We start from the raw sequence: 56712 nt of genomic DNA on the forward strand, positions 1-56712 counted from the left end.
GAATCCTGTCTGGCGCACACCTCTTGCCACAAGAGGTTAAAGAGTGGTGTTGCGCCAGTAGCCCAGCGGATTAGAGCAGCTGACTACGGATCAGCAGGTCGCAGGTTCGAATCCTGTCTGGCGCACGAGTCGCGAAGTGATTTGCGGCATCATCAAAACCGAATAACGGTATGCGCCAGTAGCCCAGCGGATTAGAGCAGCTGACTACGGATCAGCAGGTCGCAGGTTCGAATCCTGTCTGGCGCACACCTCTTGCCACAAGAGGTTAAAGAGTGGTGTTGCGCCAGTAGCCCAGCGGATTAGAGCAGCTGACTACGGATCAGCAGGTCGCAGGTTCGAATCCTGTCTGGCGCACGCTGAAACCCCTTGCTTCCGAATGGAGGCAAGGGGTTTTTCAATGCCATGTCAGTGGGCCGCGATGACGTTGCGGCGATGACACGCTCTCAGCAGAATAGAACATATGTTCGTCTATAATCGGAGCAATTGATACGGAGCATGCCGAACGGAACCCGTAATGCGAATCCGTTCGGCACGAGGACGGGATGGCGCATGAAGGACGATACGACCGTGAGACAGGGACTATGGGGCACGATTCGGCATATCGCCGCATCTGACCGGCTGTCGGGTCTCATCATGCTTGGATTCGCACTGGCCGGCCTGATTCTTGCGAATCTGCCGGCGACGGCCCATGCGTTCGAAGCGGTGGCGGAAACGCATATCGCCGTGCCACACACCAATCTCGATCTGCCGATCGGGCATTGGGCGCAGGACGGATTGCTGACCATATTCTTCCTGACGGTCGGCCTGGATCTCAAACAGGAACTCACCACCGGTTCGCTTGCCAATCCCAAGGCGGCGGCGGTGCCGATGCTGTGCGCGGTAGGCGGCATGATCGTTCCTCCCATCCTGTTCGTTTCGGTCACCTTCCTGTTCGCCACGTTCGGCCCGGGGGATGCCGGCAGCGTGATCCTGCCGACCACGGGCAGCGTGATCCCGTTTTCCGAGGCGGCACACGGCTGGGCGGTGCCCACAGCCACGGATATCGCCTTCTCGCTGGCAGTCCTTGCTCTGTTCGCCAAGGGGCTGCCCGGTTCGATCCGTGCTTTTCTGATGACGCTGGCCACCGTCGACGATCTGCTGGCGATCATCCTGATCGCCGTATTCTTCTCGTCTGTCAACGAATGGTACTGGTTCATCGGCATCGCCGTGTGCGCGGCCGTCTGGGCCCTGCTGGTACGCATGAGACACGTGCCGTGGATCGCCGTCGCCGTAGTCGGCGTGCTCGCATGGGCGATGATGTTCGAGGCGGGCATCCATCCCACGTTGGCTGGCGTGTTGGTCGGCCTGCTGACTCCCGCTCGCGAACGGTTCGGCGAGACGAGCCCTCGTGCCGAACGATACGCCGGCAAGCTTCAGCCGTTTTCCGCGTTGCTGGCGCTGCCGGTCTTCGCGCTGTTTGCCACCGGCGTGCATTTCGAGGCCTTGACGCCCGGACTGTTGTTGTCCCCCGTGGTCATCGGCATCATCGTGGCGCTTGTCGTGGGCAAGCCGCTGGGCATCATGGCTACGGCGTGGCTGTCCACGCATCTCGGCGGATTGAAAATGGCCGAGGGGCTTCACGTGCGCGACATGTTCCCGGCTGCCTGCGCCTGCGGCATTGGTTTCACGGTGTCGTTCCTCATTGCCTCGCTGGCCTATGAGAACCTCGAGCTGTCCGCAGAAGCGCGTTTCGGCGTGTTGGTGGCCTCGCTGATCGCCGCTGCGATTTCCGGTGTTCTGCTCAGTCGGCAATCGAAACGATACGCGGACGCATGCTCTAACTGATGACCTTGACTGACGGTCGTCTTACATACACGGAAGGAATGGAATCACATGGATATCACAGGCAACGGCGGCAAGGAGCCTCTGGGCATGACCTATCAACGTGGGCCGGCCATCATGCGAGGTGCGATGATTCCCTTGGACAGCAGTACGGCGACGCTGCTGGGCAACGAGGAAAGCGCCGACTGGCGTGACATGGACCCCTGGCGCGTGATGCGTATCCAGTCCGAATTCGTGGAGGGATTCGACGAGCTTGCCGGCATCGGTCCGGCCGTCAGCGTATTCGGTTCCGCCCGGGTATCGCAGGACAGCGACGACTACCGTGCCGCCGAACGTATGGGACGCATGATCGCCGAACGTGGTATGGCGGTCATCACCGGGGGAGGCCCCGGCATCATGGAAGCCGCCAACAAAGGGGCCGCACTTGCCGGAGGCACGTCGGTCGGACTGGGCATCGAGCTGCCCCACGAGCAGGGGCTGAACGAATACGTGAATCTCGGTCTGAGCTTCAGGTACTTCTTCGTGCGCAAGACCATGTTTACCAAATACGCGTCCGGTGTGATCATCTGCCCGGGCGGCTTTGGCACCTTCGATGAGATGTTCGAGGTGCTTACGCTCATACAGACGCACAAAATGACGTCCCTGCCAGTAGCCCTGTACGGAACGGACTACTGGCAGGGACTATTCGACTGGCTGAACGACATCGTAAGGCAACAAGGCATGATATCGGACATCGATCCGAATCTCGTCGTATTGACCGATGACGTCGACGAAGCGGTGGCCGTCGCCACCGGCATCATCAGCGCTTGACCGCGAGCAGCAGGCCGGTACCGGTGGGAGTGAGGGTGGATACGAACCGCTCATCCGCTTCCACGGTCTCAATGAACTCACGCATGGCCACGGCCTTATCGCTGCGATCGGCGGGGTTCAGCACGCCTCCGTTGGATTCGGGCGACTGCATGGCGAGCACGTCGGTGAATACCACCGTGCCATGAGGACGCAGCAGACGCGGAGCCTGTTCGAACGCGGCCGCATAGTTCGCGGGGTCGCCGGCAACGACGATCAGATCGTAATCGTCGCCGTTCAGACGCGGCAGGAACACGCCGGCCGGCGCATTCACCGCGCGCAGTTTGGTCGTCACGTCATCGGCCAGATCGGAGAACAGCGAACGGATCATGACGATGCCCTGCGCGGACGAGTCGACGGCTGTCAACTGGCCGGTACCATCGAGACCGTTGATCACCTGCAGCGTCTCCACGATCGAACCGGTTCCAATCACGATCGCCGAAGACGCGTCGACCAGATGCACCAGCGTGGCCAGCAGTTCGGCCTGCGCGGCGGAACCCTGCGGGAAACCGGCCTCCTGTGCACGCAGCCGGGCCTCGTTCAGCGCAGCCGATTGGCGTGCGAAAGCATGATCCTCGGCGAACTCCCAGGTCTTCGCAAGATTCGTGTACGACGTTCTATCCATAACCACCTACTGTAATCAGAGCATACGCTCGGCAATACTGGTCAGCGTTCCTTGACCTTGGCGACGATCTGCCACATCTCTTCGCCGACGTCGATACCGCGCGGACATTGGCGCGAGCAGGCGCGCACCGACTGGCAGGCCGCCACGCCGTCCGCCGTGTCGATCGCATCGAGACGGGCGGCGGTCGCCGTATCGCGGGAATCGTTGACGAATCTGGACGCCGCGATCAGCGCGGCCGGTCCGATGAACGCGTCGCCGCCGGCGAACACCGGGCAGCTGCCCTCGCACACGCCGCAGGCGATGCAGTTCGTCAGCATCTCGTATTTGGCGAGTTGCTGCGGGTTCTGCAGGTATTCGAACACGTCCACCTTGCCGTCGTGCGTGGTGGCGAGCACGCCGTCGGCCTGCAGATACGGCTTGAGTTTGCGAATCTGATCGAGCATCGGGTCGATGTCCGCGATGAGGTCGCGCTGCACGGGGAAGCCCGGAAGAGGGGAGAGCTCGATGACGCCCAGACCATCCTCGTCGCCGGTCACGTCCGTGACGACATCCGTGGCGGGCTCGTCCGCGTCTCCGGTGCGGCGGAACCCCTCGTCGTCGGCCTGCGAGAGCCGATTCGGCCGTTTCGCCCAATCGCCGACGCTGGCCGTGCACAGTAAGGTCGGTGTGCCGTTGATCGCGACCGCATCCGAACCGCACATGCCATGCCCGCACGAATACCGGAAAGCGAGCGTCGGGTCGATGGTGCGCTTGACGGTCAGCAGGCAATCCAGCACCGTATCCTCGGGGCGGACACGCAACGTGTAGTCCTGCGTCCATTGCTTGCCTCGTGGCCGCCGGTTGCGCGAGGATCCCCCTGCGAACGGTGAACCGCCCTTCTTTGCGAACGGACTGCCGCCACGGGAGCCTCGGTCCCGCTCGGGACGCGGAGCAAACCGGTTGACCCTCAGCGTCACCGTGGTCAGCGCATCGTCGATGCCGCTCATACTTCCAGCCTCCTCAACACACAAGAAACGACATTACATTGTGCCATAAGCCGTGGCCGTCAGTATTCACGTGCCTTGGGCGGATAATCGACGATATGCGCCGGCTGCCACAGGATCCCGCCGTCGCAGGAGGTCATCGAATGGGCGAGGAACCGTTCGTCGTCTCGGCTGGGGAAGTCAAGCCGCTGCAGCGAGCCGCGAGACTCGTGCCGGGCACCGGACGCCGCGAGCATCACCTCGGCCAGAGCAAGAAGGTGGCGGGACTCCCAGATCGCGGTGATCTCCTGATTGAACGCAGCGGTGTCGCTGTGGGCGTGCAGTTCCTGTGAACGTGGCATAAGTTCGTCCCGCAGGCGCTTGAGCGCCGATTCGATCGTGTCGGCGTTGCATCGGACGGCCACGGCCTGTTCCATGACGCGACCGAGATCGGCGAGCAGCCGGTACGGGTTGTCGTCCGCGGCGTCCTCGTTCTTCTCATCCGCTCCGCCGTGTTCGGCGGGGGAAAGCAACGCCGCAAGCTCGGCTGTTCGAACCGTAGATGCGGCGTCGACGCTTGCTGTTCCCTCCTCGTCATTCATGCCGTCACTCATCGGGTCGTCCACGGGATGCTCGGCGATGCGCGCGGCCATCGTCCGGCCCGCGCGGGTACCAAACAGGCATGCATCGAGCAGCGAATTGCCGCCGAGACGGTTCGCGCCATGCACGGAGACGCACGAGCATTCGCCGGCGGCGAACAGTCCGTCGACGATTTCACGGCGTGCGGACTCGCCGTCGCCCGACCAGCGGTAAACTTCGCCGTCCGTGGTGATAGGAATGCCTCCCATCGTGTAGTGCGCGGTCGGTTTGACCGGCACCCAATCATGCACCGGGTCGATGTTCGCGTACTTGCGCACCGTTTCGACGACCTGCGGCAGCACCGCCTCCATATGATCCTTGTCGATGCCGGTCATATCCAGCCACACGCAGTCCTTCGGGCCGTCCGGATCCTTCGGATCGGCCACGCCGCGGCCTGCGTCGATCTCCGCCATGATCGAGCGGCTCACCACATCGCGCGCCGCCAGGTCACGGTGGTCGGGCGCATAACGGGCCATGAACGCCTCGCCATCGGCGTTGCGCAGCACACCGCCTTCGGCTCGCGCCGCCTCGGACAGCAGAATGCCAGTATGTGCGAGCCCGGTCGGATGGAACTGCACGAATTCGCTGTCCTCCAATTGCAGACCAGCAGCCAGGGCAAGCGCCATGCCGTCTCCGGTCAGATCCCACGAGTTCGAAGTCGTGTGGAACAATCGACCCGCGCCTCCTGTAGCCAGCAGCACATTGCGCGCATGCACCGCGTGGATCTTGCCCTCATGGGTGTCGTAGGCGACCACGCCCGCGGCCGAACGGCCGTCCTCGTCCAGCACCAGATCGGTCACATACCATTCCTCGGCGAATTCGACGCCGGCTCCCACGCACTGCTGCCACAGCGAATGCAGGATCTGATGACCCACGCGATCCGCCGCATACGCCGCACGACGCACCGGCTCCTTGCCGAAGTCGCGCGTGTGACCGCCGAAGCGACGCTGCGCTATATGCCCGTCGTCGGTACGAGAGAACGCCACGCCGTCACGTTCCAGGTTGATCACCGTCTGCGGCGCGTATTCGGCGAGCAGCTTTGCCGCATCCTGATCGACCAGCCAGTCGCCGCCCTTGACGGTGTCGTAGTAATGCCAATGCCAGTCGTCGGATTCCGCATTGCCCAGGCTCGCGGCGATGCCGCCTTCGGCCGAACCGGTGTGCGAGCGCAGCGGCTGCAACTTCGAGATCACCAGGATCTTCGGCTCGATGCCGGCCTCGCGCAGGCTGCGGATATGGTCGGAACGCAACGCTCCCAGCGCCGCGGACAGTCCGGCTGCGCCGGCGCCGACGATCACCGCATCATACATGTCTTCGATATGCTTCGGACTCATACCCTTGATTGTCGGGAGACGTCGGGACGAACGCGCGATAATGGGCGTATGACAGGAGCATTCAATCAGCGGGTGTACGACGTGGTGCGGCGCATACCGCGCGGCAAGGTCGCGACATACGGGCAGGTCGCGGCCTTGGCCGGTAACTCGCGCAACGCGAGGTTCGTCGGATTCGCGCTGCATACCAATCCCGAACCGGGAGTGATCCCATGCCATCGGGTGGTGTTCCGCGACGGATCGCTTGCTCCCGGGTTCGCGTTCGGCGGGCCGGGCCGGCAGCGCATGTTGCTTGAATCGGAGGGCGTGCCGCTCATCGCGCCGCAACCCGGTCACGGCAATGCCGGCGATGACGGCTGGCGGGTCGACCTGTCACGGTGCCAATGGCAGGCATGATCCCGCCTCCCGTCGCGTATCGTCCGCATCGTCGCGCCGCGCGTTGACGATGACGACCCCGTGACTGATTGCGATCAGTCCGTCGAGCTCCATCCATCCGAGAGACGTCAGTGTTTCGGGTAAGGACATGCCGTCGGCGCAGGATGCGATGTTCTCGGCGGTGGCGGGCAAACGCCGTTGCCGGCAGCGACGGATGGCGTCGAGAACCGGTCTCCACCGCGTGTCGCCGGAGCTTCCCGGCTGTGTCTCGTACGAATCGGCTTCCTGCCGTTCGGACGGTTCGGACCGTTTGACCTTGTTCGTTCGCGGATCGGATGTCTCAGCCAGTGTCGGTCTATGCGCCGCGTGGCAGATGTCGTCGATCTCGTCGGCGGACATGAGCAACATCGCCTCGTTATCGCGGATAAGGCGATTGCATCCGGCATTATAGGGCATGCCCGCATTGCCGGGGGCCGCATAGACCTCACGACTGAGTTCCGCGGCCCAATGAGCGGTGTTGAGCGCGCCGGACCGCAGTCTGGCCTGCGTCACCACCACCGTCGAGGCCAACGAGGCAATGAGCCTGTTGCGCAGCAGGAAGCGCCTTCCTTCGGGAATCGTGTCCGGGCACAATTCGCTGACCAGCGCACCCGAACCGCCTACGATACGTTTGAACAGTCGGTGGTTGCATTGCGGGCCGACGTGGTTCAGACCTCCGGCGAACACGGCTACGGTACGGCCGATCTCCTGCGCCGACAGACCATAGGATGCGGCGGAATCCACGGTGGACAGCGTCCCCCAGTGCGCCGCGGCATCGGCTCCCATGGCTCCGCCGGACACTACCAGATGCCCTCGTGCGGCCGCTCGCTCGCCGATCGCGCGGGCCAGCATGAGACCATACTCGTCGGCCCCGCGTGATCCGACCACGGCCAATGGCTTCGGGCAACTTGTCAATGCCGCCGGATCGCCGATTCCCCACAGGCACAGCGGGGGAGCCCAGTCCCTGCGAATGGACAGGTCGTCAAGTTGATGAGGCCATAACGGGCTGTCCGGCCCGATGATCCACTGCGTACCGTCAGCGGTGAACCATGCACGAAGGCTGTCGGCGTCCAAGGATGGCAGAAGGTCGAGCCGGGCATGCCAGCGGGCCAACGCGAGACGGAATGCTTCCGACGACCGAGCGTTCGCCTGTCGGCCCCATCGGATCAGGCCTTTGGCGAACGATTCGTCCAATGCCCGGCGTGCGGCGCGGCTGTCCGGGCCCGAACGCCGCGGGCTGCACCGTTCGATCAGCCGCAGGGCCTCGCGGGCGCAGCCCGTTCCCTTGATCGTGGCGAACATGATCGCATCGGCATCGTTGAGGCAGAAGGTGAGCATCGCCCGGGCCAGTGTTTCGTCGTCGAGAGGCATGGCACCGCTTCCGTCCGTATTCGTGACGTTTCCATGTGTGCCGGCGTTCATGTGACCCTCGCGCGCAGCATGATGCCCTGGTTCACCTCTTCGTAGCCCGGGGATATCCGTCCTGACAGATCGGACAGTGTCCAGGCCAGCCGCAGTGCGCGGTCTGCCCCGCGTAGGCTCAGCCGTTTGGATTCGAGCGCACGGTTCACCAGCGCGATCGCCTTTTCGGAAGTGTGGCGGTGCAGCCATTCCCCCGAGGCCTGCGCGTTGCATGACCATCCCAGTTTCGAAAACCGTTCACGGGCAGCGGATCGCGCCTGGATCACCGTACGACGCATGTCGCGGCTCGACTCCTCGCATCGGTCGGAACGTATCTCGATGCGGTCGACCGGCGGCACCTCCACCTGGATGTCGATCCGGTCGAGGATGGGCCCAGACAGGTGCGAGAAGTATTTGATGCGGTCCTTCTCCTTGCAGGTGCAGCGTTCCCCGTTGCCGTAGGCGAATCCGCACGGGCAGGGGTTGGCCGCCATGATCAGCTGAAAGCGCGCCGGATAGTAGGTTGAGCCCTTGGCCCGTGACAGCGACACGTATCCCGATTCGAGCGGCTCGCGCAGCGTCTGCAGCGTGCGGGTCGAGAATTCGGGAGCCTCATCCATGAATAGCACTCCGTGGTGCGACCTGGTGATGGCTCCCGGTCGTGCGAGGCCGCTGCCCCCGCCCACCAGCGATGCCGTTGACGCCGTGTGATGAGGCGCTTCGAACGGCGGCACGTCAGTGATGCCGTAATTCGGCAATGTGCCGCACAGCGAACGTATCGATGCGACCTCCAGCTGTTCGTCCGGGGTCAGCGGGCACATGATGCCCGGCATGCGTGAGGCGAGCATCGTCTTGCCTGAGCCGGGAGGGCCGGTCATCAGCATATGGTGTCCGCCCGCCGCCGCCACCTGCAACGCCCATTTCGTCATTTTCTGTCCGACGACCTCTCCCATATCGCCCAGCGGAGGCTGCGCGAACGTTTCCATATCGCCAGGCTGGGCTGCGGGTGCATCGTCCGGCAGCGTGTAGCGTGCATCACCTCCCATCATCGAAATCAGCTCCCCGACATGACGCACGGGGCGAACATCCAGGCCGTCGATCAGAGCGGCCTCATCCGCATTGGCCTGCGGTATGATCAGTCGGCGGACGCCGCGTTCCCGCGCATGCAGCATGATCGGCAACAGCCCGTGGACCGGCAGCACGGTGCCATCGAGATTCACCTCTCCGAGCACAATGGTGTCGGCTAGGCAGTCATGCGGAATCGCCCCCGATGCGCTCAGCACGCTCGCCGCGATGGCTAAATCATGCGACGACCCACGCTTGGGCATCGACGCGGGGGACATGTTCACCGTCACGCGGGTTTCCGGCCAGCGGAATCCGCTTGCCTGACAGGCCGACCTGACGCGTTCGCGAGCCTCGCTCAGCGACGCGTCAGGGAGCCCGATGATGGAGAAGTAGGGTAGTCCGGGGGAGATGAACGCCTGCGTCTGGATGATGAATGCCTTCAATCCGAACAGGCCGACCGACAATGCGCTTCCTATGGCCATCAGAACGCCTCCCTGATGTGGGTGACGCGCACCGCCTGGCCGATCGGGGCAAGAACCGCGATCACGTCGAACCTTACCGACCTATGCGCCACACGATGCTCGGGTTCCATAAGCCATTGCACGCCGGCGCGGCGCAGGTTTACCTGCTTGCGCCCGGTTACCGCCTCCTGCGGGGAACCGAACCGGACGCCGCGCCGCGTCTTGACTTCGACGAACACGATCGCGCCGTCCGGATCCAAGACGATCAGGTCAAGTTCTCCGTACCGGCAACGCCAGTTACGATCGAGCATGATGCAGTCGTGGGCTTGCAGCCACAAGGCCGCGACCTGTTCTCCCAATGCTCCGAGCTGTTTCGGACCGACCTGCGCGCGTGCCATGCGTTCGGACAGATCGTCCAGCGATGGCCGAACGCATGGCACGCGCAGGCGCGGCATGGAGTCGGCCATCGCCGTCGTTGTTGCTGTTGTTGCGATATCCATGACACCAGTGCAACAGACACGCCGCGTCGCGCACAAGGGGAACGGGGCTATGTGGACGCAACCTCGAGTCTTCGGCGTGTTGTGGATAACTGGCTGTGGATAATTTCGCTGAATATTTCCTGAATGTGGATAACTTGTCCAGACGCGTCACAGGCCCGCGTCGGCCAGAGTGATGTACCCCGGCTCAATCAACGTGGCCTTGAGATTGTAGGCACTCACCGCGAGCAGATCCTCCTCGATCGTGGCGGTGGTCTTGCCATTGACCTTGGAGGACGCCAGTGACGGCAGCGTGCCGGCGTTCGGCGTGGTGCCGTCCGCGAACAGCAGGCACGCCTTCGCGACGCTCCGAGCGAGTGCGTCCCTGTCCTCGAGCGCGGTCATCCACTGCTGTCCGGAGACGATCTGCGGCATGACGTCCACATATGCTCCGTATCCGGTGACGATCGGCCAGCGCGAATTCGTCTCCTCCGCTGACTTGTCCTTGTCCGTATCGCCTTCCGTCGCGCCTGCGTCGCTTTCGGGCGCCTTGATCGGATCCGGCACTTTCTGCCGCTGTAGGTCCTTCTTGCCGGTGATGTTCTCGACGATACCGGAGATCGTGATCGACGGGTTGATGTCAGCCGCCGAACCCGTATAGCCGAGTTCGGACAGCTCCTTGGCGACCCCGGACGCCACGTAGTCGTTCATCGCGATGACGCCGTCGATGCGCGTGTGAGCGTCGCCCGCCGAGTCCATCGTCAGCCGTTCACGCAACACGGCACGGGCATCGTCGTCCTTGACGCAGGCGAACGAGACGTCACGCCAATCGTCGACGGTGGTATCAGCGGTCAGCAACCCGGATGCGCTGATTGCCCGTCCCTGTTTGAAATACGGCCGCAACACCGACCACAGTCCCTTGAATGCCGCCTTCGCGAATACGGCGCTGTCGTCGGTCGGCTCCTGGGTATCGTCTTCGTCCTGGGAAGACGATGGGATCTTCAGCACGCCTCCCACCGTCTTGGAGGATTGCGCGGAACGCGTGGTGTACGGCAGCAGGACCTCGATGGTCTTCGGATTGTCCTTGCTGACCTTGTCCAGGTCAAGTTTGCTGACCAGCTTGAGCGCCTGTATCCGGCCGATCTGTTCCGCGGTGGACATGCGGACGTATATGTCGGGCTGGAATCCCTCGATCGTGGAGGCGAGCATGATCACGTGCATGCCGTTCTCCTGCGCGAGCTTGAGCGCCGAGACGAGACGGGACACCGCTTCGTCATTCGCAGACGTGTCGTCGCCATCGGTCGTATCAGAAGCGGACGATGATGCGACCGACTGGCTGACGTAGTCGCCATACTGCCGCACCGTGTCGTCGGCCCCCGTCACCGGGGCGACGACCAGAGTGGTGTGCGCGGCATCGTCCGACGAATCATCGCCGGAGGCCGAGACCCGGTCGACCACGTAATCTTGGATGTCGCGGCTCTGCCGGTCAAGGCTGTCGGCGGTGGACGTGGAGATGTGCTTCTTCGTCACCCCTCCGGAGATGAGCGCGTCGGTCAACGCGGGGACGAACGCCGTCCATTTGTTCAGCGGTGTGTTCCCGGAGATGGTCACGCCATCCGCCGGAGTGAACACTGCGACTTGGCCCGAGACGGCCGTCATGCCATCGTCCTGCCCGTCTTGATCGTTGCGGTCGTCGGGCGACGAGCAGGACGACACGCCCAGTATCAGGGCGGCGCATGCCGTCAGCGCGATCAGCCGTGATGCCGCCGCGGCGAGCGTGGTGATGCGTGATAAGGCCATGGTGCCTCGCAGGGTCATGATCCGTCCTTTGCCAGTCGCGTTCGGTTCGTGTCTGCGCCAATTCTAGTCGCACGACCATGAAAAAGGCTCTCGGCCGCACGGATGATGCGGCCGGGAGCCTTGAACCCGTAAGCGGAAATAAGTGGAATCAGTCGTGCAGCGCCTTGGCGAGATTCTCGTCAAGCGCGTTCATGAAGCCCTCCGTGTCGAGCCACGGCTGGTCGGGGCCGATGAGCATCGCGAGATCCTTGGTCATCTGTCCGCCTTCCACGGTGCCCACGATCACCTTCTCCAGCGTTTCGGCGAAGTGGCGGACCTCGGGCGTGCCGTCAAGGTCGGCGCGGTGCTTGAGACCGCCGGTCCATGCGAAGATCGAGGCGATCGGGTTCGTCGAGGTCTTCTCGCCCTTGAGCCAGCGACGGTAGTGGCGCGTCACCGTGCCATGCGCGGCCTCAGCCTCCACGGTCTGGCCGTCCGGCGTCATGAGCACCGACGTCATCAGGCCCAGCGAGCCGAAGCCCTGCGCCACGGAGTCGGACTGCACGTCGCCATCGTAGTTCTTGCACGCCCAGATGTATCCGCCATGCCACTTGAGCGAGCTGGCCACCATGTCGTCGATCAGGCGGTGCTCGTAGGTAAGGCCCTCGGCCTCGAACCGGTCCTTGTACTCCGTCTCGTACACCTCGGCGAAGATGTCCTTGAACTGGCCGTCGTACGCCTTGAGGATCGTGTTCTTGGTGGACAGGTACACGGGGTAGTGGCGCATCAGGCCGTAGTTGAAGCAGGCGCGGGCGAAGCCTCGGATCGAATCGTTCACGTTGTACTGCACCTGCGCCACGCCGCCGTCCGGACCATAGTCGTAGACGACGTGCTGGATCGGCTCGGAGCCGTCCTCCGGGGTGAACGTGACAGTCAGCCGGCCCGCGCCCGGCACCTTGAAGTCAGTGGCCTTGTACTGGTCGCCGAACGCATGGCGGGCCACGACGATCGGCTTGGTCCAGCCGGGCACCAGACGCGGCACGTTGCTCATGACGATCGGCTCGCGGAAGATCGTGCCGCCCAGGATGTTGCGGATCGTGCCATTGGGGGACTTCCACATCTTCTTGAGGCCGAATTCCTTGACGCGTGCCTCGTCGGGCGTGATCGTGGCGCACTTAACGCCGACGTGCTCGCGCTGGATCGCATGCGCCGCATCGATGGTGACCTGGTCGTCGGTGGCGTCGCGGTTCTCGATGCCCAGATCGTAGTAGTCGAGGTTCACGTCCAGATAGGGCAGGATCAGGCGGTCCTTGATGTCCTTCCAGATGACGCGCGTCATTTCGTCGCCGTCGAGTTCGACGACGGTGCCTTCGACCTTGATTTTGGCCATGTTCCCTCCTTGGCGGGGATATCGTGCAGATGCGGATACGCTTCCAAGTCATAACGCATGTTTGTAACGGCGCGACGGGGCCTTCCGAAACGTGGGACTGCCCAGCCCGCACCGGCACGCACTGTCACGTGCCGGCATTAGCCTTGAAGCCATGTCTCAGGAAATTGAAATCGGATTGGGCAAGAAGGGCCGTCTGGCCTATTCGCTCGACGACGTCGCCATTGTTCCCTCCCGCCGCACCCGCGATCCCGAGGACGTGTCCACCGGCTGGCAGGTGGACGCCTACGAGTTCGACGTGCCGGTCATCGGTGCCCCGATGGACTCCGTGACCAGCCCGGCCACGGCCATTGCAATGGGCAAGCTCGGCGCGCTCGGCGTGCTCGACCTCGAGGGCCTGTGGACCCGCTACGAGGACCCCGAGCCGCTGCTGGCCGAGATCGCCGATCTGCCGGCAGACAAGGCGACCGCCCGCATCCAGGAGATCTACGCGGAGCCGGTCAAGCCGGAGCTGATCACCGAGCGCCTGCACGAGATCCGCGACGCCGGCGTGACCGTGGCCGGCGCGCTCTCGCCGCAGCGCACCCAGCAGTTCTACTCGACCGTGGTCGATGCGGGTGTCGACCTGTTCGTGATCCGCGGCACCGTCGTGTCCGCCGAACACGTCAGCCGGGACCATGAGCCGCTGAACCTCAAGAAGTTCATCTACGACCTCGACGTTCCGGTCATCGTCGGCGGCGCGGCCAATTACACCGCCGCCCTGCATCTGATGCGCACCGGTGCGGCCGGCGTGCTGGTCGGCTTCGGCGGCGGCGCCGTGGCGGCCACGCGCAAGACCATCGGCGTGCACGCCCCGATGGCGACCGCCATCGCCGACGTGGCCGAGGCCCGCCGCGACTACATGGACGAGTCGGGCGGCCGTTACGTGCAGGTCATCGCCGACGGCGGTATGGGCGACTCCGGCAGCTTCGTCAAGGCCCTCGCGATGGGCGCGGACGCGGTGATGCTCGGCGCTCCTCTGGCCCGTGCGGTCGAGGCCCCGGGCCACGGCAAGCACTGGGGTTCCGAGGCCCGTCACCAGACGTTGCCGCGCGGTTTCCGTACGGACGTCGGCACGGTGGGCACGCTCGAGCAGATCCTGTTCGGGCCGAGCCATCAGGCTGACGGCCAGGTGAACTACATCGGTGCGCTGCGTCGCGCGATGGCCTCCACCGGCTACGTGGATGTCAAGAACTTCCAGCGTTGCAACGTGGTGGTCACGCCGTACGGTCGCTGACGGTGCAAGCCCTCTCCGTCGGATAACCGCGGGGCGACCACCCGCGGTTATCCACATTTGTCCACATGGCGGTGCTCCCGACACTTGACGGGAGCACCGCCATGTGTTGTTCTTGACAGGTGTCTCCAATGAGGCAGGCTCGCCTGCAACGGTTGCGGGTCGGGCAACGACCACGAAAGAACGAGAGGAAGCCCATGCACTACTACCATTCCTGGCAGGGAGACCCGATCCCTCCCGAAGACGGATTCCTGCACATCGAGCTGTCACGCAAACCGGTGCCGTACCATTTCGCCCGCTGTTTCGAAGGCGAAATCGACTCGCGCACCTGCCAGGCACTGGCACTGTCGTCGTGCCGCATCTCATGCATGGTGACCGATGTGGTGCGAGGCCGCATAGCATCGCACAAGCTGCAGCGCACGGTCGCCGGCCCCTGCCTGAGGAAACTGGACACGATGTCGGCCATCCTGACCCGTGAAAGCCGCGAACGCGCTTTTCTTGGTCACCCCATGGGCATTCTTCCGGTCATTCCTCAATCGATCAGGGGAATGCTCATCAGTCCCTCGCGTGTCGAGACGATGGCGCATCTGACGATAGGCCGCACGCATCACTGGGTGAATCTCGTGCTCCAGCAGAACGGATCACGCTGGATGTGCGTGCTTGCCGACGTCGGATAGGCCGGCAGCCGCGGCGGGCCGGTGTGCCACGCACGGGGCGCGAGGCGCTATTATGTTCCGTATGTTGCGTGAATATTCAGTGGATACGATTCGGCCCACGACCGAGAAGGACACCATCTACTCGCTGCTCGCCAACCGCGTCGAGCACGATCCCGATGATCTGATCGCCCAATGGCAGGACGATGAGACCCGTCAATGGCATGACGTGACCGCCGGCGAGATGGGCGCACGCGTACGTCAGATCGCCAAGGGACTCATGGGGCTGGGTGTCAAGCCCGGCAGTATGGTGCTCATCTATTCTGCCACCTGCTATGAATGGGGCGTCGTCGATTTCGCGTGCGCCGCCATCGGCGCGGTCAGCGTGCCGGTCTACGAGACGGACTCAGCCAAGCAGGCGGCGAACATCGTCGAAGACGTGAACCCGGTGATCGCCTTCGCCGGCGACTACGCGCATGCGCAGGTGCTGGATCAGATCCGCGTCGGCCGAGACGGACTCAAATACGTGTTCAACTTCAAGGCCGCCGGCCTCGATGCGGTGGCCGACTTCGGCGAGTCGGTCTCCGACGAGGATCTGGACCGTGCCATCGAACGCGTCAAGGCCGATGACATGGCCACGATCGTGTATACGTCCGGCTCCACCGGCAAGCCGAAGGGCGCGATGCTCTCGCACCGCAACTTCACCCACACCGTGCTCAACGGCTACGAGGTGCTCAACGACATGCTCTACCAGCCGAGCCGTCTGCTGCTGTTCCTGCCGCTGGCGCACTGCTTCGCCCGGTACATTCAGTATGTGGCGATCGGGTCGCATGGCGTGGTCGGATACATTCCGGGGGCCAAGCATCTGCTGTCCGACCTGCGCAGCTTCAAGCCGACCTATCTGCTCGGCGTGCCGCGCGTGTTCGAGAAGGTCTACAACGCCGCCTCGCAGAAGGCCGGCAACGGCATTCAGGGACGCGTATTCGCCAAGGCGGTCTCCCATTTCGTGCAGTGGTCGAAGGACGAGCAGGACACCGGCCGGCATTCGGTCAGGTCCCGGCTCGAGCATGCCTTCTTCATGAAGACCGTGGGCGCATCGATCCGCTCCGCCCTCGGACCGAATCTCAAGTACCTTGCCTGCGGCGGAGCGCCGCTCAACGTCGACCTCGCCCATTTCTTCAACGGCCTCGACGGCATCACGTTCATCCAGGGCTACGGCATGACCGAGACGGCCGCGCCGTGCATGGTCAACTTCCAGGACTCCAACCGCGTCGGGTCGGTCGGACATCCGGGCTGCGCCGAGGTGAAGCTGGCCGACGACGACGAACTGCTCATCCGCGGCGAAAGCGTCTTCCTCGGCTACTACAAGCAGCCGGAGCTCACCAAGGAAGTGCTCGAGCCGGATGGATGGCTGCATACCGGAGACCTCGCGACAATCGACGACGACGGGTTCATCTACATCACCGGCCGCAAGAAGGACATCATCATCACCGCAGGCGGCAAGAACATCAGTCCGGCCCCGATGGAGGACACGATCGGCACCTGTCCGATCGTCTCACACGCCGTCGTGGTCGGCGACGGCAAGCCGTTCGTCTCCGCGCTCATCGAACTCGATCCGGAGATGACCCGGTCCTGGCTCGAATCCCAAGGTCTCGACCCCGACATGCCGCTGGGGGAGGTCGCGCAGTCGGACGCCGTCCGCGCGTTCGTCCAGCAGTACATCGACCAGGCGAACAGCAATGTGTCCCGCGCCGAGTCGGTACGCAAGTTCGTCATTCTCGACGACACCTTCAGCCAGGACAAGGGCACACTGACCGCCAGTATGAAGGTCGTGCGCCCGAAGGTATTGCAGCGTTACGCCGACGTGATCGAAAACGAGATCTACACGTCCAAGTCGCCGGCTCGCCCGCTGCCGAAGACCGTGCAGATCCTCGACCGGACCACCGAGACGGTCAAGCAGGCGTCCGAAAGCGTCAAGCAGGCGTCCGAGAACGTGACGCCGATGGTTCGCCAGGCGTTTGATACCATGCAGGACAGGATCAAGCGTCAGCAGGCCGATCCCGAGACCGAGTCGGACAGCGGCGAGACGAACGAGGCAGACGGCAAGACCGCCGGTACAGACAACGAGGAGTGACAATTGGCCATCCGAGAAATCCGAGTAGTACCCGATCCCGTGCTGCGCACCCCGTGCGACGAGATCACGTCCATCACGCCGGCCGTGCGCCGGCTGGTCGCCGACCTGCTGGAAACCGTCGACGACCCGGGCAGGGCCGGCCTGTCCGCCAACCAGATCGGCGTGAGCCTACGCGCGTTCTCGTACAACATCGAAGGCAAGATCGGCTACATCCTCAACCCGGTGATGGAGGAGAAGCGCGGCGAACAGTACGGGGACGAAGGCTGCCTGTCGGTGCCCGGCCTGTGGTACAAGACGCGGCGCGCCGACTACGCCCGCGTACGCGGCATCGATCTGGACGGCAACGAAGTGGTGCTCGAAGGTAGCGGCCTGATGGGCCGCATGCTTCAGCACGAATGCGACCACCTCGACGGGCACGTCTATCTTGACCGGCTCGAGAAGGAGGAGCGCCGCGAGGCCATGCGCTACATGCGCAGTCACGCGAAGTGAGCGTCCGCATCCTTCCATACCGCATGCAAATGTGCCGCGCCCGTCGCCGACCGATGGGCGCGGCACATTTGTATGCGGCACATAGTATTCTGAAACTTCGTGTGCCATCCGGCAACGGCCGCAGTCGCAGGCGGCCCGAGCCAACCAACTGTTGTCAACCGGCACACGACATATCGCGCCATGTCCGCGACGGCCTGTGTCGGTCGGCTGAGCCCCGCAAGGGCGTATGCTGCACGCAGGCGCGCATGGCCAGGCAATAACCGACAAGAAAGGTAGTGCACTATGGCACAGATCACGATGAGCGAAATGCTCAAGGCCGGCCTCCACTTCGGTCACCAGACCCGTCGTTGGAACCCGAAGATGAAGCAGTTCATCCTCACCCAGCGCAACGGCATCCACATCATCAACCTGTTCAAGTCGCTCGAAATGATCGACAAGGCGTACGACTTCATCAAGACCACGGTCGCCCACAACGGCACCGTGCTGTTCGTCGGCACCAAGAAGCAGGCTCAGGAAGCCGTTTCGGCCCAGGCCACCCGCGTGAACATGCCGTATGTCTCCGAGCGTTGGCTCGGCGGCATGCTGACCAACTTCCAGACCGTGTCCAAGCGCGTGAACCGTCTTAAGGAGCTCGAGGAGATGGACTTCTCCGACGTGCACGGCTCCGGTCTGACCAAGAAGGAACTGCTGCTGCTCGAGCGCGAAAAGGACAAGCTGTCCAAGCAGCTGGGCGGTATCCGCAACATGACCCGCACCCCTTCCGCGATGTTCGTCGTTGACATCAACAAGGAAGCCCTGGCCGTCGAGGAAGCCCACAAGCTGGGCATCCCGGTCGTGGCCCTTGTCGACACCAACGCCGATCCGGAAGCCGTCGAGTACCCGATCCCGGCCAACGATGACGCCATCCGCGGCATCGAGCTGCTGACCAGCCTCATGGCCGACGCCGTGGCCGAGGGTCTGCTGGAGCGTTCCGGCAAGGCCGCCAAGGCCGAGGGCGAGACCGAGCAGCCGATGGCCGCTTGGGAGAAGGAGCTGCTGACCGAGGGCAACGCCCCGCAGGCCGCTCCCGCCGCCGCTGAAGCCGAGGGCGAAGCCCAGGCCTGAGCATCCGTTATGATGGGAGGCGGCAACGTCTCCCATTCATATATGGGAACACATCGAGTCTAGAGGAGACAAACATGGCAGCAATCACTGCAGCTCTGATCAAGCAGGTGCGCGAGGACACCGGCGCCGGCATGATGGACGTCAAGAAGGCCCTGACCGAGGCCGAAGGCGACGTGGCACGCGCCAAGGAGATCATCCGCGCCAAGGGCATCCAGGCCGCCGGCAAGCGTGAAGGCCGCAAGGCCCAGGAAGGCACCATCGCCTCCAAAGTCGTCGAGACCGCGAACGGTGAGACCGGCTACGCCGTCGAGCTGAACTCCGAGACCGACTTCGTGGCCAAGACCCCGAAGTTCGTCGAGTTCGCCGACACCGTGCTCGGCTACGCCGTGGCCGCCGACGCCAACTCCGCCGACGAACTGCTCGAGGCCAAGGCCGAGGACGGCACCGTCAAGGTCGCCATCGAAGAGGCCGCCGCCCTGTTCGGCGAGCATGTCAAGGTCGGCCAGTTCGCCAAGATCTCCGGCGAGCACGTCGAGATCTACGCGCACAAGAAGTCCGTCGAGATGCCGCCGAGCATCGTCGCCATGATCGCCACCGACAAGGCCGGTGCCGCCGTGGCCCACGAGGCCGCTCTGCAGATCTCCGCGATGGGCGCCAAGTGGCTGACCCGTGAGGACGTCCCGGCCGATGTGGTCGAGTCCGAGCGTCGTGTGGCCACCGAGAAGTCCCTGGCCGAAGGCAAGCCGGAGAAGATCGTCCCGAAGATCGTCGAGGGTCGTCTCAACGCCTTCTACAAGGAAGTCGTGCTGCTCGAGCAGCCGTTCGTCAAGGATCCGTCCAAGACCGTCGGCAAGCTGTTCGAGGAAGTCGGCGGCAAGGCCACCGCTTTCGCGCGCATCGAGGTCGGCAAGGGCGAAGAGGACGCCGAGTGATCTAGGCTTCATGCCTCATCACACGGCGGCTCACGCTGAACCGCACTGACAAAGACGGATCATGCCAAGGCGCATGGTCCGTCTTTTTGCATCTTCATCGGTCTATAGTGGTACCCGGAAATCACCATCCGACCTGTGAAACGACATGAGGGAGCCACATGATAGAGACAACGATGGGGAAGGGCGGCATCAAGCCCACCTGCGCACGACGGGGCTGGTGCAAGAACAGGATCGCCGCGCAGGACGCGGCCAAACGCGTGTTGCTGATGCCGGGCACCGGCTACAACTGCGATCGTCCGCTGCTGTACTACGCGGCGACGGCGTTGGTCGAGGACGGTTGGCACGCCGACCGGCTGGACGTGAACGCCGACCTGTCGAAGACTCCTGCGCCCCGTATTTTCGCCATGCTGTCCGCGGCGGTGGACCAGTGGCTGGACGACGTGCGTGCCGACGCCGGCGACGGATCCATGCCGGATGTGTTGGTCGTAGGCAAATCGCTGTCCACCTTCATCTATCCGCACGTTGCGCAACTCGGCGTGCCGATGGCATTGCTGACGCCGGTGTTCTCCCCGGCCGATTTCGATCCCGCCCGTTCCGTGATCCCCGTGCCGGGCGACACGGATTACCACGCCGGGCACGCTCCCGACCCGCTGATCTGCGCAGGCACCGCCGATCCTCTGTACGACAGCGAACGCGCGCATCGTCTGAGCGCGAAGGTCCACGAATACGCCGATGCAAACCATTCGATCGAGATTCCGGGGGACTGGCGCACCTCGATGCGCTATCTTGGCGAGGTGACCGAGAACGTCGTGCGATATGCGCGTTCCGCGACCCTGCGGTGACGACGAAGGACGATCTGCAGACGGGCGCACAAGCCATGAACCGGCGCTGTCGTAGTTTACGGATAGTCTGATAGACGGTAAATTTACGGTCCGTCGGACCATATCGGTTCACGGGCCGGTTGAAGAAAGGCTGTGTATGACTGGAGAAAACAAGCCTCGCAGAGTGCTGCTCAAGCTGTCCGGCGAAGCGTTCGGCGGCGGCAAGGTCGGCATCGACACGCATGTGGTGCGTCGCATCGCCGAGGAGATCGTGCCCGCCGTCCAGCAGGGCGTGCAGGTCGCGATCGTGACGGGCGGCGGCAACTTCTTCCGCGGCGCCGAACTGCAGCAGGCCGGCATCGACCGTTCCCGCGGCGATTACATGGGCATGCTCGGCACCGTGATGAACTGCCTCGCGCTGCAGGACTTCCTCGAGCAGGAAGGCCAGGCCACCCGCGTGCAGACCGCCATCACCATGGGCCAGGTCGCCGAGCCGTACATCCCGCTCAAGGCCATCCGCCATCTTGAAAAGGGCCGCGTCGTCATCTTCGGCGCCGGTGCCGGCATGCCGTACTTCTCCACCGACACCGTCTCCATCCAGCGTTCGCTGGAAATCCACTGCGATGAGGTCCTCATGGGCAAGAACGGCGTCGACGGCGTGTACACCGCCGATCCGCGCAAGCACCCGGATGCGCAGCGGTTCGCCACGCTCGACTACAATCGCGCGCTCGTCGACAACCTCGCCGTCATGGACGCGTCCGCGCTGTCGATGGCCCGCGACAACAAGCAGTGCATCCGCGTGTTCGGGCTCGAGGGCGCCGGCAACGTGACCAAGGCGCTGCTCGGCGACGGTATCGGCACGCTTGTCTCCGATGCCGAATCCACACTCGCCGACTGACGGCACCGGACGCGCCCAGGCGCATTCAACGACGAATACAGCAACCATCAACCAATCCAAAGGAGCAACACATCATGGCTAATCTTGTCGAACAGGCCAAGGACCAGATGAAGAAGACCGTCGAGAACACCAAGGAGAACTTCTCCGGCATCCGCACCGGCCGCGCCAACCCGGCGCTGCTCAACGGCATCACCGTGGAGTCCTACGGCATGACCATGCCGCTCAAGTCCGTCGCCACCATCGGTGTTCCGGAACCGCGCACCCTGTCGGTCTCCCCGTTCGATCCGTCGCAGGCCAACGCCGTCGAGAAGGCGCTGCGCGATTCCGATCTCGGCGCCTCCCCGCGCCGCGACGGCAACGTGATCCGACTGACCATGCCGGAGCTCACCGAGGAACGTCGCAAGGAATACGTCAAGCTCGCCAAGACCAAGTCCGAGGAGGGCAAGGTCGCCGTGCGCAACATCCGCCGCAAGACCAAGGAGTCCATCGACAAGTCCGTCAAGGACGGCGACATGGGCGAGGACGAGGGCGATCGTCTGCTCAAGGAGCTCGACAAGGTCACCAAGCAGGTCACCGATGAGCTCGACGCGCTGCTCGAGACCAAGCAGAAGGAGATCATGGAGGTCTGAACAGGCCCCTGTGCACCGGCTTCCCCATATAGGGGAGCCTTCATGATGTCGGACGACAAACGGGAGATACGTGATGGAGACGCGCGCGCAGCGTGAGCAGGAGGCCGAGGAGGCCATCGACGCGATCAATAAAAAGACCGGCCGTAACATGCCGCAGGCAATTGCGACGGCAGTGATCCTGATCGCCATCATCCTCGCATGCCTGCTGATCAGCATCGATCTGTTCGTGGCCCTGCTGGTCGTGTTCATGATGCTCGCGCTGTGGGAGCTGCGCGTCGATTTCGCGACGGCCGGACTGCACATTCCGGTGATCATGCTGTGGATCTGCTCGACCGTCACGCTGGTGGCGGCATACTACAGCCCGTACCACATCGTCGCCATGGCGATGTGCATCATGGTCTCGGCGGTGCTGGTGGCGTTGTCCGCCAGCGCCAAGGTGAGCATCGGCACCAGGCTGTCCACCGCCGTCGCCAGCAAGCTCGCCAACACCGACGCCGCGGCGCGCCTGGAATCCTCCTTCAACCACGAAGGCGGCGAACAGCATCACAGCCGGCTTAGCCACGTGGCCGTCTCGCTGTTCACGCTGCTGTACATCCCGTTGCTCGGCTCGTGCATCGTGATCCCGCTGACGTTCAACGGGCATCCGGTGGCCCACGCGATCATGCTCGTGTTCCTGCCGGCCCTGAGCGACACCGGCGGCCTGTTCGCCGGCGCATGGTTCGGTAAGCACAAGCTCAGCCCGCGCATCTCGCCGAAGAAGTCCGTGGAGGGACTGATCGGCTCCATGCTGTTCGCCATGGCCGGCGCGTTCGCGATCTTCGCCTGCACGTATGAACCGTCCCGCTGGGCCGACCGCTGGTGGGTGCCGGTCGTCGCCGGTATCATGATCGGCGTCGTCGGCACGTTCGGTGATCTGTGCGCGTCCATGCTCAAACGCGACATCGGCATCAAGGACATGGGCCATCTGCTCAAGGGCCACGGCGGCGTGATGGATCGCATCGACTCCATCGTGCTGTCGGCGCCGTTCACCTGCCTGTTGCTATGGGCCACCGGGCTGTGATTCGTCCCGGAGAGACTGACGAACAACGATGACAATCGAAATGCCATTCCGTGCCACGGGCCGGGATGGCATTCTTCATGATCGGAGCATGACATGAGCGAACACCACGATATGCCGGAGACCGGCATCACGCCCGGCGGCACCAGCGGCGCGTTCCGCGACGTGCTGTCCAAGGATCACGCACGACGGGGCAAGCCGCCGCTGCATTTCGCCGACATGACCGCCGAACAGCGCATCGACAAGGCGAAGGAGCTGGGCCTGCCGAAGTTCCGCGTCAAGCAGCTTGCCAACCACTACTATGGCCATTTCGACGTGAACGCCGAGGAATTCAGCGATTTCCCCGCCGCCAAGCGAACCGAAGCGGCCGAGGCGTTCTTCCCCGAGCTGATCCACGAAGTCACCAGGCAGGTCGCCGACAACGGCATGACCATCAAGACCCTGTGGCGCCTGTTCGACGGATCGCACATCGAATCGGTGCTCATGCGTTATCCGACGCGCACCACGCTGTGCATCTCCTCGCAGGTCGGCTGCGGCATGGGCTGCCCGTTCTGCGCCACCGGCAAACTGGGACTTACCAGGAACATGTCCGCAGGGGAGATCCTCGAACAGGTGCGTGTCGCCGCGCGCATGATGCGCGACGGCGAAGTCGCCGGCGGCCCGGGCCGACTGAGCAACATCGTGTTCATGGGCATGGGCGAGCCGATGGGCAACTACAATTCCGTGCTGTCCGCGGTGCGTCAGATCAGCGCCATGCCGCCCGAGGGATTCGGCATCTCGGCCCGCAACATCACCGTTTCCACCGTCGGCGTCGTCCCCGGCATCAAGAAACTCACCGCCGAGGGCATTCCGGTGCGTCTTGCTGTGTCATTGCACGCGCCAAGTGACGAATTGCGTGACGAGCTCGTGCCGATGAACCGCCGGTTCAACACCACGCAGGTGCTGGATGCCGCGCATGACTATTTCCTTGCCTCCAAACGCCGCGTCAGCATCGAATACGCGCTCATGCGCGGCATCAACGACCAGGCCGAGCATGCCCGTCTGCTGGCGAAGCGGCTCAACCATTACGGCGACGACTGGGCGCACGTCAACCCGATCCCGCTCAACCCGATCGAGGGATCGCGCTGGACGGCGTCGAAGCCCGAGGACGAACAGCGGTTCCTCGACATCCTCCACGCCGCCGGCATCACTGCGACGCTGCGTGACACGCGCGGTCAGGATATCGACGGCGCGTGCGGCCAGCTTGCTGCCAAGACCAAGGCGGCGTTCGAGCGTCGGTCATGAACCGGCAGCTCCGGACGTCGTTCGGTTAATCGTCCAAGGTGATCTTCGGTGCGACGGCGACGCCGTGCCGGCGAAAAACGTCGACGGCGGCCATGTAGCCTGTCGACGGCGTCTGCGGGGCGGCAAGCACCGTGCGCTCGTCCCCACCTGAAGCCTGTGACGAGTGGGTCTGGTCGTCGAACAGCAGTGCGACGACCAAACCGGCCACCGTTTCCTTCGTCGCATCATGCACGGCACCGTTCGATGTCGAGACATGGCCGTTGGCCGAGGACAGTGCCGCCGCCAACGGCGCAAGATCATGTTTGGTCGCCTCGTCGATGTCATCCAGCTGATCGTACAGGGCGAACAGCCATGCGCGGCGACCGGCGATAGGCCCGTCGAGCCGTTCGCGGGTCGCCGCGACCAGCGGCTCGATCGGCACGGCCGGCGTGTGTTCGGGATCGCGATGCTCACGGTTGTCGGCGATGTCTCCCATAAGATGCTGTATGTCGCATTCGTCGATCAGCACGGCGGATTGCGCGTATGCGGTGGCGATCGCATCAGCGTCGACGAATCTGCCGCCTTCGGATTGGAACCGAACGCGTTTCGGCTCGCTGTAGTAGTGCGACATGCCGAACGTGACATACTGCGGCGTGGTGTCCTGTATCTCCCTGACCGCGTCGGCGACCTTGCGCATATCCGCCAGAGGCTGATGCACCGCGATCACGGACAGCACCTGTTTCGCGTCCTTCAGCGTCAGCGGCTGGCCGATCGTCGCCTGACGACCGATCTGATGATTGAATAGATGTTCGATCGTTGCGAAGAGTCCCATTGCTCGCGTTCCTTTCCGCGTGGAGGCAAACGCCATGCCCGCGCATCCTGTCGTCGGCAAAACAGTCTAGTGCCCCGTGCCACGCGATGATCGGACGGGAACGAATGGCGAACGCGGACATGCCTGGCGTGTCGTCGGTTTACTTCGAGTGCTTGAAGTATCTAGAGTACGAATCATGAGCACCACGACCACCACTTGGCACACGATCCGTGAGGCGTCATTGATTTCCGGACTGCCAGAATCCACGTTGCGCTATTACGAGCAGATCGGCATCATCGACCCCATCGCGCGCGATCCAAGCTCCGGGCACCGCGCATATTCCGACGACGATCTCGAAGCGATCTCCATCGTCTCCTGTCTTGCGGCCACGGGCATGCCGATCGATGCGATGCGCGCGTATCTGAGGAACCGTTTCGACGGTCCGGACGGGGCGCGCCGGCAGATGGAACTGCTTGACGCGCAGGCATTGCGGCTGGCGGCCAAGGCGGAGAGTATCCGCATGCAGCAGGCGTACGTCTCGTTCAAGACCCTGTATTGGCGGGCCATCGCCGAGGGACGCGAGCAGGATGCGGAGCAACTGCTTGAGGAGAACCGCGATATCGTGGAGAAGGTCAAGCGGCTGCAAGTCGGCGGCAAAGCCGGACAGTGACCACCATACAATGAACGGATTTCAAGGAGTCGAACATGTTCGAGGGGCTGCGCAACAGCATGAACAAATTCTGGAACAGCGATAAGACGCTGGCCGAAACCGATCCCGAATTCGTGGAACTGTTCTCGAATTTCGCGTATGACGAGGTGATCAACGAGCCGGGAGCGAACCATCCCGATTTGGACGACGCGACGCGGGCGATGGCGATCCTCGCCACGCTGATCGGATGCCAGGGGCTTGATGACTATGAGCTGATGGTGCCGGTGGCTCTGGAATCAGGGGTCAGTCCTGTCGAAATCAAGGAGATCGTGTACCAGTCGGTCGCCTATCTCGGGTTCGGCCGCGTGCTGCCGTTCCTGAAGAAGACCAACGAGGTGTTCGAGTCGAAGAACATCGCCCTGCCGCTCGCACCGCAGTCGACCACCACGCCGGAAACGCGTGTGGATGCCGGGGAGAAAGCGCAGGTCGACATCTTCGGCGAGCACATGCGCGGCTTCGCGCACTCCGGTCCGGAGGAGACGCGGCATATCAACAAATGGCTGGCCGGCAACTGCTTCGGCGACTATTACACGCGCGGCGGACTCGATCATCGCCAGCGCGAGATGATCACGCTGTGCTTCCTGGCAGCGCAGGGCGGCTGCGAACCGCAGCTGGTCGCGCATGCGGGCGCGAACCTCAAGGTCGGCAACGAGAAGGCGTTCCTGATCGCGGTCATCTCGCAGTGCATGCCGTACATCGGCTATCCACGCACGCTCAACGCGATCCGGTGCATCAACGAGGCAGCTGCGAAGGCGGACGAGCAGTAAAACAGCCCGAACATACGAGAACGGGGTTGTGGCGGCCGGAGGGAAATTCTCCCCGGCCGCCACAACCCCGTTCTCATGTCATGACGGCTCGCCTCGCGACGAGATCAGTCGTGCCAGACCTCCTTGGCGATGGACTGCACGAGCGCGATCTTGGCCCACTGCTGCTCCTCGGTGAGCTTATTGCCCTCCTCGGTGGAGGCGAAACCGCACTGGGTGGACAGACACAGACGGTCAAGCGGCACATACTGCGCGGCCTCGGCGATGCGCGCCTTGATGACTTTGGGATCCTCGAGCTCGGGCTTCTTCGACGTGATCAGGCCGAGCACGACCTTCTTGTCGCCCGAGACCTTGGCGAGCGGGGCGAAGTCGCCGGAACGGTCGTCGTCGAACTCGAGGTAGTAGGCGGCGACGTTCTCCTTGCCGAACAACACGTCGGCCACGACCGAATAGCCGCCGGCGGACGCCCACGTCGAATGGTAGTTGCCGCGGCAGTCGTGCGTGGCGACCACCAGATCGGCGGGCAGGTCGGCGATCGCCGCATTGTTCATCGCCGCGTACTGCTCCTGCATGGCGGCGAACTCCTCGGGAGTGTAGTGGGAGTTGAAGTTCGGGTCGCAGAACATGCCCCACGTGCAGTCGTCGAGCTGCACGTTGCGGCAGCCGGCCTCGTACAGGGCCATGATCAGGCCGTGGAACGCGGCCGCGGTGTCGTCGGCCAGCTGGTCGTAGGCGGCCTGGTCGTCGCCGTAGAACTCGTGCACGGATGCGATGTTCTCCGGACGGAACAGCTCGGCGTACAGCTGCGAGGGGGAGGGGATGGTCTGGCGGGCCACGACCGTGTCGTCCTCGAAAGCTTTGAGGAAGCGGAAGTGGTCGACGAATGGGTGCGTGCTGTCGAACGCGATCTTGCCGGATAGGCGGGCGGATTCGGCGCGGGTCACCTCGTCGTGGAACACGTAGCCCTGGTCGATGGAGACCTTCTCAACACCGGCGAAGCCCCACATGCAGTCGAGGTGCCACCAGCCGCGGCGGAACTCGCCGTCGGTGATGGCGTGCAGTCCGGCGGCCTTCTGCTTGGCGACGAGCTCGGTGATGCACTGATCCTCGACGGCCTTGAGCGCGGCGGCGTCGATCCGACCGGCTTCATAGTCGGCGCGGGCGGCCTTGAGCTCGGCCGGACGCAGGTAGCTGCCGACCACGTCGGCGCGGAACGGCGCGTTGTGCGAATATGCCATGATTCCTCACGATCTTGCGCATCGGTTGCGCATTGCGATTGGTTGGTACGTTGCGTAACCTTACCGCAACCCGGCCGACTTGGTACGCCGCGCGTCCCACGCACCGGTCATGTCACGCGTTCGCGTTCGCGTTGCGGTGCGCCTCCGGGCGGAAGACATCGGGTTCCACGTAGATTTCGAACCGGTACCATGGCAGTGCGCCGCGCACCGCGCGTTCGATCTTGTCGACCGTTTCCACGTCGTAGTCGCGGTCGAGCTTCGACGTTTCGACCTTGAGACACAGCAGGATGTCGTCTTCGGACATGTGGATCGTCTGCATGTTGAGCAGCCGGTCCACGCCGGGCGTCGACGTGACCGCGGCGACGATCTCGTCGCGCGTCACCCGGTCGACGGTCTCGCCGAGCAAGAGTGAGCCGGACTTGAACGCGAGCAGCAGCGAACCGGCGATCAATACCAGACCGACCATCAGGCCGCCGATCGCATCCCACAGTTCATCGTCGAGCATGATCGCGAGGCCTATGCCGGCTCCGGCGAACGCGAGACCGATCAGCGCGAGCGTGTCCTCCATGATGACGGAGGCAAGTTCGGCCGACTTGGTGCGCCGCCAGAACCGGAAGATGCCCATGTGCGGCGTGCGCGTGCGCGTCATGCGTTCGTTCGCTTCTTTGACGCTCGAATGCAGGCCGTAGCCTTCGAGACAGGCGCTGACGACGACCACGACGAGCGCGGCCGTCAGTTCGATCTGGTTGGCGTCGCGCAACGCCGGATCGGCGGCGACGGCAATGATCTTCTTGACCGCCTCGGAGGTGGAGAAGAAGCCGCCGACGAAGAACAGCAGCGTGGCGACAACGAACGACGCGAGGTATTTCGCACGGTACAGGCCGAACGGATGGTCACCGTCGGTGCGATGCTTGGAGAAGCGGCCGCCGATCATGAGGACGATCTCGTTCGAGCAGTCGGCGATCGAGTGCACGGATTCGGATAGCATGGCGGATGATCCGGTGAACGCGGCCGCTCACAGTTTGGCGGCCGCGACGCCGATGTTCGCGGCGAGGGCCGCTTTGACGGCGGCTCCTGCATGCTTGGTCTGTTGGTGGATCGCCGCGTCGTCGGCCGCAATCCGGTTATGCGTTTCGCTCATGATTCCCTCTTGCCCATGATGTGCCTTGAAACACCACACATTGTAGGAGCATCGGGGACCTGCGGCGAATGATGAAGGACGGTGCGCGATAACGTGTGCGGCCTCAAGGCGCACCGAGGGAAGGCGTGCTTCAGCACGTCGACCGAGGAGCAACGTGGAGGACGCTCCGTTATCGCACAACCGCTATTCCTCGGCGACAAGCTCCAAATAGCTGTCGTTCCAGAGGTCCTCGTCGCCGTCGGGCATGAGCAGCACGCGTTCCGGGTTGAGCGCCTGCACCGCGCCCTCGTCGTGGGTGACGAGCACGATCGCGCCCTCATACTTGGCGATGGCTTTCAGAATCTCGTCGCGCGAGGCTGGGTCGAGGTTGTTGGTCGGCTCGTCGAGCAGCAGCACGTTCGCGCGGGACGTGACGAGCGTGGCGAGCGCGAGTCGGGTCTTCTCGCCGCCGGAGAGCACGCGGGCGGGCTTCAACGCGTCGTCGCCGGAGAACAGGAACGAGCCGAGGATGGAACGCGCCTGCGTGTCGTTGAGCTCGGGCGCGACGTGCGTGAGGTTTTCAAGCACGGTCGCGTTCAGGTCGAGCGTGTCGTGCTCCTGCGCGAAGTAGCCGATCTTGCAGCCGTGGCCGTATTCGACCGTGCCGGTGTCGGGCTGTTCGATGTGCGCGAGCAGACGCAGCGTGGTGGTCTTGCCGGCGCCGTTGTAGCCGAGGATGACCACGCGCGAGCCCTTATCGACGGCGAGGTTCACGCCGGCGAACACGATGTTGGAACCGTACGCCTTGGAGATGTCCTTCGCCATGATCGGCGTGCGGCCGCAGGGCGCCGGTTCGGGGAAGCGGATGTCGGCGACCTTCTCCTTCTTCTGCGCCTCGGACGTGTTCTCGAGGAGTTTTTCGGCGCGGCGCATCATGTTCTGCGCGGCCACGGCCTTGGTGGCCTTCGCGTGCAGGCGGATGCCCTGCTTCATGAGGCGTTCGGCCTTCTTCTCGGCGACCTCGCGTTCACGGCGGCGGCGCTCCTCGTCCACGGCGCGCTGGTGCAGGTACGCCTTCCAGCCGAGCGAGTACATGTCGATCTGGCCGAGCTGCGCGTCGAGATGCCACACCTTGTTGACGACCTCGTCCAACAATTCGGTCGAGTGGGAGATCACGAGGAAGCCGCCCTCGAACTTCTTCAGAAACCCGCGCAGCCATTCGATCGAATCGGCGTCCAGATGGTTGGTCGGCTCGTCGAGGATCAGTGTGTCCGCGTCGGAGAAGAGAATGCGGGCCAGTTCGATGCGACGGCGCTGGCCACCGGACAGGGTGCCGAGCTCGCGGTTCATCACGTCCTGCGGCAGGCCCAGGCTGTCGGCCATGGCGATCGCCTCGGACTGCGCCGCGTAGCCGCCGGCCTTGTCGAAGTCCTGCATGATCTTGTCGTACCGGTTCATCGCACGCGTCATCACGTCCGGGTCCGGATCGGTCATTTCCTTCTCGCATTTGCGCATGCGGGCGATGATCGTCGCGATGTCGCGCGCGCTCATCATGCGGTCGAGCGCGGTCTGCGTCTGGTCGGCGGCGTGCGTGTCCTGCGGCAGATAGCCGAGCTTGCCGGAGACGCGCACCTTGCCGGCGGACGGCAGCATGTCGCCGGTGATCACGCGCGTCAGCGTGGTCTTGCCGGCGCCGTTGCGACCGACCAGACCGATCTTGTCGCCCTTGGCCACATGGAAGTCGGTGGCGTGCAGCAGCGTGCGCGCGCCGATCTGAATCTCAAGTCCCTGCGCTTCGATGGCCATGCCTGTTCGTCCGTCCTTTTCGCCTGTGTCGTCGTATTGCGTCGCGTATCGTCATATGCCGGCCCGCATGCCGCGTGCCGGTCAAAGTCCAACCGTCCACTATAGCGAAGGGGTGCCGAACATGCGTCGGATCCCGCGCTACGCTGTGGCATGCGCAGGTCCGTATGAGCGGCCGTGGCGTCATTCCAGCGCAGGTAGGTAAGGAGCAGTTATGTCCAAGAAGATCCTCGTCACCGGATTCGACCCGTTCGGCGGCGAATCCGTCAATCCCGCGTTCGAGGCCGTCACACTGCTGCCGGACGAGATCGCCGGCGCGACGGTTGTCACACTCGAGATCCCGACCGCGTTCACGCGCAGTGCACAGGTCGTCGAGGCGGCCATCGAACGCGAACGGCCGGACTGGGTGCTGTGCGTCGGCCAGGCCGGCGGCCGCTCCGCGATCACCGTCGAAAAGGTCGCGATTAACCTCGCCGAGGCGCGCATCCCCGACAACGACGGCGAACAGCCGTTCGACACGCCTCTGCGCGCCGACGGCGACACCGCGTACTTCGCGACCCTGCCGGTCAAGGCGATGGTGAAGAACATCAACGACCACGGCATTCCCGCGTTCATGTCGTACACGGCCGGCACCTACGTGTGCAACGCGATCATGTACCACGTGCTCTACCTGCTCGACCGCAGGTTCCCCGGCGTCAAGGGCGGCTTCATCCACGTGCCGTACGCGGTCGAACAGGGCGTCGGCAAGGCGAACGGCACGCCGGTCATGGAGATCGCCACGATGGCCAGGGCCCTCGGATATGCGATCGAAGCGGCCGTGACCGCGACGACCGACGCGACCGAGATCATGGGCGAGACCCACTGACCGGAGAGCGGCCGAGACGGCCGGTTCGGGGTGACCCTTAGGGGTTGATTCCGGGCGGTCATCCCCAAGGATCAGGGTCGGTTCATCCCGCCGGCCGATAGTGCGAAACCGCTGCGATTCCTACGATTGAGAGGTATCGCAACGGTTTTCTATTGCACGCGGATTCGGCTGCACGCCAACCGCGGTGCGACCGTCGGCAGGGAAAGGGATGAACGATGACACGAACCACGATGGGCCCCGTCGCATCGGGGTGCATGAATGCGAACGGCCACAAGGGCCGGTCAGCGGCAAACGGCAGGGGAGCGGTGCGCAATTTCGCGCAATACCGGCGCGAGCGCATGGCCAAGTCCGTGGCGCGTCTGACCGTCACGATGATCGCCGCCGTGGCGCTCATCGTCGGCGCGCTGTTCGGCCTCGGCCGCATCGCCCACTGGGGGCCGTTCGCCCCGGGTATCCCCGAGGCCAAATATTCCGCGCAGTCATGGAACATGATCGTCGTCAACCGTTGGCATCGCATCCCTGACGACTATCCCGCGCCCGAACTCACGCAGCTTGCCAACGGCCAGCAGGTCGACTCGCGCATCTACCCGGACCTGCAGCGCATGTTCGACGCGATGCGTGCCGACGGGCTCGACCCGGAGGTGACGGCCGGATACCGCACCCACGCGCAGCAACAGCAGATCATGAGCGACAAGGTCTTCCTGTACGAAAACCAGGGCATGAGCGCCAAAGACGCCACTCGTGAGGCAGAACAGCTCGTCGCGATCCCCGGTACCAGCGAACACGAGATCGGACTGGCCGTCGACCTCAATGCGGTTGGCGCAGCGAACGCGGACGCCAACCAGCGCGTGTATAACTGGCTCGCCGCGAACGCGTGGGCATACGGGTTCATCCTGCGCTACCCGGACGGCAAAACCGACGTGACCGGCAACCAATACGAGCCGTGGCACTACCGGTTTGTTGGCGCGGACGTGGCCAAAGCCATTCACGACCGCGGCATCACGCTCGAGGAATACACGCGGTGACCATAACCTGCTCCCACTTCTAGTGGAGCGGGAATGCTAACGAGAGAACCGGATCGTCGCACGGAACGTGGCGGAATCGGGCTGTGACAGGTCGAGCGTCGCGCCCATCGCATCGCATGCGGCGTCCACGATCGACAGTCCCAATCCCACGCCGGGCACGGCGCTGATGCGCGAATGCTCGCCGCGATGGAACGGCTGGATCAGATCATTGAGATCGTCGGGCAACGTCTCGTCGGTGGTGTTCGTCACGACCAACGTCACGTTGCCGACGCCATCGCCGTCTTCGCCCGTCGTAATCGCAACGTCGATCGACCCGCCGTCCACGTTGTGCACGACGGCGTTGCGGACGAGATTGCCCACGGCCAGTTCGAGCAGCGCACGGTCGGCCGTCACATGCACGGACGGCAGGTCGTCGGTGCACATGATGATGCCATGCGTTGCAGCATCGTCCGAGATGTCGTCGACCATGTCGTTCACGCAGCCGGTCAGATCCGTCGCGCGAGCGACATCGGCCGTGCCAACGGCGGCGTTCGCCGCGGCCTGCGGTACCGTCTTGCCGTGCGCGGCATCATGTGCACCATCGTTCGGCATGCCCGATGCCGTCCGCCGTCCGCCGATCGCGCCGTTCTGGATGCGCGACAACGTGAGCAGCGCCTGTACGAGCTGCGCGCCACGCCGGTTCGCGGCGAGCGCGCGTCGCACGGACGGTTCCACGTCGGCGGGGAAGCGGCCTTGGGCGAGCGGCGCGTCGAGGTTCGTTTCGACGGCGGCGATCGGCGTGCGCAGTTCATGCGACGCATTCGACACGAACCGTCGCTCCGCCTCGGACGCGGTTTGAACGCGGTCGAGCAGACCGTTGATCGACGTGACCAGCCGGCCGATCTCGTCTTGGCTATGCGTATCGTCGATCCGTGCGTGCAGATCGTCCGGGTCGAGCGATTCGACCTGCCGGCCGACGTCGGCGACACGGTTCGACAGCTTCGTGCCGACGATCCATGCGACGCCAAGCGCGAGCAGTCCGAACACGACCATCATGACGATGGACGACGCCCGCATGGTGTTCACGAACGAACTGGTGACCGAGTCCACGGTCCGGGCGATGCCGAACGAGTAGTGGTCCGCATCGGATTGGCCGAACACGTCGATGTTCGCCCCGTCGCCGAGCGTGACCGCGCCTTGATCGCAGACATCCGCCGACTTCGTATCCGAGGAGTCGGCATCGGTGCCGCCCGATGAGTTGGACGAGCCAGACGAGTCGAACGAGGAAACGCACATGACGGCCATGTTCTGTTCGGCGGCGACGCGGGCGACGATGACGTTCTGCGTGATGATGACGGCCGCCATCATCAGCATGGCGATGACCGCGATGGACAGCACCATGACGGCCCGGAACGTGCGCGGTCTCAACCGCGCGGAGATCGTTCGCATACGGTTCATCGCAGCCGGTATCCTTCCCCGCGGGTCGAGACGATCGCGTCGCGGTCGGCGAGCTTGCGGCGCAGCAAGTACACGGTGGTCTTGATCACGTCGGCCGGTTCCGCGGCGGTCGGATCGTCCCATACGGCCTCGTAGAGTTCCGGCACGTTCACGTAGCCGCCGTCGGCGCGCATGAGCTCGAGCAATACGCCGTACTCCTTTGGCGTGAGTTTGACGAGCGTACGCCCGTGGTCGCGGAACACCAATCGTCGCGTCGTGTCGAGCGTGATGTCGCCGCGCGTAAACACCGCCGCGGTAGCGGCGGACTTGCCGGAGCGCCGCTGCAGCGCGCGGATGCGGGCGAGGAGTTCCGGATAGGCGAACGGTTTGGTCAGATAGTCGTCGGCGCCGAGGTCGAGGCCGCTGACCCGGTCGCTCACTTCGGCCGCGGCGGTGAGCATGATGACGGCGACGGGGATGCGGTTCGCGGCGATCGTCGCCATCACCGCGTCACCGGAAAGCACCGGCAGATCACGGTCGAGCAGCACTATGTCGATGCTCTGGTCGGCGAGCGCCTGCAACGCTTCGGTGCCGGTCGCGGCGAGGCTCGTCGCGTAGCCTTCGTAGCGCAGCGCGTCGTCCAACGCGGCGGCCAGTTCGCGGTCGTCCTCGACGATCAGGATTCGCATGTCGTGCCTCTTTCGTGCGATGCGTACGGTTCGGGTGCTCCACCCATTATCATCCCCATCCTCCCGTCCTGTCGGTAATGCGAAGGTAAGACCGAACCTCACCGACACGCCACGGACGACACGGTTGGATGGATGACGACACCGATCCCAAGGAGGAACCATGAACCGCAACCGACGCATCCTGACCGTCGCCCTCACATCCACGCTCGCCCTGTCGGCGCTCGCCGGCTGCTCCACGCCGCTCACGGCGAACGGCGGCGACCCGTCGAACACCGCCGCTTCCGGTAACGACGCCGCCGTGTCGACCGATGCAAACGTCAAGAAGTTCATCGCATGCCTCACTGGCAAGGGTATCGAGGCACAGGCCGCGGCCGCACCCGACATGTCCGGTTCCGCGGATGCATCCAAGGCGCCGACGGTGAAGAACGCGGTCGAACTGCGCATGATCGACAAGGCCGGCAACCCGGTTCCGGTCGGCGGCGACTCGAACGGCATGACCGTCGACTCCGACGCCCAGCAACTGTATACGGGCGCGACGTTCACATCCGTCGAGGACGACAAGGTGTGGGTCATGTTCGCGGACGCCACCGCGCTCGCCGGCAGCCCGTATGAATCCAAGCAGCAGGATTACGCGGCGTGCCAGGCGCAGGTGCCGGGTTTCACCCAGCCCGTGCAAGGCGCGGACATGCAGACGCCCGTCTCCGACGCGCAGAAGCAGGCGGCGCTCGACTTCGCCAGGAAGGCGCGCGAGAAAGGGTACGGCTGGGTCGCGGACCCGGACGGCGACAATCCGACGACGATCATGATCCCGAAGACCGTGAGCGAGGAGGAGTTCCGCCGCTTCCTCAAGGACTGCCCGGTGGGCGAGACGGGCGTCTCGTTCGGTTTCGACGGCACGCCCGAGGAGTTCGGCTACGACTACACGCAGGTGATGCGCGACGCGCAGTGAGCGCGTCGGGCGGTGTCGGTCATTTCGAACGAGCGCGGCGAGTCGAGAAATCTTGCACGGGAATGTCCGACAGGAAAGGATGTCTCTGCTCCGGCTGCGCCTCCGTCGACATGACAGACATTGATGAACTCACGTCAAGGAGCAACGAATATGACACGAACGGAAACGCGACGGTTCGGCAGACGACGCAAGGTCGTTGCGGCGATCATGGCGATCGTCGTCATCGCCGGATTAGTCACAACGTGTGCGGTGACGAAACCGTGGAACCTGATCAGCCATCTGACCGCGGGCGAACAGTCCGGCTCGTCGGCGTCGCGGACCGTCGACGTGGCCACGCTGCGCACGGCGTCGGTCACCAAGGGCGTGCTCAACGCCGAAACCAGGCTCGGCGCGACCCTGCAATACGACAAGGCGAACGATTTCGCGGCCGCGACCGGCACGATCACGCAACTGCCGGTCGCCGGCAAACAGATCAACACCGGCGAACAAGTGTACGAGATGGACGGCGTGCCCGTGCCGCTGTTCCACGGCGAGCGCCCGTTCTGGCGCACCCTGCAGACAGATGTCGCGGATGGTCCGGACGTGACCCAGCTCGAGCAGAACCTCGTCAAACTCGGCTTCTTCAGCGGTACGCCAGACACACATTTCGACTGGCTGACCCGCGAGGCGGTCCGCCAATGGCAGCGGTCGCTGGGACTGACCGGCGATGCGGCGGACGGCGTGTTCCAGCCGTCGTCCGTGGCACTCGCCTCGTCCGCGCCGATCCGCATCACGCAGGTCAAGGCGAAACTGGGGGAGTCGAACGTAAGCCCCGCCAGCTACACGAACGTCACCCTGCACGTCGAGGCCACGCTCACCGCCACACAGGCCGCCACGTTCAAGGCCGGCGACAAGGCGCAGGTCGTATTGCCCGACAACACGACTCTCGACACGACGCTCACGGCCGTCGACCAGGGCGGCCAGTCCACCGGTACGGACGGGCAGGTGACCTCGCCGTCGGCGCGCGTCGACTTCCCCGACCAGTCGCAGGTCGCGCAGTTCGGGCCGGTTGCGGTCAGCCTTGTCATTCCGAACACGTCCGCGTCGGCGAATACCGAAACGTTGATCGTGCCGGTGACCGCGATCGTCGCCTCCGCCGGCACCACGTACGCGGTCGACGTGGTGCGCGGCGACGCGCTCGTGCGCGTGCCGGTCGAGATCGGACTGGTCGCCGACGCGCAGGTGCAGCTCACCAAGGCCGACGGCTTGAAGACCGGCGACAAGGTGGTGGTGTCGTGACGGATCCTCTGCTGACGTTGGAAAACGTCACCAAGGCGTTTGCCGGCAAGGACGGGACGATGACGCAGATCCTGCATCCGACGAACCTGACGATCATACGCGGCGAACGCATCGCGATCGTGGGTCCGTCTGGCTCCGGAAAATCAACGCTCCTGTCATTGCTCGGCACGCTCGACATGCCCACGTCCGGCACGTTGCGCTACGACGGCGACGACGTGACCGCGATGGGAGAACGGCACCGCAGCGACCTGCGCGCCGAGCGCATCGGCTTCGTGTTCCAGCAGTTCCATCTGATCGCCAGCGTATCGGCGTTGGAGAACGTGATGGTCGGCCTACAGTACACGACCCTGCCGCGCGCGGAACGTCACGACCGTGCGGCCGTCGCATTGGCGCAGGTCGGATTGGAACATCGCCTGCGCCATAGGCCGTCGCAACTGTCCGGCGGCGAACAGCAGCGCGTCGCCATCGCCCGTGCGCTCGTCAAACGGCCCGACATCATCTTCGCCGACGAGCCGACCGGCGCGCTCGACACCGACACCGGGCACGCGATCCTCGACCTGCTGTTCGACGCGGCCGCAAGCGGCGCGGGCCTCGTCGTCGTCACGCATGACCCGAACGTGGCCGCGCGCTTCCCGCGACGGCTGCACATCCGCGACGGCGTGGTACGTGAGGTGACGGGGAAGCAGGCGGTACGAGAGGAGGACATTCATGCGTAAACCGTTGCGTACACGCATCGCCGATCTCATGCACGCGGCGTGGATCGGCGCGACCGGACGCGTCTCGCGCACCGTGTTCGCCTCGCTCGGTATCGCGCTCGGCGTCGCCGCCTACGTGGCCTTGTCCGGCATCGCGGCCTCCAACCAGGCGGCGCTGCTCGCCCGGCTCGACGCGCTCGGCGCGAACCTGCAGGTCGTCACTCCCGGGCAGGATGCCGCACGCCAGACCATTCCGCTGCCCGACTACGCGCCCGAGACGATCGCCCGCCAGCCGTCCGCCGAACGGGTCGGTGTCTTTTACACGCCGCCCGAGAAGATCCAGATCTTCAAGAACCAGCTCGTGCCGGCATCCAACGGCAACGCGCTCACCCTGAACATCATGGCCCCCGGCGCACTGGACGCGATCGGCGCGACCTACGCGCACGGCCATGGCATAGATCGAAACAACGAGCACCTGCCCGTCGCGGTCCTCGGCTCGGAGGCCGCATGGCGGCTCGGCATCACCGGCATCGGCGACCGCGTGCTCATCGACGACGAATGGTACGGGGTCGTCGGCATCCTTGATCCGTTGCCGCAGGCCGAAGCGTTCAACACGTCCGCCATCATCGGCAAAACGTGGGCGCTCGCGCACTATCCCGACCAGGCGGCGGATATCGCCAAGATCAGTGCGATCTGGGTGCGTACCAAGCCCGGCGACGCCGAAACACTGCGCCGCATGATCGCCCACGCGGCCAATCTCACCGGCGGCAACGTGAGCGTGACCGCATCGGCCGACCTGTCCAAGGCGCGCAACGTCACCAATGACTCGCTGACCACGCTCGGCCTCATGATCGGCGTGATCGCGCTCGCCGTGGGCGGCATGAGCATCGCCAACATGATGATCGTCACCGTCATGGAACGCCGCGGCGAAATCGGCCTGCGTCGGGCGCTGGGCGCCACACCCGGCAACATTCGCATGCAGTTCGTCACCGAGGCGGCCATGCTCTCCGCGCTGGGAGGGTTGGCCGGCATCCTGATCGGCGCATGTGTGGCCTGCGGCGTGGCGGTCGCGGCAGGGCAGCCGCTCGCCTTGGATTGGGGCGGTCTGCCGCTCGCATGGGGTGCGGCCGTGACGGTCGGCATCCTCGCCGGACTCTATCCGGCCTCGCGCGCCGCCCGGCTCACCCCGACCGAAGCGTTGAGAAGCGAGTGAACGGGTTCCCGGGATTGCCGCCCCGAATCCCGGGAACCGACATGGTAGCCTTGTAAGTTGCGGCAAGGAAAGCGAGGCTGGGTTCATGGGCGATGTCAGGCGGGAAATGGAACGGCTGCGACCGGTCTATGAAACCGGCGTGCTCCGCCTGTTGCTGCGCAAGAACTCCATGATGTACGTGGCGCTCCTACGTGCCGCGTTTAACCCGCTGACCGGCGAACTGCCGCGCGAGATCCTCGAGGAACGGTTCGCGCAGAGCCTGTCGCATCTCATCGACGCCGGCGAATACGCTCTGGAGGAGAATCAGGACCTCATCGGCGCGGCGCATCAGATCCTCGTCGATCTCACCCGCGAAGGAGACGGCGACTACGCGTGGCTCGCCAACTCGCTCGACATGGCCTCGCACCGGTTCCTCTACCGGCTCACCGCCCGCGCCCATCGTGCCATCGAGGCGCTAGGCCGATTGCAGGACACCACCAGCTCGTTGTCCGGAGCGCAGGCCAACAGCATCATCATGGAGATCGAACACGCACGCATGCAGCTGACCGCTGACCCGAACGAACGCATCCGCCTGCTCAAGCAGGAGATCACCGCACGCGAACGTGAGATCGAACAGATCCAACAGGGACGGCAACGCGACCGGCTCAGCGATGAACAGGTCGAAGACATCATCGCCGTCATCCACAAAACCCTGCGCGACGTGCCGATCGACCTGCGCGAACTCGTGCTCGCCGAACGCGACAACGGCGACGCGCTGCGCCGGCGCATGCAGGCCGGCGACATGGACGTCAACGACAACCTCACCTCCTACCATGACGCGTTCCGCCGCTCGTTCGACGAATCCGACTCCGGCCGCCGGTTCAACGACGCGTTCCAGGTGATCATCACCGACGAAGGCCGCCAGCAGATCGACGACGCCGTCGCGGCCATCGCCAAAACACCGTACCTGGCCGGCGAATCCAGCGTGCTGCTCGACCAGATCACCGCCGAACTCGAACGCATCTACGACGGGATCGAAGCGGTCCGCCAGCAGATACGCGTCTCCGACGAGGCGATCAGCAGACTCGTGCGCCAGCAGACCGACACCAGATACCGCACCATGCTCGTCACGCTCAACCGCCTGTACACCACGATCAACGCGGCGGCGAAAGCCCATCCGAACGACGACCGTCGCCCATACCGCACGGACGAGGGCGACGCCGCGTTCGCCGGGCTGCCGACCCGACCGGCCCGATCGATGTCCCGCGCGACTGTGCCCAGTCTCGACGAACACGCCACGACGACCAACATCCCCGAACCGGACATCCGTTCCATGATCGTCGGGGGCGGGCCACGCATACGGCATATGATCCGGCTCATCATGCGAGACCCGGTCACCATGACCGGAACGAACGGCGACGAACGCGTCGACATCGCCGCCAGCTTCAACCGGCTGCCCGCCGATGAACGACGCGAAAGCGAGATCGTCGGCTTCCTGTCCGAGCTCGCAACAATCGACGGTGAACGGACGGTCTGGCACTGCACGTCGCTCGACGGCACGCCGCGCGACTGGACGACCAAACGGATCACGGCCGGCATGGACGAACTCAACGAGACGATCAAGGAAGGATGACATGGGCGACGACACCACGACCACCGCATTGTTCGAAGGCGACACCGGCGACATGAGCGCGCCGGCACGCATGGCCGCCATCGCGCTCAAACGCGACCGGTACATCAGCGGGGCCACCTACGACACCGCAATGGACAACCTCGACCAGGTGATCCGTTCGCTCAACAACGACATGCTCGAACTCGTCGTCAACGAACGCTACCGGATCATGTACGCGACCCCCGTCCCCGACGCCGACCAGAACCCCCGGTCGCTCAAAACGCGCGTCAGCCTGCGCCGCGAAGAGGCGGCGCTGCTCGCGTTCCTGCGCATCCGCGTCCTCGAATACGAGAACCTGCACACGCCCGCCGACGAATGGCTCGTCAGCTTCGAGGAGATCCGCGCGGCGCTCGCCACCGGAGCCGGCTACCTGGCCTCGCGCAACGACGAGGAGGGCGTGCTCAAGCTGATCGGCGCGGTCGTCTCGTCCATGACCACGTACGGGTATCTGGAACGTTCGTCCGACGACGAGACGATGCTGCGGATCACCGAACTCGTGCCCGTCGTTCTGGACCGCGATCTTGCGCAGACGTGGCTGGACGGCAGGGACGAAATCGACGATGACGCACACACGGATGATGATCCGGCCGATCCGGTTGACGACGGAACGGACGATGTGACCGGCAAGACCGGCGACAGCGAGGAGGGGCAGTGAGATGACGGACACCATGAGCGAATCCACGATGCCGGACGGCGCACGCGACATCCAGATCGTTCCCGACCGGTGGATGATGGAAAGCCGGCAGCTCGTCAACTGGGGGTCCTACGACGGATACCATGTGTTCCGCCCGTCCACGGACGACAGGCTGCCGGTCACATTGCTCGCCGGCGCCAGCGAATCGGGAAAGTCCACGCTGGTTGACGCGCAGATCTCCCTGTTATATCCGTCCGGTACGCCGTTCAACAAGGCGTCGAATTCCGGACGTTCCGAACGCAGCGACTACACGTATCTGCGCGGCATGATCGGCGTGGGCGACACCGACGACGCGCCGATGTACCTGCGCGGCACCGACGCGGACGGCATGCCGCACAGCGTATGGGGCGCGATCGTGGACACGTACCGCAACGCCACCACCGGGCAGATCCTGTCGTGCGGCAAGTTTCTGTACCTGATGCCGGGCGAGGGACGAGGCGACGTGCGCCGCCAATACATCACCTGGAACCGCGCCATCGACCCGCGGCTCATGGATCAGTTCCGAGACGGCCCGTTCACGCCCACCCAGCTCAAGGCGACCTATGAGGGCTGTTCGATCTTCTCGAACGCGAATGCGTTTCACGCCCGCATCTGGGGCGTCATGGGCCTGACCGAGGAGGCATGCCGGCTGCTGCACAAGATCCAGTCGGCCGATGCGCCGTCACGGTTGGATGACATCTTCAAGCAGGGCGTGCTCGGCGTGCCGGCGGCGATCGGCAAGGCCGAGGACCTGGTGGGAGACTACGAACGGTACGCCGCCAACTTCGACAGCATGGAGGAGAAGGCCCGTCGCATGCAGATGCTGCAAGGCATCCGCCAATCCTATGGGCACTACGACACGGCGCAAGCCAATGTGCACGCGTTCGACACCGTCGATCCGAACGGGGAGGCCGGACGCGCCGCCATCCGCCGCTGGGCCTTGGCCCACATGGCCGAGGAAGTGGCCGCCCAGCTGCCGCTCGACGAACACGAACGCGACCGGCACATCCAGGACGCCGCCGCCGAACGCGCGCACGGCGATGAGATCACCGCACGCATCGACGCGGTCAAGGCGCAGATCCAAGGCGTCGACGGCGGCAGCCTCGCCCGGCTCGAACTCGACCTGACCCAAGCCAGACAGACCCTGAACACCGTGACCGACCGCCATAACAGGATCGCCCGGCAGTTCGCCGCCATCGGCGAAGACATCCCCGGCACCCGCGACGCATGGCAGACACGACAGGAACAGGCCGCACGGTTCTGCGCGGACTATGACCGGCAACGCCAGCAGCTCGATCACGACCAATACGAGGCCGCGGCCGCACGCTCGCAGGCCAATGACGAACTCAACCGCCTCACCCGCGACTACGAACGCCAACGCACCCGACGCACGCGCATCTCCCAGCAAATGGACGAGGAACGCGCCATGCTCTGCCGTGCCACCGGTCTGAACGCCGAAGACCTGCCCTACGTCGCCGAACTTATGGACGTGCGCGAGGACGAAGAGCAGTGGCGCACCGCGATGAACGTCGCCTACGGGCCGATCGCCCGTACGATCCTCGTCGACCAACGCCACGAACAAGGCTTCGCCGCACGCGTGAGCACCATCGACCCGCATCTCATGTCGCGACGCACCTGGCGATTCGTGGACACGGGCCGCGGTTACGAGAATACGGAAGATACAACAGGCCACACCGTCGACGAACCCTGGCTGTCCGGCAAACTGCGTTACCGCGAGGACTCGCCGTTCGCCGGATGGCTGCGCGAACAGACCGCCAGCGAACGCTATGACGCGATGTGCGTCGACGCCATCGACGACACGGACGAGCAGACCCGCCAAGTCCAGCGCGACGGCCAGATCAAATCCGGACTTCACGGCCAGCACGGCATCAAGGACATCCGCCAGGTCATCGGATTCGTCAACCAGACCTATCTCGACGAGCTGCTCCGACAGTCGCAGAACGCAAAAACCGCGTTCGCCGAAGCCGACCGGGCATACGAGTCGATCCGGCAACAGGCTGAACGACTGCGCCGGGAACTCGCGCTCGCGGAAAACCTGAGTGAAACGGACTGGGATAGCGTCGCTGTGCAGGATGTCGAACAGCGCATCGCACGCATCGAACAGGATCTCGACACGATCCGGCACGACCCGAAACTCGCCGAACTCACCGCCACGCGGGAACGGCTGGAACAGGAACTTGACCACAGCAACGACCGACGGTTCAAGGCTCAGAACGCCGCGGACCAGTGCACGCAGGCGGTGAACGCCGCCCGCGAATGGCTTGAACGCAACGGAGCCGGCAACGGGGATGCGACAGACGCCAAGGAGGGGCGTACCGCGTTCGGCGACGATGTGGCGGAACGCCTGGGCGCCGCATACGAACGCCAATTCGCCGGCCAGACCGACCCTGCCACGCGCGCGCATCTGATCATCGGAGCCGGCCGTGCGGCCGCGGCTGACGACATGCGATTCGAAAACACAATGATCGACCAGATCGGCAAGGAGATCGACACCCGTCGCACCATGCTTGCCGCGCAAGCCGACGCAGCCCGCAAGACGCTCGAATCGCAGATGCAGGCGTACCGCGACGTGTATGCGAAGGACGACGACGCGCTGACCGCCACCGTGGCCGATTACCGGTATTACGAGCAGGAATTGGACAGCCTGTCGCATCTGGCGGCCAACGACGCGACCGAAGCCGAATACGCCAACTGCCTGCACAAACTGTACTGGGACGCCCTCACCTTGCAGCGCACGCTCAAATCCGACGAGGCCACCATCAAGGAACAGCTGTCTCGCATCAACTCGATGCTCACAGGCCAGCAGTTCGGCCCCAAAGGCGGTCGCCTGTCGTTGAACGTCACCGTACGCCCTCCCGAACGCGCGTTCGGCACGGCCTTACGACGCATGAGCGAAACGCTCACCTCATGGCAGCAGCAATCCGACACCGACGTGATCGCGTTGCGCAAGACGTTCCGATCCTGCCGACCGTTCGTCGACATGCTGCACGACCAGCTGGCACAGGTCAAGGACTCCGCCGGCATCAAACAGTATGGCGCGCGCGATCTCGACCCACGCTGCCGTTCCTCGTTCTATGCGATCGTGCACCACGAGGACGGGCCGGACGAACGCATCACTTCCACCGGCGGCCGTTCCGGCGGCGCACTGCAGGAACTCACCTCGTTCGTCTACGGCGCGGCGCTCATCTATCTGCTCGGCGAAGGCAGCGTGACCGGCGAGCCATCCTATACAACGCTGTTCCTCGACGAGGCGCTCATCAAGGCGGACGGCCGGTACACCAAGCGTGCGCTCATGGTATTGCCGCGACTCGGCTTCCAAGTGATCGTCTCCGCCCCGGAAAGCAAGACCGGCGAGATCCTCGAGGTGTCGACCAAGGCGTACGTCACCTACAAGGATCCCGACACCGGGCACACCACGCTGCGAGAGGCCAGCCTCGACGCAGACGCCGCCCGGGAGTAACGGATGCGCACGGTCAGGGACATCACGGCGATGATCGGCCAACGACTATCGGCAAGCAGATACGCGGCCGGCGACGCGTGGCCATACACAGTATCCGTGCAGTTGCCGGCGCGGCAAAGCGATCTCGAGGACGCGGCGCTCGCCGTGCATGCCGATGACAACGTGCATGCCAACAATAAGGCGATTCGCGACTGGGCGGCGAACACCGGCTGCGGGACGACCGTACAGCGTCGCCTGATCGGCAATGTGACGGTCGATCTGATCGCGAACGTCACCGTGAACGATGAGACGGTCGCGTTGCGGTCGGTCGATCGTGCGTCGGCGGCCACGTATCGTCGCGCCCGTCGACGCGTCGAACGGATTCGTGAACGGTTCCGGCATGTCGACGAGACGGATCTGCTGTCCGCGGCCAAGATGACGGATACGGAAAACGACGTGGATTTCGATCTGCTGCTGCAGGTCGCCGAATACTGTGCGACGCATGACGTCACCGGTCTGCGTCCGCGCGCGGTGCCGCTTGCCGGGTTCAGCGCAAAATGGTTGGACCGTAAGAAGACAAAACGTCGCAGGGCGGTGGAGCTGCTGTGCGGCAAACGGTCTTTGGAACTGGACGAACGGCCGCGGGAGCTGCGGTTCCGGCATCTTGATCCGGCACGCGTACCGTTGCCGGATGCGGTGGTCGTCCGCCCGTGGAATGACGGTGTCGGGCTGGGCATCCGGTATGTGGTGATCGTGGAGAACAAGGACACATACCAGCTGATGCCGCCGATCCGGGACGGCCTGTGCGTGTTCGGTTCGGGCAAAGCAGCGGTGGATGGTCTGCGATTGCTGCCTTGGCTGTTCGATGAGCGTGCCAAGCACGTTCGCGTGGTGTATTGGGGCGATATGGATGCGGATGGATTCGAGATACTGTCGGGCGTGCGAGAACTGGGAATCGACTGCGAGTCCCTGTTCATGGATCATGCTGCCTATGATCGATATGGCCGATATGGCACGAACCACGATCAGGCCGACAGGCCGCTCAAGCCTCGGCAGCCGAAACCTGCACCCGGATTGCGCAGCGACGAACGGGAACTGTATGAAGCACTATGCACGGGGGACGGAGTGCCGTATCTGCGGCTTGAACAGGAACGCATTCCGATCCTCGATGCGGCGGTCGCCTTGCGAGGCATGGGGATTCCCGTGGTGATGGATTGAGGACGACGGCCGGCCCTTGTACCTGGCCATCCGCACCTTTGCTTGTGCTTATGTCGATGCCGGCGTGTCGTTTTGTCCGCACTGTGGCGGCTATGATGCCCGTGACATTCCGCAAAGTGACAGGTGATCGACGGATGCACGCGTGAGAGGAAAGGACGATACGCATGGATAGCGAACTGTTCGAGAAGACCCCGGTGCCGAAGGCGTATTTCTCGCTGGCGATGCCGGTGGTGCTCGGCATGCTGGTCACGCTCGTGTACAACCTCATCGATACGTATTTCATCGCGCACACCGGCGACACGAGCATGGTCGCCGGCGTGTCCCTGACCGCACCCGTGTTCACGGTGATGATCGCGCTCGGCGACATCTTCGGTCTCGGCGGCAGTTCGGTCATCTCCCGACTGTTCGGCCAACGTCGGTATGCGGACGGCAAACGACTGAGCGTGTTCTGCTTCTACGCCGCCATCGCCACCGGCATCCTCATTCTCGTTCTCGGCCTTACCTTCCGCGGCCCCATGCTCACGCTGCTCGGCGCGACCGCCGACACGTGGCGGCATGCATCCGACTTCTACACGCTCATCATCATCGGCTCGCCGTTCATCATCGTGTCCATGACGCCGGTCAACCTGCTACGCACCGAAGGGCACGCCGTGCAGTCCATGATCGGTTCGATGGCCGGCACCGCCGTCAACATCGTGCTCAACCCGCTGTTCATCCACGTGTTCAGCTGGGGCGCGGCCGGATCGGCCGGCGCGACCGTGATCGCGAACATCTGCACCGACCTGTACTTCGTCTGGTTCCTGCGGCATCGCAGTCCGAACCTGTCGATCGACCCGCGGCTCATCATCGACCAAGCCGCGCGCAGACTGCGCATCGCCGCGCACGAGATCCGCGACATCTTCGCCATCGGCATCCCCGCGGCCATCACCAACCTCACGCAAAGCGTCGGCATCATCATGATCAACCTGTTCCTGCTGCCCTACGGCACCGACGCGGTCGCCGCGATGGGCATCGCCCTCAAGATCATCATGATCGCCGTGCTGATCTTCGCCGGATTCGCGTTCGGCGCACAACCGCTCATCGGCTACAACTACGGAGCACGCAACATGCCGCGCCTACGCGCGATCATACGGTTCTCCTACGCGTTCCTGTGCCTGTTCGCGCTCGCCATGACCATCGTGCTCAGTCTCGCGGACCGCATGCTCATGCGGTTCTTCATCACCAACGAGACGATCGTCACGCTCGGCGCGGGCATGCTGCGCGTCCAATTGCTCAGCCTCGTGTTCGTGGCCGTGGTGATGGTCACGACCTGCACGTTCCAGTCGGCCGGCAAAGCGGTCGGCGCGTTCGTGCTGTCGATCAGCCGTCAGGGCGTGATCCTGGCCGTCACGCTGCTCGCCGGCTCGCGTATCGCCGGATACTCCGGTGTGATCGCCGCACAGGCGCTCGCCGATCTGCTCACCGCGGCACTGGCGGTCGTCCTGTTCGTCGTGATGCTGCCCGAGCTGCGCGACCGGCGCAATGCGTCGACCCAGCAGCCGGCATGATGCCGACGTCACATTCCGATGACATTTCGGCTGGAATAATCGAGTGATATGAGTCATTTCGTTTCCCGTTGGCTGGTATTGACGATCGCGGCGGGCGTCATGGTCGCCCTGTTGCCCGGCATGGAGGCGGTCGGCGAGCCGCCGATCCTCGGCATCGCCGCGTTCTCGCTGTTTCTTGCACTCATCAATGCGTCGATCAAACCGGTCGTGCATCTGCTCGCTCTGCCGATCTCGATCCTGAGCTTCGGCCTGTTCGCGTTGATACTGAATTGGCTGTTCATGGAGCTCGCTTCATGGCTGGCGCTCACCCTGTTCGACGTGGGCGTGATCGTCCACGGCTTCTGGTGGTCGGTGCTCGGTTCGCTCATCATGGCGATCGTCTCCGGCCTCGTCGGCGACGTCATCGGCGAATAGCCGACAAATGCCAAGCAACTGGAGTCATAGGTAATGAACGACAAGTACGAACGGATCGTCCGGTTCTCGGCTGAACATGCGGATCGTGCGCGGATCATCGAGCATGACACGGCGATCGTAGATCTCGCGTCCGCGGCGACCGTGTTCGACGTGACCCGCGCGGCGGCGACATACGTCGTGGGAGCAAAGGAAGGCGTGTTCGCAGTGATCGCGCTGGCGTCCGGACATCTGAAATGGCGCGCGCTCGGCCGCGCGTTGGGACTGCGGCAACTGCACCTCGCGTCGCCCGATCTGGTGAAGGAACGTACCGGCTACGATGTCGGCACGGTCGGGCCGCTGTTTCTCGGCATCCCCGCATACATGGATCGCCGGCTGCTCGCGCACGACATGGTTTATTGCGGCACCGAGGACGCACATCATACGCTCGCCATCAACCCGCAGCTCATCGCCGAACACAACGACATCGCCGGCTGGTTCGACGGCGGCGAGTTCGCGCAGTCCGCATAAACAGACAAACAGGGCAGACAGCAGACAGCCGGACGCCGTGTCGAACCTTGCCGGCTATACGTCGAATATCATTCCATTGCGCGACCTTTATCCGCGCAGCATGCGACAGACGGACGGTAGACTGACGACAATCCGATCGATATGACGGACCGGTCAGATCAGTACGCCGTCGCAGTGATCGATCTCATGCTGGATGATCTGCGCGGTGAACCCGTCGAACGTGGCGGTGATCTCGCGCAACCGGCGCGTGCAATACGTGACGGTGATCCGCCGGTACCGGACGGTCGGACGCATGCCGGTCAGCGACAGGCAGCCTTCCTCAGTCTCGTATTCGCCGAAACGTTCGACGATGCGCGGATTGAACATGACCATGTTCCGTCCGGTCGCCTCGTCCGCGAACACGATGATTCGCTTGGACACGCCGATCATGTTCGCAGCCATGCCCACGCACGAATCCGCGTGCGCGGCGAGCGTGTCCGCCAGATCGACGGCCACGTCCAGATCGGCCTCGGTTGCCGGCTCGGACGGCCGGCTCAGGAATCGTTCGTCGGTCATGATCGGCTGCTGCATGATGATGCCCCTTTCCCGCGGATGCTGTGCATGACAGTACACTGCATGGTATCAGCCGTCACCGCCTATGAAAGACCGTCATGAACGATGAAGCCCTCACGTTGCGCGCACTCCGTCGCGACGATTACCCCGCGATCGCCGACATGCTGCGCCGCATGTGGTACAGCGATCCCGAAACGAGCCCGTCATGTGCCCGTCGGCTCGCCATGATCGACCTGCACCACAGTCTGGACTGTTCGGATGACGCCGTCGTCGCGCAACGCAACGGCACGGTGGCCGGCATCATCACGACGCGCATCGACAAGCGCAAGAATCCATCCGAGACCGGCCAACCATACATGCCACGCACATCGGGCGACGCGGACGGGTCGCGTTCGCAAGCGCCATGTCGCGCGCATAGATCCCGATGGCATCGTCTGCGCGTCATCGGTTCGGCGATGCCGTTGCTGTTGTCCGGCGAAGGAAGACGCGGACTGCATGAGATGTTGTCGCTGTCTCGCATCGACGCGCGACTGATGCACGGGTGGCGCTCGCGGTTCGGCGCGGAGGTGACGTTGCTGCTGGTCGATGATGCCGCGCGCGGGCACGGCGTGGGCCGCGCATTGTTCGATCATGCGATGAGCCGGTTCCGGGAAGCCGGCGTAGATCGGTACTTCCTGTTCACCGATACGAGTTGCAACGTCGGCTTCTACGAGCATCGGGGTCTGGCTCGGCTGCGTGAACGGCAGACGGCCCTGCGCGGCGGAATCATGGAAACGTTCTACCTCTACGAAGGCCGGTCGTAGGCTTCAGTATTCCCCGACCGGCTTCGGACGATACGGACGGCTACTGCGGTCTTGCCGAGACGCGTATCGAAATGTGCTCATGACATGGTGCAGGCGGTTGCGAACCTCTCCTGCACCAGTCCCCGTCGACCTTAGAGTTCGATTTGCTCCCATTGCGCGGGCAGGGGAATGTTTCTTGTCGAAGTAACGCAGGCGAGCAGCAGGCCGAGACCCGCACATGCGACGACGAGCAGCATGACCGCGCGGAAACCAAGCCCGGGCGCTTGCAGCAGCCAGCCGACCAGAGCGGGCGTCAAGGCTCCTGGGACGCCGATCGTGGTTTCGAACACGGTGGACACCCTGCCCTGCATGTGGTCCGGGGTGCGTCCGTAGATGAAGCCGAGTTCGCCGGCGTTCAACGCGGGGAACAGCAGGGATGCGACGCTCATGCACGCGACGATCACCCCATACGAGTCGGTGAACAGCAGCGGGATCATCGCGAGCGTGAACACGGCGAAGGTGAGGATGATGAGTCTGCCGGTCGGGATGTGGTCGACCAGCCAGCCGGCGGCCAGCGAGCCGATCAATGCCGCGACGCCGGTAGCCGTGCCTACCAGACCGATGAGGGCCGCGTCCGTGCCCTGTGCGGCGAGCATGATCTGCACGCCGATGATGCTCCCGTAGCAGGCGACGTTGATGACCGCGCCCTGGACGATGGCGGCGAGGATCGTCCGTCTGGTCAGCGTCCATTGCCATCCTTCGACGAACTGGGTGAGGAACGACGGAGCGGTTGGCTGTTCGTCGCCTTGCTGGTTTGCTGATGACGCATCCTCCGGTTCGGGTTCGGGTGTGGGTGACGTTTTCTTCGGCAGCATCAATGCGGTGAGCGCGGCGATCAGATACAGTACGGTGGCGGCGAGGAACGGGAACCAGCCGGCGATCCGGTACAGCAGTCCGCCGATCGCGCCGCCGGACAGTTCGACGCAGGATTCGCGCGCCTCGCGTATCGCCTGTGCTTTGGCGAAGCGTTCCATTGGCACGATCGACTTGAGCATCGCGTCGTTGGACGGTCCCAGTAGGCCGTTCATCACGGCGAACAGGACGACGAACAACGCGAACATCATCGTGTCCATCATGTCGGCGGCAAGCAGGACGGTCGTCGCAAGGGACAGGCACATGCCGACGAGTCCGAGCAGGATCATCAGCCGTCGGCGGTCGTGTCGGTCGGCGATCGCGCCACCGATCGACATCAATACGAGTCCTATGGCCGATTCGACGGTGACCAGCAGGCCGGAGACGAATGTCGAGCCGGACAGGGCGAGACCGATCAACGGTATGACGAACGTGCGCAGACTGACCGCGAACACGTCGCTCGTGTCGGCGATGAACCAGTTGCGATACGCGGCCAGGCTCCACAGCGAACGAGGGCTGCGTGCGGAATCGGGGGAGGATTGGTTGGATGAATGGGTATCGGTGTTCATGGTGAACTCGTTTCATGACAGCCATGAACGGTACCGGCATGCGACGGCCGACTGAATACGGCAATCACGAATCCGCGCTCATGGATACGTTCGGGAATCAGGCATAACGACATATCGCGCGAGCCTGAATCGACCCGCGGCGATAGGGAAGAGACGGGAGGAAAAACCGTCAACCCGCTTAGTCGTATGCGAAGGATTCCAGAACGACGTACATGCAAGTCTCCTATGACCAATGATGACAATGTTCCGCTCCGAGATCGTCTGACCGATACGCCCCGCAGCGATTGATATGACCATGATAAACCGTGATGAGAGCGGACACGACGTTTCGAGATGTTCATGTCGACGATGGTCGACATCGCGTGGTCCACGTTCCTTCGTCTCGTGGCGTATCGGCGGCAAGATATCCGCCTGCCAGTCAATCGCATGGCAATATCGTCGATGATTGTCGTCGACTGGCCGAATTACTGCCGGCGGAATCTTATGACGCTGCCAATGATGTCCTTGCCGTGCCGCGGCGGCTTGCCGGAGCGTGATGGTGCCGTTCAAAGCCGATATGCGGCGTCAACGGTGATTGGCCGTCGTCTCGAAGAGATGGACTTCACCGATATTCAGTAGTTGATCATTTCGAGTTCCGGTCCCATGTCCTCGGTTTGGGTGCGGCCGGTCTCGTGGAAGCCGATATGCCGGTAGAAGCCCTGCGCGTTGGCGTTGAAGCCGGCGACCCAGAGCACGAGCCGGTCATTGCCGATGGACTGCTTACCCGCTTCGACCAGCATGCGTCCGACGCCCTGTCGATGCCGGTCTGCCAGTACATATAGCGAGGCCAGTTCCGCCGCTTCGGGACGGTAGATCGGCGGGCGCGGCGTGCGCAGCAGTTCCGCGAACCCGATCACATGATCGTCGTCAAGCGCCACCAGCACGGCCTGATCGGGGTCCTTGGCATGGGCCTCGGTGAGTTTCAATGCGAACTGAGGGGTGATGGCATCCACGATCTCCTGCGGAATCTTGCCTTGGTTGAGTTCCCGCCATGTTTGTGACTGCGCCTGCGCCTTCTCCTCGAACCATCGAGGTTCGATCGGAGCGATACGAATCGTCATATCAGACTTCCTTCCCGATGTTCTATGCCATGCTAGAGCCGTTCAGCGACCTTGAAATATTCGAGTACGACGAGGGTGTCGTCGTCGATCGGGAACGTCGGATCGGCGAAATAGGAGCGATATTCAGCGGAGTTCCAGAACTCCTCGTGCGTGCGCCGCCATTGTGCCGCGGTCATATCGTCCTCGCCTTCGGCCAATGCGTGCTGGTCGGTGACATCGGCCAGACGGGTCACCGTGACATCGGTGGTGACCAATACCGCCACGCCTTGTCCGTTGGAATCGACCAGTACGGAACGATCGCCGATGCGAGGCAACGGCTCGCCGCATTCCGTATAGTCGATCAGCAGCGAGGCGGTGGCGGTCTTCATGCCGTCGAGAATCAGCCGGACCAGCCGATCGCGTTCCGGTCCGGGCGTCATGAACTCAGCTTTTGGAAGATCGACGTATTCCGACGGCAACGGCAAGGGTGACATCGTCGGATCGTCACTCATCGCGCATTGTTCCTTCGCTCGTGTCGATGCGCGTGTAGTATTCCCGTTCGTCCTCGTGGTCGATGCGCGCGCCGCAATGTTGCTGCACCACGAGGCTCGCCGGATTGGTTTTGCGCACGCTCAGATACGCTTCCCGGATGCCGAGCTCGCGCGCCTTGACGAGCGTGAGCTTCAGCCCGATAGTCGCGTAGCCTCGGCCACGGTATTCGCGGGCGATGCCGTAGCCGATGTGACCCGGCCCGTCGCGCAGGAAGTCGGTGAGCCGGTGGCGCAGGTTGAAGATGCCCACGTACTCGCCTTCGTCGTTGACGAGGATGTATTTGGTGGCCGGCACCCAGCCGTCCGGCAACCCAATACCCAACGCTTCGTCGCGCAGACCCTGCACGTATGCGGCGAACCGTTCACGGTTCATGCCGGCCGCGGGGTTCTCGAATCCCGTCTCCTCCGCCGGGAACTTCGCGAACAGGTCGAACGCGCGCTCTGGGTCCGCCAGCCATGTCTCGACCAACCGCATAGTCGCCTCCCTCCCTTATTGCGATGTGGATTGCATTACACTCGGTCAACCGGATTGCCGCGTTTTCGTTGTCTGCTGTCGTCTAAAGATGACGGATTCCGCCTCGATTGGCGTGAATCGCCGGCGTGTGGTCATTATGGAATCCGTCCGGCATGGTGCCGGTCCGCGGAGTCCTGTGGTGGTTTGTCATGAATCCGTATCCGAATGGTCACGATGGCCGGTCGCGTCAGAGTCGAACGACGGTCATCGTGCTCGCGTTGGTGATGCTGTGCGGCGTGTTGGGCATCGTGCTGACACCTCCGGGATCGACGCCGGACGTGTGGGCGCACGTGTACCGTGTGGACGCGATGCTCAACGGCGACGTGATCGCCCGCCCGGTACGCGCGACGTCCGACTATCATCCCGACGCGGAACACAACACGGGCGGCTGGGTCGACGATGATGTGATCGCGTTCTCACTGGCCAACGACCGCCATTACGTATCCGGTTTGGTGAACGCCGCGTCCGTCACCGTCCGCGACGGGCGTCGCAGCGAGGTGCCGTTCGACAACACCGCCGTGTACCCGCCGATCGCGTACCTGCCGCAGCTGGCCGCCTTCGCCGTCGGACGCCTGTTGCGATTGGACGCGGCATGGCGGTTCTATCTCGCCGAGGTGTTCCAGTTGGCCGTCTATCTCGCGGCGGTGTGGATCGGCTTGCGTTTGTTGGCCGGGGTCTCGTCTCGTTGGTTTCGACTGTCGGCCGGGGTGCTGGCTATGTGTCTGGCGGTGCCGGATTCGTTCATGTTCTCTCCCGACTCGACGGTGGTCGCCCTATCCCTGCCATTGGCCTGCATGCTGATCCGATGCCTGCAATCCGACCGGCTCGGCGCCGGCGACTGTATACTGCTGGCCGGAACGACCGGGGTGCTGGCGTTGTCGAAGTTCGCGTACTCGCCGTGCCTGCTCATGACGCTGCTGCCGATGATCGCTCACCGTCGTACTCCGGTGCGATCCCGGCTCATCCTCGTCGCCGGATGCGTGCTGCCGGTTATGTTGCTGCTGGCATGGTTGAAGCTGGGAACCGGATTCGCCACGAACCCGTCACGCGTCCCATACGACGAGGTGCTGCAAAGGCAACGGGAACTGGTGACCGCCCCGCACAGGTTCCTGCCGCGGATGTTCTACAGCATCGTCCGTTTGCAGGGATGGTCATGGTGGGAGCCGCCGCTGCTGTTCCTGTTCTGGACGCTTACCGTTGCGGCCCTGACGCTGACCGTCATCGCATGGAGACGAGATCGACGGCGACTGATGTTCTGGCTGATCTCGTGGACGGCGATCATAGGGTGCGTGACGCTGGTGTACGCGGCGATATGGACGCAGTTCACGCTGACCGGACAGGCCGGCGTCGTCGGCATCAACAGCCGATACTTCCTGCCGCTGGTACCATCGTTGATCATGCAATGTGCTGACGCGCTACACGAGATTACAGGGAATCGCACGATAACCGGTCACGGTACCGTGCGATGGGCGTTATCGGCGCATGAAATCCCTCAACTTGTATGTTCCATCAGCGTCTCCTCAAACGTTAGCGCGCGCTTGATCAGTTTTTCGGCTTGGTAGCGGGATCGCCGATCTCGTTCTCGTCCAGCCCGACGGCGGTGAGGAAGCTGTCTTTCAGATCGTTGCCGTCCATTTGCCAGCGGCGGCCGTTGATGGTGACGGTCGGCGTGGAGAAGCCGTTCCTGCCCGGCGCATAGAGTTCCGGGCGAAGGATCGTGTAGCCGTCCGCCGCTTTCAGCCATGCCCGGTACCGGTATTGGCCATTGAACGCCTTGGCTGCCGTATCCTCGTCCACGCCGGCGTCGAGTGCCTGCCGTTTGAGCTGGTCGTCGGTCACGCTATGGTATTCACCAAGTTCGCCGGGCTGGAAGTCCTCGCGGTAGATGTTCATCAGATATCCGAGCAGGTGGTCCGGGTTCGGGTCCTGCTGCGCGATCGTGACGGCCGCGTTGAACGCTCGGGTCGAATACTCGTCGCTGCTTTTGTAGTCCTGGAACGTCATGAAATGCAGGTCGAGATTGATCTGCCCCGCGTCCAGCATGCTCGTGATCGTCGGGTCGAGCGTACGGCTCACCAGCGCGCAGCCCGGGCACAGCGGCTCCAGATACATGCCGACAGTCGGCACGCCATCAACCTTGCTGCCGTACCCGTTCTTGGAGATCAGAATGCCGCCCTGATCGTCCGCGAGCGACGGCTTGGCCTTGACCTTGCGCAGGGCATCGTACGCGGCTTGTTCCGATTGCGGGGCGTTCTCCGTCACCGAGCGATTGGCTGATATGCTGCGATACAGGGCAACGCCGCACACGACCAGCAGAACGGCAATGATCGCGACGGTCAACATTCCGATGATGGTCTGCTGACGATGTTCCGCCTCCAAAACCGTCGTGTCGTTTCGATAACCCTGCCGTTGCGTATTACTGCGTTTCATTCTTCCATGATGATCGGCCGCGAGGAATCGTGCCAATCAGGAAAGTATTCGTCAACCAAAGACGACACAAAGCGCCATATGATCGGCTGCCTGAGAAGGAATTCTTGTTGGGTTTCACAAGCTATTTCGTCGTCTTGCAAGGAGGCCTGCAACAGGCCGAATGCGCATGTCATGTTCTGATACCATGGTGAATTTATCGGTTGGTACCGCTTTCAGGAGGTTTACGATGTTATCTACCGCCTGGGGCGACGAAAGCATCAGAAACAAGGATCTGGATCACTCTTGGTATCTGATGGGCGCATCTCTGATCGAGGGGAATCTGGACTCTATCAGAAGCGAACTCATGCGGTTGAAACCCGCCGGCGCGAAGAAACTGCACTGGCACGACATGACGCCACGATTCAAAAACGAGGTAATCAAATCCTTGGAGGGAATGGAATCGCTTCACATCATCGTGGTCGGCGAACGGATGACGCATATGAAGGACGAACGTGCGCGTCGCAAGTGTCTGGAACGGCTGCTTCCCATCCTTGAGGGCTACGGCATCGAACAGCTGGTCTTGGAAGCAAGAACCGATGCCCTGAATAAGGCGGATAACGCACACAGGATGCAGCTGGAGCGTATGGGCGTAGTCTCGCGAATCAGAATCACCCATATGCGAGGAGATGCCGAACCGCTCCTGTGGCTGCCGGATCAGGCTCTTGGAGCATATGTGGACACCAGACTGGGTTTGCAGGATTTCGATCGGTTTACCGACGCCAAAGTCATCGACGAGCAGGTTGCACTGGTGTAGATACGCGGAGACCGGGTCCCGTGAA

The 56712-nt window shown here is 63.7% G+C and carries 51 protein-coding genes, 3 tRNA genes and 2 pseudogenes; 36 read left to right on the forward strand and 20 right to left on the reverse strand.

Going from position 1 to position 56712, the window contains the following annotated elements:
* Positions 1-51: 51 nt before the first annotated feature.
* From JS541_RS07045 to JS541_RS07065, 5 genes and pseudogenes are all read left to right on the forward strand, one after another.
* A tRNA-Arg gene (locus JS541_RS07045) sits at positions 52-125 on the forward strand.
* Between the two features lie 47 nt (positions 126-172).
* Positions 173-246 (forward strand) — tRNA-Arg (locus tag JS541_RS07050).
* Between the two features lie 34 nt (positions 247-280).
* Positions 281-354, forward strand: a tRNA-Arg gene (locus JS541_RS07055).
* A gap of 195 nt (positions 355-549) precedes the next feature.
* Positions 550-1803: pseudogene (locus tag JS541_RS07060) on the forward strand (Na+/H+ antiporter NhaA); the annotation flags it as partial.
* Between the two features lie 69 nt (positions 1804-1872).
* On the forward strand, positions 1873-2631 hold the full coding sequence (locus JS541_RS07065; RefSeq protein ID WP_214373757.1) for a TIGR00730 family Rossman fold protein: 759 nt from the start codon (positions 1873-1875) through the stop codon (positions 2629-2631).
* On the opposite strand, the gene JS541_RS07070 is transcribed toward JS541_RS07065, so the two are convergent.
* The 3 genes from JS541_RS07070 to JS541_RS07080 are packed head-to-tail and all read right to left on the reverse strand — an operon-like array spanning position 2621 to position 6227.
* Positions 2621-3292 carry a methyltransferase gene (locus JS541_RS07070; RefSeq protein WP_214373758.1) on the reverse strand — a complete coding sequence of 224 codons (672 nt, stop codon included), beginning with the start codon at positions 3290-3292 and terminating at the stop codon, positions 2621-2623. The genes JS541_RS07065 and JS541_RS07070 overlap by 11 nt on opposite strands.
* 41 nt (positions 3293-3333) lie before the next feature.
* Positions 3334-4278, reverse strand: coding sequence for a 2Fe-2S iron-sulfur cluster-binding protein (locus JS541_RS07075; RefSeq protein WP_214373759.1), 945 nt, complete (start codon positions 4276-4278; stop codon positions 3334-3336).
* Positions 4279-4337: 59 nt separating this feature from the next.
* The gene (locus JS541_RS07080) at positions 4338-6227 is read right to left on the reverse strand and encodes an FAD-binding protein (RefSeq protein ID WP_214373760.1); all 1890 of its coding nucleotides are present in this window, start codon (positions 6225-6227) and stop codon (positions 4338-4340) included.
* Positions 6228-6275: 48 nt separating this feature from the next.
* On the opposite strand from JS541_RS07080, the gene JS541_RS07085 reads away from it, so the two are divergent.
* On the forward strand, positions 6276-6620 hold the full coding sequence (locus JS541_RS07085; protein WP_214373761.1) for an MGMT family protein: 345 nt from the start codon (positions 6276-6278) through the stop codon (positions 6618-6620).
* Here JS541_RS07085 and JS541_RS07090 read toward each other — a convergent pair.
* From JS541_RS07090 to JS541_RS07110, 5 genes are all read right to left on the reverse strand, one after another.
* The gene (locus JS541_RS07090) at positions 6597-8009 is read right to left on the reverse strand and encodes a DNA-processing protein DprA (RefSeq protein ID WP_214373762.1); all 1413 of its coding nucleotides are present in this window, start codon (positions 8007-8009) and stop codon (positions 6597-6599) included. The two genes, JS541_RS07085 and JS541_RS07090, sit on opposite strands and share 24 nt — an antisense overlap.
* 47 nt (positions 8010-8056) lie before the next feature.
* Entirely contained in the window at positions 8057-9586 is a 1530-nt protein-coding gene (locus tag JS541_RS07095) for a YifB family Mg chelatase-like AAA ATPase (RefSeq protein WP_214373763.1), read from the reverse strand.
* Positions 9586-9963, reverse strand: coding sequence for a YraN family protein (locus tag JS541_RS07100; RefSeq protein WP_236036876.1), 378 nt, complete (start codon positions 9961-9963; stop codon positions 9586-9588). Before JS541_RS07100 ends, JS541_RS07095 begins: the two co-directional genes overlap by 1 nt.
* 249 nt (positions 9964-10212) lie before the next feature.
* On the reverse strand, positions 10213-11859 hold the full coding sequence (locus tag JS541_RS07105) for a hypothetical protein (RefSeq protein ID WP_236036863.1): 1647 nt from the start codon (positions 11857-11859) through the stop codon (positions 10213-10215).
* 130 nt (positions 11860-11989) lie between these two features.
* Entirely contained in the window at positions 11990-13210 is a 1221-nt protein-coding gene (locus JS541_RS07110) for an NADP-dependent isocitrate dehydrogenase (protein ID WP_214373764.1), read from the reverse strand.
* 151 nt (positions 13211-13361) lie between these two features.
* Between JS541_RS07110 and JS541_RS07115 the strand changes: the two genes are divergently transcribed.
* From JS541_RS07115 to rlmN, 11 genes are all read left to right on the forward strand, one after another.
* Positions 13362-14483 (forward strand): GuaB3 family IMP dehydrogenase-related protein, encoded by a 1122-nt coding sequence (locus tag JS541_RS07115; RefSeq protein WP_214373765.1) that lies wholly within the window; start codon positions 13362-13364, stop codon positions 14481-14483.
* A gap of 194 nt (positions 14484-14677) precedes the next feature.
* Entirely contained in the window at positions 14678-15157 is a 480-nt protein-coding gene (locus JS541_RS07120; RefSeq protein ID WP_214373766.1) for a hypothetical protein, read from the forward strand.
* A gap of 61 nt (positions 15158-15218) precedes the next feature.
* Positions 15219-17267: an AMP-dependent synthetase/ligase gene (locus JS541_RS07125; RefSeq protein ID WP_214373884.1), complete on the forward strand. Its 2049-nt coding sequence runs from the start codon at positions 15219-15221 to the stop codon at positions 17265-17267.
* A gap of 3 nt (positions 17268-17270) precedes the next feature.
* On the forward strand, positions 17271-17756 hold the full coding sequence (locus JS541_RS07130) for a peptide deformylase (RefSeq protein WP_214373767.1): 486 nt from the start codon (positions 17271-17273) through the stop codon (positions 17754-17756).
* A gap of 282 nt (positions 17757-18038) precedes the next feature.
* Entirely contained in the window at positions 18039-18860 is an 822-nt protein-coding gene (rpsB, locus tag JS541_RS07135) for a 30S ribosomal protein S2 (protein ID WP_214373768.1), read from the forward strand.
* Between the two features lie 74 nt (positions 18861-18934).
* Complete coding sequence (gene tsf, locus JS541_RS07140) at positions 18935-19792, forward strand: translation elongation factor Ts (protein ID WP_214373769.1); 858 nt, start codon at positions 18935-18937, stop codon at positions 19790-19792.
* 266 nt (positions 19793-20058) lie between these two features.
* Complete coding sequence (locus tag JS541_RS07145; RefSeq protein ID WP_236036875.1) at positions 20059-20634, forward strand: hypothetical protein; 576 nt, start codon at positions 20059-20061, stop codon at positions 20632-20634.
* Between the two features lie 136 nt (positions 20635-20770).
* Positions 20771-21511, forward strand: a complete 741-nt coding sequence (gene pyrH / locus JS541_RS07150) for a UMP kinase (protein WP_214373771.1) — start codon at positions 20771-20773, stop codon at positions 21509-21511.
* 74 nt (positions 21512-21585) lie between these two features.
* Positions 21586-22140, forward strand: a complete 555-nt coding sequence (frr, locus tag JS541_RS07155; protein ID WP_214373772.1) for a ribosome recycling factor — start codon at positions 21586-21588, stop codon at positions 22138-22140.
* Positions 22141-22213: 73 nt separating this feature from the next.
* A complete protein-coding gene (locus JS541_RS07160; RefSeq protein WP_214373885.1) occupies positions 22214-23200 on the forward strand; it encodes a phosphatidate cytidylyltransferase in 987 nt (328 codons plus the stop codon).
* Between the two features lie 93 nt (positions 23201-23293).
* Positions 23294-24481 (forward strand): 23S rRNA (adenine(2503)-C(2))-methyltransferase RlmN, encoded by a 1188-nt coding sequence (rlmN, locus tag JS541_RS07165; RefSeq protein WP_214373773.1) that lies wholly within the window; start codon positions 23294-23296, stop codon positions 24479-24481.
* Positions 24482-24506: 25 nt separating this feature from the next.
* On the opposite strand, the gene JS541_RS07170 is transcribed toward rlmN, so the two are convergent.
* Entirely contained in the window at positions 24507-25292 is a 786-nt protein-coding gene (locus tag JS541_RS07170) for a hypothetical protein (protein ID WP_214373774.1), read from the reverse strand.
* A gap of 175 nt (positions 25293-25467) precedes the next feature.
* On the opposite strand from JS541_RS07170, the gene JS541_RS07175 reads away from it, so the two are divergent.
* Complete coding sequence (locus JS541_RS07175; protein ID WP_214373775.1) at positions 25468-25941, forward strand: MerR family transcriptional regulator; 474 nt, start codon at positions 25468-25470, stop codon at positions 25939-25941.
* A gap of 35 nt (positions 25942-25976) precedes the next feature.
* The gene (locus JS541_RS07180) at positions 25977-26747 is read left to right on the forward strand and encodes a carboxymuconolactone decarboxylase family protein (RefSeq protein WP_214373776.1); all 771 of its coding nucleotides are present in this window, start codon (positions 25977-25979) and stop codon (positions 26745-26747) included.
* 104 nt (positions 26748-26851) lie between these two features.
* Here JS541_RS07180 and JS541_RS07185 read toward each other — a convergent pair whose 3' ends face one another.
* The 3 genes and pseudogenes from JS541_RS07185 to JS541_RS07195 all read right to left on the reverse strand — a co-directional run bounded on the left by JS541_RS07185 (position 26852) and on the right by JS541_RS07195 (position 30908).
* The gene (locus tag JS541_RS07185) at positions 26852-27982 is read right to left on the reverse strand and encodes a 5-methyltetrahydropteroyltriglutamate--homocysteine S-methyltransferase (RefSeq protein ID WP_214373777.1); all 1131 of its coding nucleotides are present in this window, start codon (positions 27980-27982) and stop codon (positions 26852-26854) included.
* Between the two features lie 112 nt (positions 27983-28094).
* A pseudogene (locus JS541_RS07190) lies at positions 28095-29123 on the reverse strand (cation diffusion facilitator family transporter).
* 183 nt (positions 29124-29306) lie between these two features.
* A complete protein-coding gene (locus JS541_RS07195; protein WP_214373778.1) occupies positions 29307-30908 on the reverse strand; it encodes an ABC-F family ATP-binding cassette domain-containing protein in 1602 nt (533 codons plus the stop codon).
* A 211-nt stretch (positions 30909-31119) separates the two neighbouring features.
* On the opposite strand from JS541_RS07195, the gene pcp reads away from it, so the two are divergent.
* Together pcp and JS541_RS07205 are read left to right on the forward strand one after the other, a co-directional pair.
* Positions 31120-31770: a pyroglutamyl-peptidase I gene (gene pcp, locus JS541_RS07200; RefSeq protein WP_214373779.1), complete on the forward strand. Its 651-nt coding sequence runs from the start codon at positions 31120-31122 to the stop codon at positions 31768-31770.
* A 215-nt stretch (positions 31771-31985) separates the two neighbouring features.
* Complete coding sequence (locus JS541_RS07205; RefSeq protein WP_236036862.1) at positions 31986-32795, forward strand: M15 family metallopeptidase; 810 nt, start codon at positions 31986-31988, stop codon at positions 32793-32795.
* A gap of 36 nt (positions 32796-32831) precedes the next feature.
* Here JS541_RS07205 and JS541_RS07210 read toward each other — a convergent pair whose 3' ends face one another.
* Positions 32832-34232 carry a HAMP domain-containing sensor histidine kinase gene (locus JS541_RS07210; protein ID WP_236036861.1) on the reverse strand — a complete coding sequence of 467 codons (1401 nt, stop codon included), beginning with the start codon at positions 34230-34232 and terminating at the stop codon, positions 32832-32834.
* Positions 34229-34900 carry a response regulator transcription factor gene (locus JS541_RS07215; protein ID WP_214373780.1) on the reverse strand — a complete coding sequence of 224 codons (672 nt, stop codon included), beginning with the start codon at positions 34898-34900 and terminating at the stop codon, positions 34229-34231. Before JS541_RS07215 ends, JS541_RS07210 begins: the two co-directional genes overlap by 4 nt.
* A gap of 160 nt (positions 34901-35060) precedes the next feature.
* On the opposite strand from JS541_RS07215, the gene JS541_RS07220 reads away from it, so the two are divergent.
* The 11 genes from JS541_RS07220 to JS541_RS07270 all read left to right on the forward strand — a co-directional run bounded on the left by JS541_RS07220 (position 35061) and on the right by JS541_RS07270 (position 48505).
* Complete coding sequence (locus JS541_RS07220; RefSeq protein WP_214373781.1) at positions 35061-35849, forward strand: hypothetical protein; 789 nt, start codon at positions 35061-35063, stop codon at positions 35847-35849.
* A gap of 150 nt (positions 35850-35999) precedes the next feature.
* On the forward strand, positions 36000-37127 hold the full coding sequence (locus JS541_RS07225; RefSeq protein ID WP_214373782.1) for a peptidoglycan-binding protein: 1128 nt from the start codon (positions 36000-36002) through the stop codon (positions 37125-37127).
* Positions 37124-37843, forward strand: a complete 720-nt coding sequence (locus JS541_RS07230; protein ID WP_346428300.1) for an ABC transporter ATP-binding protein — start codon at positions 37124-37126, stop codon at positions 37841-37843. Before JS541_RS07225 ends, JS541_RS07230 begins: the two co-directional genes overlap by 4 nt.
* Entirely contained in the window at positions 37836-39035 is a 1200-nt protein-coding gene (locus tag JS541_RS07235; protein WP_221343554.1) for an ABC transporter permease, read from the forward strand. The genes JS541_RS07230 and JS541_RS07235 overlap by 8 nt, the downstream gene beginning before the upstream one ends.
* 85 nt (positions 39036-39120) lie before the next feature.
* The gene (locus tag JS541_RS07240) at positions 39121-40647 is read left to right on the forward strand and encodes a DUF3375 domain-containing protein (protein WP_214373783.1); all 1527 of its coding nucleotides are present in this window, start codon (positions 39121-39123) and stop codon (positions 40645-40647) included.
* A 1-nt stretch (position 40648) separates the two neighbouring features.
* Positions 40649-41341, forward strand: a complete 693-nt coding sequence (locus JS541_RS07245) for a DUF4194 domain-containing protein (RefSeq protein WP_214373784.1) — start codon at positions 40649-40651, stop codon at positions 41339-41341.
* A 1-nt stretch (position 41342) separates the two neighbouring features.
* Complete coding sequence (locus tag JS541_RS07250) at positions 41343-44840, forward strand: ATP-binding protein (RefSeq protein WP_240539276.1); 3498 nt, start codon at positions 41343-41345, stop codon at positions 44838-44840.
* A gap of 3 nt (positions 44841-44843) precedes the next feature.
* The gene (locus JS541_RS07255; protein ID WP_214373785.1) at positions 44844-46037 is read left to right on the forward strand and encodes a DUF2220 domain-containing protein; all 1194 of its coding nucleotides are present in this window, start codon (positions 44844-44846) and stop codon (positions 46035-46037) included.
* 164 nt (positions 46038-46201) lie between these two features.
* On the forward strand, positions 46202-47584 hold the full coding sequence (locus JS541_RS07260) for an MATE family efflux transporter (RefSeq protein WP_214373786.1): 1383 nt from the start codon (positions 46202-46204) through the stop codon (positions 47582-47584).
* 48 nt (positions 47585-47632) lie between these two features.
* The gene (locus JS541_RS07265) at positions 47633-47998 is read left to right on the forward strand and encodes a phage holin family protein (protein WP_214373787.1); all 366 of its coding nucleotides are present in this window, start codon (positions 47633-47635) and stop codon (positions 47996-47998) included.
* A 33-nt stretch (positions 47999-48031) separates the two neighbouring features.
* Positions 48032-48505, forward strand: coding sequence for a YbaK/EbsC family protein (locus JS541_RS07270; protein ID WP_214373788.1), 474 nt, complete (start codon positions 48032-48034; stop codon positions 48503-48505).
* 153 nt (positions 48506-48658) lie between these two features.
* On the opposite strand, the gene JS541_RS07275 is transcribed toward JS541_RS07270, so the two are convergent.
* Entirely contained in the window at positions 48659-49075 is a 417-nt protein-coding gene (locus tag JS541_RS07275; RefSeq protein ID WP_214373789.1) for a peptide deformylase, read from the reverse strand.
* Positions 49076-49155: 80 nt separating this feature from the next.
* On the opposite strand from JS541_RS07275, the gene JS541_RS07280 reads away from it, so the two are divergent.
* The gene (locus tag JS541_RS07280) at positions 49156-49860 is read left to right on the forward strand and encodes a GNAT family N-acetyltransferase (RefSeq protein WP_214373790.1); all 705 of its coding nucleotides are present in this window, start codon (positions 49156-49158) and stop codon (positions 49858-49860) included.
* Between the two features lie 131 nt (positions 49861-49991).
* Here the strand turns inward: JS541_RS07280 and JS541_RS07285 are convergent, their stop codons facing one another.
* A complete protein-coding gene (locus JS541_RS07285; RefSeq protein WP_214373791.1) occupies positions 49992-51320 on the reverse strand; it encodes an MFS transporter in 1329 nt (442 codons plus the stop codon).
* Between the two features lie 339 nt (positions 51321-51659).
* Between JS541_RS07285 and JS541_RS07290 the strand changes: the two genes are divergently transcribed.
* Positions 51660-51938 carry a hypothetical protein gene (locus tag JS541_RS07290; protein WP_214373792.1) on the forward strand — a complete coding sequence of 93 codons (279 nt, stop codon included), beginning with the start codon at positions 51660-51662 and terminating at the stop codon, positions 51936-51938.
* Here the strand turns inward: JS541_RS07290 and JS541_RS07295 are convergent.
* The 3 genes from JS541_RS07295 to JS541_RS07305 are packed head-to-tail and all read right to left on the reverse strand — an operon-like array spanning position 51932 to position 53425.
* Positions 51932-52420 carry a GNAT family N-acetyltransferase gene (locus tag JS541_RS07295; RefSeq protein ID WP_214373793.1) on the reverse strand — a complete coding sequence of 163 codons (489 nt, stop codon included), beginning with the start codon at positions 52418-52420 and terminating at the stop codon, positions 51932-51934. The genes JS541_RS07290 and JS541_RS07295 overlap by 7 nt on opposite strands.
* Positions 52421-52452: 32 nt before the next feature.
* Positions 52453-52911 (reverse strand): ASCH domain-containing protein, encoded by a 459-nt coding sequence (locus JS541_RS07300; protein WP_240539277.1) that lies wholly within the window; start codon positions 52909-52911, stop codon positions 52453-52455.
* Positions 52904-53425, reverse strand: a complete 522-nt coding sequence (locus tag JS541_RS07305; protein ID WP_214373794.1) for a GNAT family N-acetyltransferase — start codon at positions 53423-53425, stop codon at positions 52904-52906. Before JS541_RS07305 ends, JS541_RS07300 begins: the two co-directional genes overlap by 8 nt.
* A gap of 188 nt (positions 53426-53613) precedes the next feature.
* On the opposite strand from JS541_RS07305, the gene JS541_RS07310 reads away from it, so the two are divergent.
* Positions 53614-55026, forward strand: a complete 1413-nt coding sequence (locus tag JS541_RS07310) for a DUF2142 domain-containing protein (RefSeq protein WP_214373795.1) — start codon at positions 53614-53616, stop codon at positions 55024-55026.
* On the opposite strand, the gene JS541_RS07315 is transcribed toward JS541_RS07310, so the two are convergent.
* Entirely contained in the window at positions 55007-55894 is an 888-nt protein-coding gene (locus JS541_RS07315) for a thioredoxin domain-containing protein (RefSeq protein WP_214373796.1), read from the reverse strand. The two genes, JS541_RS07310 and JS541_RS07315, sit on opposite strands and share 20 nt — an antisense overlap.
* 226 nt (positions 55895-56120) lie before the next feature.
* Between JS541_RS07315 and JS541_RS07320 the strand changes: the two genes are divergently transcribed.
* Positions 56121-56687 carry a hypothetical protein gene (locus JS541_RS07320; protein WP_214373797.1) on the forward strand — a complete coding sequence of 189 codons (567 nt, stop codon included), beginning with the start codon at positions 56121-56123 and terminating at the stop codon, positions 56685-56687.
* The last annotated feature ends 25 nt before the right edge of the window (positions 56688-56712 follow it).

This window comes from Bifidobacterium sp. SO1, from assembly GCF_018555335.1.
GTDB lineage: Bacteria > Actinomycetota > Actinomycetes > Actinomycetales > Bifidobacteriaceae > Bifidobacterium > Bifidobacterium simiiventris.

Excerpts from the sequence above, each read along its gene's own strand:
- JS541_RS07100 (WP_236036876.1), bottom strand. The coding sequence starts at position 9,963 with ATGGCACGCGCGCAGGTCGGTCCGAAACAGCTCGGAGCATTGGGAGAA.
- JS541_RS07295 (WP_214373793.1), bottom strand. The coding sequence starts at position 52,420 with ATGACGATTCGTATCGCTCCGATCGAACCTCGATGGTTCGAGGAGAAG.
- JS541_RS07170 (WP_214373774.1), bottom strand. The coding sequence starts at position 25,292 with ATGGGACTCTTCGCAACGATCGAACATCTATTCAATCATCAGATCGGT.
- pcp (WP_214373779.1), top strand. The coding sequence starts at position 31,120 with ATGTCCAAGAAGATCCTCGTCACCGGATTCGACCCGTTCGGCGGCGAA.
- JS541_RS07315 (WP_214373796.1), bottom strand. The coding sequence starts at position 55,894 with ATGAAACGCAGTAATACGCAACGGCAGGGTTATCGAAACGACACGACG.
- JS541_RS07290 (WP_214373792.1), top strand. The coding sequence starts at position 51,660 with ATGTCGACGATGGTCGACATCGCGTGGTCCACGTTCCTTCGTCTCGTG.
- JS541_RS07240 (WP_214373783.1), top strand. The coding sequence starts at position 39,121 with ATGGGCGATGTCAGGCGGGAAATGGAACGGCTGCGACCGGTCTATGAA.
- JS541_RS07175 (WP_214373775.1), top strand. The coding sequence starts at position 25,468 with ATGAGCACCACGACCACCACTTGGCACACGATCCGTGAGGCGTCATTG.
- JS541_RS07160 (WP_214373885.1), top strand. The coding sequence starts at position 22,214 with ATGGAGACGCGCGCGCAGCGTGAGCAGGAGGCCGAGGAGGCCATCGAC.
- JS541_RS07235 (WP_221343554.1), top strand. The coding sequence starts at position 37,836 with ATGCGTAAACCGTTGCGTACACGCATCGCCGATCTCATGCACGCGGCG.
- JS541_RS07270 (WP_214373788.1), top strand. The coding sequence starts at position 48,032 with ATGAACGACAAGTACGAACGGATCGTCCGGTTCTCGGCTGAACATGCG.
- JS541_RS07220 (WP_214373781.1), top strand. The coding sequence starts at position 35,061 with ATGAACCGCAACCGACGCATCCTGACCGTCGCCCTCACATCCACGCTC.
- JS541_RS07195 (WP_214373778.1), bottom strand. The coding sequence starts at position 30,908 with ATGGCCATCGAAGCGCAGGGACTTGAGATTCAGATCGGCGCGCGCACG.
- JS541_RS07085 (WP_214373761.1), top strand. The coding sequence starts at position 6,276 with ATGACAGGAGCATTCAATCAGCGGGTGTACGACGTGGTGCGGCGCATA.
- JS541_RS07205 (WP_236036862.1), top strand. The coding sequence starts at position 31,986 with ATGACACGAACCACGATGGGCCCCGTCGCATCGGGGTGCATGAATGCG.
- JS541_RS07080 (WP_214373760.1), bottom strand. The coding sequence starts at position 6,227 with ATGAGTCCGAAGCATATCGAAGACATGTATGATGCGGTGATCGTCGGC.
- JS541_RS07185 (WP_214373777.1), bottom strand. The coding sequence starts at position 27,982 with ATGGCATATTCGCACAACGCGCCGTTCCGCGCCGACGTGGTCGGCAGC.
- JS541_RS07090 (WP_214373762.1), bottom strand. The coding sequence starts at position 8,009 with ATGCCTCTCGACGACGAAACACTGGCCCGGGCGATGCTCACCTTCTGC.
- JS541_RS07115 (WP_214373765.1), top strand. The coding sequence starts at position 13,362 with ATGTCTCAGGAAATTGAAATCGGATTGGGCAAGAAGGGCCGTCTGGCC.
- frr (WP_214373772.1), top strand. The coding sequence starts at position 21,586 with ATGGCTAATCTTGTCGAACAGGCCAAGGACCAGATGAAGAAGACCGTC.
- rlmN (WP_214373773.1), top strand. The coding sequence starts at position 23,294 with ATGAGCGAACACCACGATATGCCGGAGACCGGCATCACGCCCGGCGGC.
- JS541_RS07145 (WP_236036875.1), top strand. The coding sequence starts at position 20,059 with ATGCCGGGCACCGGCTACAACTGCGATCGTCCGCTGCTGTACTACGCG.
- JS541_RS07245 (WP_214373784.1), top strand. The coding sequence starts at position 40,649 with ATGGGCGACGACACCACGACCACCGCATTGTTCGAAGGCGACACCGGC.
- JS541_RS07210 (WP_236036861.1), bottom strand. The coding sequence starts at position 34,232 with ATGAACCGTATGCGAACGATCTCCGCGCGGTTGAGACCGCGCACGTTC.
- JS541_RS07075 (WP_214373759.1), bottom strand. The coding sequence starts at position 4,278 with ATGAGCGGCATCGACGATGCGCTGACCACGGTGACGCTGAGGGTCAAC.
- tsf (WP_214373769.1), top strand. The coding sequence starts at position 18,935 with ATGGCAGCAATCACTGCAGCTCTGATCAAGCAGGTGCGCGAGGACACC.
- JS541_RS07280 (WP_214373790.1), top strand. The coding sequence starts at position 49,156 with ATGAACGATGAAGCCCTCACGTTGCGCGCACTCCGTCGCGACGATTAC.
- JS541_RS07125 (WP_214373884.1), top strand. The coding sequence starts at position 15,219 with ATGTTGCGTGAATATTCAGTGGATACGATTCGGCCCACGACCGAGAAG.
- JS541_RS07180 (WP_214373776.1), top strand. The coding sequence starts at position 25,977 with ATGTTCGAGGGGCTGCGCAACAGCATGAACAAATTCTGGAACAGCGAT.
- JS541_RS07300 (WP_240539277.1), bottom strand. The coding sequence starts at position 52,911 with ATGAGTGACGATCCGACGATGTCACCCTTGCCGTTGCCGTCGGAATAC.
- JS541_RS07095 (WP_214373763.1), bottom strand. The coding sequence starts at position 9,586 with ATGGCCATAGGAAGCGCATTGTCGGTCGGCCTGTTCGGATTGAAGGCA.
- JS541_RS07070 (WP_214373758.1), bottom strand. The coding sequence starts at position 3,292 with ATGGATAGAACGTCGTACACGAATCTTGCGAAGACCTGGGAGTTCGCC.
- JS541_RS07265 (WP_214373787.1), top strand. The coding sequence starts at position 47,633 with ATGAGTCATTTCGTTTCCCGTTGGCTGGTATTGACGATCGCGGCGGGC.
- JS541_RS07065 (WP_214373757.1), top strand. The coding sequence starts at position 1,873 with ATGGATATCACAGGCAACGGCGGCAAGGAGCCTCTGGGCATGACCTAT.
- JS541_RS07250 (WP_240539276.1), top strand. The coding sequence starts at position 41,343 with ATGACGGACACCATGAGCGAATCCACGATGCCGGACGGCGCACGCGAC.
- JS541_RS07225 (WP_214373782.1), top strand. The coding sequence starts at position 36,000 with ATGACACGAACGGAAACGCGACGGTTCGGCAGACGACGCAAGGTCGTT.
- JS541_RS07215 (WP_214373780.1), bottom strand. The coding sequence starts at position 34,900 with ATGCGAATCCTGATCGTCGAGGACGACCGCGAACTGGCCGCCGCGTTG.
- rpsB (WP_214373768.1), top strand. The coding sequence starts at position 18,039 with ATGGCACAGATCACGATGAGCGAAATGCTCAAGGCCGGCCTCCACTTC.
- JS541_RS07120 (WP_214373766.1), top strand. The coding sequence starts at position 14,678 with ATGCACTACTACCATTCCTGGCAGGGAGACCCGATCCCTCCCGAAGAC.
- JS541_RS07305 (WP_214373794.1), bottom strand. The coding sequence starts at position 53,425 with ATGCGGTTGGTCGAGACATGGCTGGCGGACCCAGAGCGCGCGTTCGAC.
- JS541_RS07320 (WP_214373797.1), top strand. The coding sequence starts at position 56,121 with ATGTTATCTACCGCCTGGGGCGACGAAAGCATCAGAAACAAGGATCTG.
- JS541_RS07255 (WP_214373785.1), top strand. The coding sequence starts at position 44,844 with ATGCGCACGGTCAGGGACATCACGGCGATGATCGGCCAACGACTATCG.
- JS541_RS07110 (WP_214373764.1), bottom strand. The coding sequence starts at position 13,210 with ATGGCCAAAATCAAGGTCGAAGGCACCGTCGTCGAACTCGACGGCGAC.
- JS541_RS07260 (WP_214373786.1), top strand. The coding sequence starts at position 46,202 with ATGGATAGCGAACTGTTCGAGAAGACCCCGGTGCCGAAGGCGTATTTC.
- pyrH (WP_214373771.1), top strand. The coding sequence starts at position 20,771 with ATGACTGGAGAAAACAAGCCTCGCAGAGTGCTGCTCAAGCTGTCCGGC.
- JS541_RS07285 (WP_214373791.1), bottom strand. The coding sequence starts at position 51,320 with ATGAACACCGATACCCATTCATCCAACCAATCCTCCCCCGATTCCGCA.
- JS541_RS07275 (WP_214373789.1), bottom strand. The coding sequence starts at position 49,075 with ATGCAGCAGCCGATCATGACCGACGAACGATTCCTGAGCCGGCCGTCC.
- JS541_RS07105 (WP_236036863.1), bottom strand. The coding sequence starts at position 11,859 with ATGACCCTGCGAGGCACCATGGCCTTATCACGCATCACCACGCTCGCC.
- JS541_RS07310 (WP_214373795.1), top strand. The coding sequence starts at position 53,614 with ATGAATCCGTATCCGAATGGTCACGATGGCCGGTCGCGTCAGAGTCGA.